A 56363-nucleotide genomic window follows, 5' to 3' on the forward strand; every position below is an offset into this window, starting at 1 on the left:
GGTCGCCCTCCAGGGCCCGCAGGCCCGACACCCGCACGACGGGCACGGTGTCGCCCCCGTACCCGTGCGCGGACAGCAGCTCGCGCACCTCCAGCTCGACCAGGTCGGTCAGCTCGGGGTCACCCGCGTCCGCCTTGTTCAGGGCGACGACGATGTGGTCGACGCCCACCTGACGGGCGAGCAGCACGTGCTCCGCGGTCTGCGGCATGATCCCTTCGAGCGCGGAAACGACGAGGATCGCCCCGTCGAGCTGGGCGGCGCCGGTCACCATGTTCTTGATGTAGTCGGCGTGTCCGGGCATGTCGACGTGCGCGTAGTGCCGGGTGCCGGTCTCGTACTCGACGTGCGCGATGTTGATGGTGATGCCGCGCTGCGCCTCCTCCGGCGCCCGGTCGATGCGGTCGAACGGGACGAACGTGCCGGTGCCGCGGTCGCTGAGGACCTTGGTGATGGCGGCGGTCAGGGTGGTCTTGCCGTGGTCGACGTGGCCCATGGTGCCGATGTTGAGGTGCGGCTTGGTGCGCACGTATGCCGTCTTGGGCATGGCTCGTTCCTTGGATTTCGAAGCTGAGAGAGAAGACCCCAGGGCCCCGCCGACCCTCCCCTTACGGGGTCCGCCGGACTGTCGGGGGAGGGTCAGCTTCGGGCGCCGCCGATGGGCGCCACGGCAGCGGTGAGAGCCGCTGCGACTGCTGCGACTGCTGCTGCGAGTGCTGTGGTGACGGCTGCTGCCGTGGTGACCGCGACGTTCGCGGCAGCCTTCGGCGTGTCCGCGACTGCGGACTGCGCTGCGAGGAAGGCGTACCGGAACATACCCCGATCATGTCCCACCACCACGGGCCCGTCGAACGATTTACGGCGGGCGGCACGGGAGTTGGCGGCGGCGCTCGTCGCCCGCGCCTCAGAGGTGCTTGGTGGCCTCTCGTACGGACAGCGGCGACAGCCGCCCCCGGGCGCCGTCGACGAAGTCGCGCGGGGTGAGACGCTCCAGCACGGTGTCGGCAAGCGCGCTGCCGGGGCGCCCGGTGACGGTTTCGGACGTATCGCGGGCGGTTTCGGGCGTATCCCGGGCGGTTTCGGCTCCGTCGCTCATAACGGTCACATTACGACGATCACACCTTGTGTCGGATACTCTCCCCGCATGCTCGACCCCGTCTCCGCCACCCGGCCCGCCACCGGTCTCGCCGCGCGCTGCACGAGGGTGCTGTTCTCGCCCTGGTCCCGGCTCTCACTGCTCGTGGCGGTGCTGCTGGCCGCCGCGACGACGATGCTGCTCCTCGAACCCCAGCGGCTGCTCGACTCCGGCTGGCCGGCCCACCTGAGCGGCGGGGCCGCCGCGGTCGTGCTCTTCGGCCTCGCGTACGGCGTGTCCACGGTGGCCTTCGTGCCGCGGCCGCTGCTCAATCTCGCCGCCGGGGCGCTGTTCGGCACGCAGGCCGGTCTGGGGGCGGCGCTGGCGGGCACGGTGCTCGGCGCGGGCATCTCGTTCGGGCTCGGCAGGGTCCTGGGGCAGGACGCGCTCCGTACGCTGCTGCGCGGGCGCTGGATGCGGGCGGCGGACGGGCAGCTGAGCAGGCACGGTTTCCGCTCGATGCTGGCGCTGCGGCTCTTCCCCGGAGTGCCCTTCGCCGCCGCCAACTACTGCGCCGCCGTGTCGCGCATGGGGTATCCCCCGTTCCTGGTGGCGACCGGGCTCGGCTCGATCCCGAACACGGCCGCGTACGTCGTGGCGGGCAGCGAGGCCTCATCGCCGACGTCGCCCGCGTTCCTGGCCGCGATGGGGTTCATCGTGCTGACCGGTGTCGGCGCGGCCGTCGTCGCCTGGCGCAGGCGACACCGGCTGGGTACCGAGTGACGCGACGGTACGGCCGGGGGTTGTCGTAATCCTGTTCACCCGGGGGCGATACGCTTCCCGCGACCGACAAACGGTCTCCGGGCCCCATGCGGCCCTGCCCTCACACGACCGCAATCCGCACGCTGCCGACGGCGCCCATGCCTGTCGGACGATGCATGATCACTTCAGGATGGCCCAAGCCCCATGAGCTGGTTCGAATCCTTCGTCCTCGGCCTCGTTCAGGGACTGACCGAGTTCCTGCCGATCTCCTCCAGCGCGCATCTGCGGCTCACCGCGGCGTTCGCCGGCTGGCACGATCCGGGAGCGGCGTTCACCGCCATCACCCAGATCGGCACGGAAGCCGCAGTTCTCATCTACTTCCGGAAGGATATCGTCCGGATCGTCGGGGCGTGGTTCAAGTCGCTGACGGACCGTTCGATGCGGAGCGACCACGACGCGCAGATGGGCTGGCTGGTCATCGTCGGCTCCATCCCGATCGGTGTACTGGGCCTGACGTTCAAGGACCAGATCGAGGGCCCGTTCCGCGACCTGCGGCTGATCGCCACCACGCTGATCGTGATGGGCATCGTGCTGGGCATCGCCGACCGCATGGCCGCCCGTGACGAGTCGGGTGGCAAGCACCGGGCGATCAGGGAGCGCAAGTCCCTGAAGGAACTGGGTATCAAGGACGGCCTGATCTTCGGCTTCTGCCAGGCGATGGCCCTGATCCCGGGCGTCTCCCGCTCCGGCGCCACGATCAGCGGCGGCCTGCTGATGGGCTACACCCGCGAGGCGGCGGCCCGTTACTCGTTCCTGCTCGCGGTCCCGGCGGTGCTGGCCTCCGGCGTCTTCGAGCTGAAGGACGCGGGCGAGGGACATGTGGCCTGGGGCCCGACGATCTTCGCGACGTTCATCGCGTTCGGTGTGGGCTACGTGGTCATCGCCTGGTTCATGAAGTTCATCACGACCAAGAGCTTCATGCCGTTCGTCATCTACCGCATCCTGCTCGGCCTCGTCCTGTTCGCGCTGGTGGCGGCCGGGGTACTGAGCCCGCACGCGGGTGAGTCGGCGGGCTGAGCGGGGCCCCGAGAGGCGGTTCGCCACTCCTGCCCCGAGCGGGGAGTCGCGCCGCCGGGCCGGCCCGGTACATCGACGGCCGTGCGACAGGCCCAAGGCTGGGGCACCTGCCCGGTCCTGACGCCGTCGGGGCCATTGCCGGCTCTGCGCCGTATCCTGTCCGCATGCCCACTCCCCCTGCGCCCGGCGCCCACGTGCGTTCGCTTGCCGCGGTGAACGCGGACATCCGCGCGCTCTGGCAGCAGAGCCGCGGGCGGTTGTCGCCCGAGGGGCGCCGGGAGTACGAGCGGCTCCTCGCCGAGTGGGCGGCCGTCGTCCGCGGTGACGCGGTCGAGGCGGCATGACCGGCTCCGGATCAGGCCCCGGCGGGCCTGTGGCAGGTTCCCCGGCATGACCGAGCTCCGGCCCGTCGCCTGGCCGCCTGCCGCGATACGGACCGAACGGCTCACGCTCCGCGAGCCCTTGGCTGGGGACCGAGCGGCGTTCATCGAGCTGTTCGCGTCGCCGGAGGTGCACATCTACCTCGGTGGCCCTCGGCCCCGTGATGAACTGGAGCGCGTATTGCCCGGGGTGCCCGGGCGGCGTCCTGGCCTTTTCGTGATCGATCTCGATGGCGCGATGATCGGCATCGTCACGCTCGATCGACGCGACGCGGGGCGTCCGGGGCACATCCGTCCGGATGCCGGGGAGGCCGAGCTCGGCTACATGTTCCTGCCGGAGGCGTGGGGACGCGGGTACGCCGCCGAGGCGTGCGCGGCGGCGCTCGACTGGTTCGCCGACGCGCTTCCCGGCGAGGCGGTGGTGCTCTGCGCCCAGACCGCGAACCACCGTTCGGTGAGCCTCGCGGCGAAGCTGGGGTTCACCGAGGTGGAGCGGTTCGAGGAGTACGGGGCCGAGCAGTGGTTCGGTGTGCGGCCCCCGGTCACGCCGTCCGGTTGAGCTCGTCGTCTTTCAGCCGCATCAGCGAGGAGCCCGGCACCTTCACCTTCTGGTCACAACTCCGTCACTTCCGGAGCATGTGGGTCCATGCTCATGACCGGTGTGGCTACGGTCGGCTCTCCACGAACTCCGGGGGGACCCATGCCGCACAATCCGCCACCGCAGCAGCCGCCTTGGGGCCAGCCGCCCCAGCCCACCGGGCCCAATCCCTACGTGTCGCCGGCGCCTGCCCGGAACCGGCCGGGCTGGACGAGGAAGCGGATCATCATCCCTGCGGCGGTCGTCCTGTTCTTCGTCGGTGTCGGCATCGGTACCTCCGATGACGGCACCAGGACGGAGAAGGCCGCCGACGCGAAAGCCGCGCCCGCGGCGACCGTCACGGCCACGGTGACGGCGACGGAATCGGCCGAGCCCGTGCCCGCCGTCACCGAGACCGTCACGGCCCAACCGAAGCCGGTGCCGACCGTCACGGAGACGAAGACCGTCAAGGTCACCGTCGCGCCCGACTCCGGCGGGTCCGGCACCTCCGGCGGGTCCAGCACCTCGGGCGGCTCGGGGTCGGGCGGGGGTTCCGATTCGGCGTACTACGCGAACTGCACCGCTGTTCGCGCGGCCGGCGCCGCCCCCATCCACGCCGGGGAACCCGGCTACGGGCGGCATCTCGACCGCGACGGCGACAGTGTCGCCTGCGAATAGGCGTTCCGTGGCTGTGCGGCGGGCGGTTGACGACAGCCTCCGCCGGCCCCGGCGCGTACGTTGCCGACAGCCCCCGCGCGTACGTCATCGGTGGCGCGCGGGCACAAACTCCCGGATCGCCAGGGCCAGCCGCTCCGGCTGGTCCAGCGGGACGAGCGTGCGGCTGTCCGCGATCTCGGCCAGCCGCCCCTGCGGGAGGAGTGCCGCGAGGCGTCGGCCGTGTTCGGGCGGCATCACACGGTCCCCGGCTGCCCAGACGACGAGCGCGGGCCGGTCGAAGGACCGCAGGGCGCCGGCCGCCTCGGCCAGCCTGCGGGCATCCGCGGCCGCCGCTCGCAGTGTCCGGACCGCATCGCGGCGGATGCCGGGGCGGGTCATGACGGGCCGCGTCCACCGCCGGGTGGCCGCGTCGCCCCGGTCGGTCAGCCACCCGAACGCGATCGGGAGACGGCGGACCGCCCGCAGCCGCATCTGTTGCATGAACAGCCCGAAGAGCCGGGGTGGGAGCCTGCCGGCGAGCGCGAGGGTCCTACCCGTCACGCGTGCCGGGTAGTTGTCGAACGCCTCGCAGGAGACGAGCACGACCCGCCCCACCCGGTCGGCGCGGTCGCCGCCTCCTTCACCGACGAGCAGCTGGACGAGGGCCCCGCCGGTGTCGTTGCCGACGAGCGTGACGTCCCGCAGATCCAGGCGGTCGAGGAATTCAGCGACCAGCCTGGCCGTCCCCAGGAGCGACAGGTCGGCGTCCGCTCGCATCGCGTGAAGATGCGCGCCGAGGGGCAGCGTCGGCGCCAGGCACCGGTGGCCGGCGGACAGTGCGGCGACCGCCCCGTCCCACAAGGACGCGTCCATCATCAGCCCGTGCAGGAGGACCACCACGGGGCCGTCGCCGCCGGTGTCCTCGTAGGCGATCGTCCCGGCGGACAGTTCGATCTCCTTCATGACCGTCGGGCCGGCGACGCGTCCGCGGCGGCGGGCTCCCCGGCGGGCACCGGTTCGGGCAGGTACCGGTGCAGGAAGGACAACTCCGCCCGGACCGCCGGTTCGTGCTCGTCCAGGAACGGCGCGTAGTGCCCGCCGGGGAAGCGGACCAGTTCGGCGCGGGGCGCGCGCCCGGCCACCCGGACGGCGGGTTCGCTCAGCGCGGTCCGGTCCTGGTCGCACACGAGGACCAGCAGCGGAACGCGTATCCGTGGCGCGTCGCGGCCGGGCCGGTAGAGAGCGATGCCGGACACCGAGCGGGCGGCGATCACCTGCTGCCATTCCGGGTACCGGTTGCCCGGGTTGAGGACGCTGTCGCTGTCGACGCTGTCCGGCGTGGTGAGCATCGCGACGGTGCCCGGCCGGCCCGCGAGCGGCACCAGTACAGGGCGCCGGCCGAGGAGAGCGCCTGCCGCGTCCCGCAGGACGGTGCCGGTGAGCCGCAGCATGGCGAGCGGCTTCTGATAGCGCGTCGCGTTGCGGGAGCAGGCCGGCCCGTCGGCGTTGGGCGTCTGGGCGATGGCGGCCGCCAGTTGCGGGTTGCGGGCCGCAACGCGCAGCACGTGACCGCCTGACAGGGAGAAACCCCAGATCGCGATCCGGGCCGGATCGACACCCGGAAGGTTCTCGGCGCAGGCGATCGCCGACTGCCAGTCGGCGAGCTGATCCTTGATGCGCACGACCTGGCGCGGCAGGCCGCCGCTCTCGCCGAGGCACCGGTAGTCGAAGGCGAGGACCGTGAATCCGGCTTCGTGGAACCGTGCGGCGAACAGGTCGGTGCCCGGCTCCTTGGTCACCCCGCCGCCGCCGGCCATGATCACGCAGCCGCCGTTCGTTCCCGGGTAGTGCCAGGCGGCGCATTCGGTGCCGTCGGCGGCGAATCGGATCTTCTGGCGTTCTGCGGGCGTACGCATGACGACCTCCGGGTGGGCGGGATTCATCCCTCCCAAAAGTGAACCACGTGGTTCACATCATGTCCATCGCTCGCGTGGTCCCGCGCTGCGGTCCGCCGGGCGGGCACGGTCACTCCTCGGCGGCCTCCTCGCGCTCCAGCGCGCGCACCAGCGCCTCGAACCCGGCGGCGACCCCGGCGGCGTCCCCGCTGGTCCGGGCGTCCACCAGGAAGCCGCGGAGCGTCGCGAGAACCATCTCGGCGACCTCCAGCTTGCGGCGGGCGGACCAGTGCTCCGGGCAGACGGCGAGCAGGGTGGGCAGATACTGCTGGGACGCCTCGCGGCCGAGTGCGGCGTAGCGTTCGGAGTCGTACATCGCCAGGCCGATGGCCTGGTCGAGGACCCGCGCCTCCTCGCCCACCAGGATGGGCCAGATCGCGCGCACCCAGTCCCCCAGCGACCGGCGGACCTCTCCTTCGGTGGCGGCGGCCAGCGCCCTCGCGATGCGGCGGCCGCGCAGCTGGAGGACCGCCCGCACGAGAAGGTCGTCGGCTCCGTCGAAGTGGTACAGGAGCACCTTGTGCGTGGTGCCGGCGGCGCGTGCGGCGCGCCGCAGCGAGAAGTCCACGAGCCCGTTGGCCGCGAGGTCCTCGGTGACCCGGTCGAGCAGTTCCCGGCGGCGGGCCTCACCGCGCGGCGACCCCGCCGATCGCCGGTAGCCCGCTCGTTCCGGTGAGCCTTCGTCGGCAGAGATGTTCATGCCGACAGCTTCCACGATGCGCCGCGCCCGTACAGCCGGGGGCCACGCAGGACGGCTGGAGGTCGGGGGCGGGCGCCCCGGTACCGGACTGCCCCCGTGTCCGCCGGAGCGGGCACGGGGGCAGTCCGGACCTAGGGCCTCTCGTTTGGATCATGCTGGGCTCGCGGGGGCCGGCACCGCACCTCGCGGCGTTGTCGTCGGTCGCCAGGACTCCGCCCTGACTCCCTCCTCCGCCTTGCGATGCACGGCACCGGCCCCCGCTCCCTGATCCAGCCTGATCCAAACGAAAGACCCTAGGCCGGGGTGCCGTCACTCGGTCTCGACGAAAGGCGGAAGATCGGGTTCGACGAACAGCCCCTGATAGCGCGGTGTCGGTACGGCCTCGACACGGCCCGGGGCCTCGGCCGCCGAGCCCGCCGCGCTCTCGTCCGAGCGCCGCTGAACCTGGCGGGTCGGGGTATCAGCCATCGGGTCTCCTGTACATCGCAGTTGCTGTGAGAGCCCCGCGGCCGGCCGGTCCTTGGACAGCGGCGACGACGGGGTGTGGCATCGTCCCGGTCCCACACCCACCAGGGCACCGGTATCCGACGAGGCTTGCAGAGACTATCCGTTGCCGCCGCTGCGGCCGTCGGCACCGTCGCCGGTGCGCCCCGTGTTCGCCTTCACGGCCGCATCAGTAAGCGACGACCGCCCACACCAGCGCTGCCGCGACGGCCGCCGCGTAGCAGCCGGCAGCGGCCCGCACGACGGACACGCGGGTGTGTGGGCTCCACGATGTCATGGCCAGGAGGCGTGTCAGTACCGGGAGCACCAGGACGGCGTGGAGGCTGACGCCGTGCAGGGGCTTGAGCGATGCCGTGGAGGCGTATCCGGCCAACTGATGCCCGGTGCGGGTCAGATACACGCCGCGCGCGATCATGGCCGCACCCGACAGCAGCCCGATGACGAGAATCCCGCACCCCGCGCGCAGCGCGAGCGCCATGCCGGGCGGTCCGCCGGGCCGCCGGAGGAAGGCGGCGGCCGAGAACGTGGAGAGGATGACGACCAGCACTCCCCCGCCGACGGCCAGCGTCATGGACACCCCCGTGTCGAAGGGGGTCCCCATGTTGAAGTGGGACGGCACGCGGCGCCACGCCTGCACGGTGATTCCGGCGACCTCCAGCACGCAGTCAGCGGCGAACGTCCCCAGCAGCACGGTCCGGGCGCGGACACCGATCCGCAGGTACGAAGAGATCCATGCGATCACGATGAGCGTCAGCCCGAAGGAGAGGCCGAAGGTGACGGGCTTGCGCCAGGACACCGGGCCGTCCCAGGAACCGCCGTCGACGACGAGGACGACGAGATGCACCAGCCCCGACGCGATGAGCACGGCCCCCGTCGCGTAGCAGAGCCCTTCGGCCGGCCGCACGTTCCACCGGCGGCGGCGGAAGGGGGCGGGCGGGCCGGGGGCGTGGTTGCCCGCCCGTGCGGCCGGGACTGTCGCTGTCGTCGGGTTCTCCATGGTGCGCAGGATCCCCCGGCGCGCGTCCCGGCGTCGTCGTACACCGGGAGGCAGTGGCCGTACGCCCGGTGGAGCAGCGGAGCAGCGGCCGGTTCGGGAGCCGACGCGTATCAGTTCCGGTTCGACGCCCACGGCCGAGAACTCGTTGACGCCCCGGGGAAATCCGGTCGCGGCCTCGTTGATCTGCTCGAAGAGGTGCTCCGGGGCCAAGTCGATTACGAAGGAGCCGGTCTCTTTCCGACGAGCGCGCCGCCCGTCCTCGGGCTCTAGGCTTCCGTCTCCCCGGGGCCCTCGGTGCCGAACTGCTCGGCCCGCAGGGCGAGGTCCTGCAGCACGTCCGCCGACGACACGTCCGTCTGACCGGAGTCGTGTACCTGTGCAAGCATCGCGAACGCCAGGGTGAACGCTCCGACCAACTGCTCCACCGCTCCCCCGACCTCACGGCCGACCAGCCCCACCACGTCCTCGATCGTGGCGTCCTCGGGGATCGCGATCCGCGGCATCGTCTCGTTCAGGAGGGCGGTCACCACGGTCGAGTCGTTGCTCGGGTCACCTCGGTCCGGGCTCTCCTCCAAGAGCCTGCGCATCTCGCCCGCCTCTGTGAGGATGCCGACCACACGCTTCACGACTTCGCTCTGCTCCATCCCGCGAGCATAGGCGCAGGCGCCGCGGCAGACGAGAACAAGAGCGTCCATTTCATTCGGGATCTCCGTGTGCGGTTCCGTCGCACCGTGCCGCGCAGACCACCGGATACGGCCGTGTCGGCCGCCGCCCTGCCGTGCCGGGAGGCCCTCTTGCGGCACGCGCCGTAGCGTACGAAGTACGTCCCCGGCGCGCATGTGCCGGACCGGCACACGTACCGGCGGATTGCGGAGACAGCCATGACCAGCACCGAACTTCCCGTGATCGCCGGTGTCGACGGTTCGTCGCCGGGCCGTGAAGCACTGGACTGGGCGGCCCGCGAGGCGCTCGGCCGGGGGCTCGCTCTGGTGGTCGTGCACGTGCTCCAGCGCACCCGGCGGGCCGGCCAGGAGGCGCAGCGGCGCGAGGCGGAGGAACTGCTCACGGAGTCCGTCCGGCGGGTGAACGAGATCGCTCCCGGCCTGCACCCCACGACACTCGCGCCGCTCGACTACCCGGCGGCGGCACTGACCGCGCTCAGCCGCGCCGCGTCGATGGTGGTGGTCGGCTCGCGCGGGCTCGGCGGCTTCCGCACGCTGATGCTGGGTTCCAACAGCCTGGCGACCGCGTCCATGGCCCGGTGCCCCGTGGTCGTCGTCCACGGCGGGCAGCCGGCGGAGGACCCGGAGGAGACGGCGGAGGGCTTCCGGGACGTCGTCGCGGGCGTGGCCGCCGACGAGAGCAGCGAGTCGGTGCTGGAGTTCGCCTTCGAGGCGGCCGCTTGGCGCCCCGGTGCGCGGCTGCGGATCGTGCACGGCTGGACGATGTTCTCCTCGATGCTGTCCGGCGGGCCGGTGTTCGACCGGGACGCGGCGGCCGACTCGGCCGAGCGCACCCTCGCCGAGCTGACGGCGGGCCGGCGGGAGGAGTACCCGCGGGTCGAGGTCGTGAAGGAGCCCGTCAACGGCTCCGCGTCGCACACGCTCGTCGCGGCGTCGGCGACCGCGGCCCTGACGGTGATCGGACGGCGCAGGGGCGGCGAGTCCCTCGGTCTCGGCCTCTCCCCGGTGGCGCAGACGACGCTCACGCACGCACGGGGCCCGGTGGCCGTGGTCCCCTGCTGACGCCGCCGTTCGGCGCCCGGCCGCCCGCGCCGCCGCCCCGCGCGGACCGCCGCGGGCCTGTCGCGTGTGCACGGCACTTGGCCCCTGGCGCCCGTGGGCACAGACTGACCCGATGACGCAGCGTGTGGATCTCTCGACCGTGATGGACCGGATCTCCATCGATGCAGTGATCACCGGCTACGCGGTGGCGGTGGACGACGGCGAATGGGCCGACTACCAAGCACTGTTCACCTCGGACGGCCGCGCCGACTACCGCACCGCGGGCGGCATCGAAGGGCCCGCCTCCGAGGTCGCGCAATGGCTCTCGCAGACCATGCTGCTCTTTCCCGTGAGGCAGCATCTGATCGTCAACCGCCGCCTCGACCTCCAGGATCTCGGCGGCTATCCGGGCGACGGCGCCCAGGTGCAGGCCGACTACATGAACCCGATGCGGCTCGGGAACGACGCCGAACGCGGCGAGCGCGCCGGGGACGCCGGGGACGCCGGGGAGGAAGCACGTCCGGCCGCGCCGAACTTCGTGTCCGGCGGGCGGTACGCCTTCGACCTGGTCCGCACGGACAGCGGCTGGCGGATCCGGAGTGTGACCGTCCACGAGAAGTGGCGGAGCATGACGGGCGCCCTCGCCGCCGGCTGATCCGCCCCGGTCCGCTTCCGCTGCCCCACACTGGGGCAGAACTGGGGAACGGGTCCCGCCGGACAGGCCCTGAGGGCCCGGCGATGCGGGCAGGACGATGCGGGCAGGACAAGGAGGCGCGGCATGTGGACCGGGGCCGGGCAGCGGCGCGGGTGGGGCGAACGGATACTCGGCTCCGTCCTGTGGCGTGGCGTCGTCGCGCTCCTCGCCGGTGCGCTGCCGGCGCTCGCGTTCCCCGCGCCTTCACTGTGGTGGTTCGCCTATGTCGCCCTGGTCCCCCTGCTGCTCCTGATCCGGTCCGCCGGTACGGGCCGCCGGGCGGCGCTCGACGGGTGGCTCGGCGGTACCGGTTACATGCTGGCCGTGCACCACTGGCTGATGCCGAGTCTCCATGTGTTCATCGTGGTGCTGGCGGCCCTGCTCGGTCTGCTGTGGGCCCCGTGGGGGCTGCTGGTCTCCCGCCTGCTGGGCGGGCGGCTGTCCGCCGCCGCGGTGGCGGCGGCCGTGATCGTGGTCCCGTGCGGCTGGCTGATGATCGAACTGGCCCGCTCCTGGGAGGCGCTGGGCGGCCCCTGGGGGCTGCTGGGCGCGAGCCAGTGGCAGGTGACACCCGCGCTCCGGCTGGCTTCGGTGGGCGGGGTCTGGCTGGTGAGTCTGCTGGTGGTGGCCGTGAACACCGCGCTCACCGCGCTGCTGGTGGCCTCGGCCGCCCGCACGGCGGCCGTCGTCTCGCTCGTGGCGGGCGCCGTGGCGGTGGGCACGGTGTGGATCTGGGCGCCGCAGCCGGAGCGTTCGGGGGTGGCGCGGATCGCCGTCGTGCAGCCCGGTGTCATCGAGGGGCCCGGCAGTGTGCAGCGCCGTTTCGCCCGCAGTGAGGAGCTGACGCGCTCGCTGGCGGGCCGGGATCTCGACCTGGTCGTGTGGGGCGAGAGCAGCGTCGCGGTGGATCCGGTCCGGCGGCCCGATGTCGCGGCCCGCATCGCGGCGCTGTCGCGGCTGGTGGGCGCGGACGTGCTGGTGAACGTGGACGCCAGACAGACCGACGCGTCGGGCCGGACCGGAATCTTCAAGAGCGCCGTGCTGGTGGGTCCGCACGGGCTCACCGGGGACCGTTACGACAAGATGCGGCTGGTTCCCTTCGGCGAGTACGTCCCGGCCCGTTCGGCACTCGGCTGGGCCACCTCGATGGGCAGGGCGGCGGGCGAGGACCGGCTGCGCGGCACACGGCAGGTGACGATGACGCTGCCCGGCGCGAACGGGCTGCGCATCGGCCCGCTGGTCTGTTTCGAGTCCGCGTTTCCCGACATGAGCCGGCGGCTGACCCGGGACGGTGCGCAGCTACTGGTCGCCCAGTCCTCCACCTCGTCCTTCCAGCACGGCTGGGCACCCGCCCAGCACGCCTCGCTCGGGGCTCTGCGCGCCGCCGAGAACGGCCGCCCGATGGTGCACGCCACGCTGACGGGTGTCAGTGCGGTGTACGGCCCGCAGGGTGAGCGGATCGGTGCCCCGCTCGGTACGGACACGAGTGGGGCCGCGGTGTTCGGCGTCCCCATGGCCGGCGGCACCACGCTGTATGTCCGGCTGGGTGACTGGCCGTTGTACGGCGCACTGGCCGTACTGGCCGCCTTCTGCGCCTTCCGCGCCTTCGATGGGGTACGGTCCGTGCGCGGCAGGCCCGGCAGTCCCGTACCGGTGGGTGCGCTCACCTCGGGCGTCGCGGACGGCGGGGCGGCATCCGTGCAGGCCGCCCGCCCGGCGGCGGAGTCCCGGCCGGAGTCCGCGCAGTGTGACTGACGAGTGACGCGCGTCGGCTCATGGGTGGCGCGCGGTCAGAACGTGTTCCGGCCCGGACCGTTCACGGAGACGATGTCGCCCATGGCGTCGACGGTGAGCGCGATCCGTTCGACCTTGTTGGTCACGCCCAGCACCAGCCACACCACGCCCCACAGGAAACAGCTGAAGACCGTCAGGACGGCGTGCAGCACATGGTTCAGGGGACGGCCCCGGACCATGACGACCTGGGTCTCGGAGCGGGTCTCGACGCGCCAGCCTCTCGCGATCCGCTGGCTGACTGCCCAGTCGAGGATCAGGGCGCGCCGCATCGCGTCGGGCGGCCGGCCGTCCGCCGAGTAGTAGCCGGGCGGGGGCTGGAGCGCGCTCCAGCCCTGGGGCTCGTGGCGGGGTTTCACGAGGTCACCTCCACGGGCCGGCGGTCCATCTCCTCAGCCTGCATCGGCCCCGGTCCCCACGCATCCGGAGGACCGGCGGCCGGGATCGTGGGCCCGCCCGCCCGGCCCGGACGGGCGGCCCCACGAGCGGGCCCGCGCAAGGCCCTACGCGCAGTCGAGGTCCCGCAGGATGCGCTCGCACAGCTCGTGCGTCTCCAGGGCGTCCCGGGCACTCAGCGGCTTTCCGGCCCGCACGGCGTCCAGGAACGACAGCACACTCTGCTCGATGCCGCGCTGGCGGGCCACCGGCACCCAGTCGCCGCGCCGCCGTACGCTCGGCTGGCCCTTGTGGTCGATCACCTCGGCGAGGTTGACGACCTCGCGCTTGGAGTCCTGGCCGGAGACCTCCAGCCGTTCCTCGGTCGAGCCGCTGAGCCGGTTCATCGCACCGATGGCGGTGAAGCCGTCGCCGGAGAGCTGGAGCACGACGTGGTGCATCAGGCCGTCGCGGATCCTGGCCCGTACGACGGTGTGGTCGACCGGCCCGGGTACCAGGAAGCGCAGGGTGTCGACGACGTGGATGAAGTCGTCGAGGACCATGGTCCTCGGCTCCTCCGGCAGCCCGACGCGGTTCTTCTGCATGAGGATCAGCTCGCGCGGGTGCTCGGCGCACTGGGCGTAGCCGGGCGCCACCCGGCGGTTGAAGCCGACGGCGAGACCGACACCGCGTGCCTCGGCCAGCTCCACCAGTCGCTCGGAATCCGCGAATCCGTACGCGAGCGGCTTGTCGACGTAGGTGGGGACGCCCGCCTCGATCAGCCGGGCGGTGATCTCCGGATGCACGGCCGTCGGCGCGTGCACGAACGCCGCGTCCAGCCCCTGGGCGAGCAGCGATTCGAGGTCGGTGTGGCACTGCGCGGCCGGGATCCGGTGGGCCTCCGCGACGGCGGCCAGGGTGGCGGGGGTGCGGGTCTGCAGATGCAGTTCGACCCCCGGCAGGGTGGTGAGCACCGGCAGATACGCCTTCTGCGCGATGTCGCCGAGCCCGATGCAGCCGACCTTCACAGGGTCTCCTTCTCGCTGTTCAACGCCGTGCGTCGCGGTTCTCGTCCGTGGTGGTCCACCGCGGTTGTACCGGCGCGTCCTTGGTCCCGGCAGCATACGTGGGCTGCGGAGGGCGCCAGTCGGCGATGCCGTCGAAGGTGCGCAGGACGAGGCCCGGTCCGAGCCGGGAGACCGTGGACATGATGAAGTCGCGCACCGCGACGGACACCGGCCCGGACAGGCACATCAGCCGTGAGACCTGTGCCGCCTTGCGGACGACGGAGGTGGTCCGGGGCAGCCGGCCGGCGGTGTACGCGGCGAGGCCCGCACCCAGGTCCGCGCCCGGTGCCACGTGGTGGGCGAGCACGATCGCGTCCTCGATGGCCTGGTTGCCACCCTGGCCCAGCGTGGGAGCCATGGCGTGGGCGGCGTCCCCGACGAGCACCGCGCGGCCCCGGTGGAAGGCGGGCAGCGGATCGGTCATCTGGTACACGTCGTTACGGAGGACACCTCCGGGTCCGGCGGCGGCGATGATCCCGGGGATCGGCCGGTGCCAGTCGCCGAACCGGCGCAGCAGTTCCGCGCGCTCGTCGTCGGCGGCCCGCGCACCCGCCGGGGCGACGGCGGCCCCGTACGCGTAGATCCGGCCGTCCTTGAGCGGCTGGGTGCCCCAGAGCGCGCCACGGCCCCAGGTCTCGTGCGGGGCGAAGGGCTCGGCGGGCGCGGGGACCAGGACGCGCCAGGTGGTGAAGCCCGCGTACGACGGGCCGGGGTGGTCCGGGAAGAGCACGCCCCGTACGGCCGAGTGGATGCCGTCGGCGCCGATCACGAGTTCGGCCTCCATGTCCTCGTCCGGGGTGCCGATCACGGCTGGCCGGCCGCCCGCGGTACCCGGGTCCACCAGGCGGGCCGGGCAGCCGGTGCGGATGGCGGAGCCGGGGAGCGCGGCGGCGACGCGGTCGATGAGGGTGGCCCGGTGCAGCAGGACGAGCGGGCCGCCGAACCGTTCGGCCGCGGCGGTGCTGTCGGTCCTGGCGAGCCAGCGGCCGTCCGGTGAGCGCATGCCGCCCTCGCCCTGCCAGGCGGCCAGGGACCTGATCTCGTCGCCGAGCCCGATGACGTCCAGGGCGCGCTGGGCGTTGGGAGCGAGGCTGATTCCTGCGCCGACGGGCTCCAGCGAATCGGCCCGCTCCAGCACGGTGACCTGCCAGCCGGACCGGTGCAGGGCCACCGCCGCGGTGAGACCGCCGATGCCGCTGCCGATGACGACCGCACGGGGCGCGTCCATGGCTCCTCCTCGTTCCCGGCTTTCGAAGTTCCCGGCCTTCGAAACTACACCTGTAGTGAGAGTCACGATACTACAGCTGTAGTTTCGACGGTAGGTTGGGCCCATGGCGACACGCACCACCGGCTCCGCCCGGGGCGAACGGATCACCGACGCGGCACTCGCCCTGCTGGCCGAGCGCGGCATGCGGGGGCTGACCCACCGAGCGGTGGACGAACGGGCAGGTCTCCCCCAGGGCTCGACGTCCAACTACGCCCGCACCCGGCAGTCCCTGCTGGAGGCGACGGTGCGCCGGCTGGCGGAGCGCGAGTCCCGGGTACTGGCGCCCGGCGAGCTCCCCGCGCCGACCGCATCGGCCGCCCCGCCCGGACCCTCCGATCCGTCCACTCCTCCCGGCCAGGACGCGCTGATCGCGGGTCTCGCGCTGGCCCTGCACCGCTATCTGACCGACCACCCCGAGCTGCTCATCTGCCGGTACGAACTCGCTCTGGAGGCCACGCGCCGCCCCGAGCTGCGGGCCCTCTTCGACGCGACGGGCCGCCAGTTCCGCGAACCCCTGGTGGCACTGCTGACGGCGGCCGGATCGTCCGAGCCCGAACGGCACACGCTGTCGCTGGTGGCCTGGTGCGAGGGGCTGATGTTCTCCTGCGCGGCAGGCTCCTACAGCCGCTCCGTGCCGTCCGAGGCGGAGCTGCGCACCGGCTTCGGCGAGCTGCTGCGCGGAATGCTCGGGCACTGACGCACAGGGACCGCACTGCCTCCGCGAAGCCGCGACACGCGGGGCGCCGCGCTGACCGGGTCACTCATGCGGACCAATCCGAGCGTTCCGGCCCACTCAATGGCCGGTCCGCACAGCAGAGTTGATCAGGTGCATCGAACCAGAACCACCGTAAAGCTCCTGGTCGCCGTGGCGGTCACGGCCCTGTCCGGGTGTGTGTCCGTACAGCCGCGGCCGAGCGCCCCGCCCGCTCCGGCTGCCGACCGGCCCGCCCAGGACCTGTCCCCGCAGATCGGCCGGCCCCCGGTCCGCGACATCCTGGAAGCCGTACCGGACCCGAAGCCGTCCCCCGCCACCACCGGCCGGGCGTCCGCCGCCCCTCCGGCCGCGCGCCGCGCCGTGCCCAGCGCCCCGCAGCCACGGCACGTTCCCGGCCCGGCGCACCCGCGGCCGCGCCGGGCCGTGCCCGCCGTACCCGTACTGCCGGCGCCGGTCGCCGGGACGGATGTCTGCGCGCTCGGGCGGGGATACGGGCACTGGCCGGCCGGCAGTCCGCAGTCGCGGATCTGCGACCGCACCTACGGGCACTGACCGGGCCGGCCGGCGGGAGGCCGGCCGGGCCCGCCTCCCCCGCCCCCCTCACAGCTCTCGCAGCCGCCGCTCCAGCCGCCCGATGGCCGCCCGGACCCCGCCCCCGTAGCCGTCGTCGGCGCCGTCGTCCGCGAGGACGCCGGAGGCGTCCCGGGCCCGGTCCAGGTGGATCCGGGCCGCCGACGGACGCCGGAGCTTCACGTAGTCCGCCGCGAGGTTGAGGTGGAGCGACGGGTAGAAGGCCCGCACCGCGAGCGCGTCGCGGTCCTCCGCGACGCGCTCGTCGGTCAGCGCCTGGGCGGCGGCCAGCGCCCGCAGGTCCCAGGCCAGCTCGTCACCGGGATCGTCCTGGGTGTCAGCCATGTAGTGCGCGAGGGTGCACCGGTGCAGGGCGTCACCGTCCGCACCGATCTCCGCCCAGAGGAGGCCGAAGCGATTGCGGGCCTCCTCGCGGTCACCGCCGTGCAGCAGCATGATGGCCTGGCCGATCCTGGTCATGACGACGTCCCGCGACGCCTCCTGCTGCTCCGTCACTGCGGTCTCCCTCGCGCCCGTCCGTCTGCGCCCGGCCGAATCCATGGGGTTCCGGACGGTTCCGGATGGTTCCGGCCGGTCCGACGCTAACCGCAGCGACGCACAATCGCACTCAGGCTCCGGCGCGCCATCAGCCCAGGTCGGGGATGCGCCAGTCGATGGGCTGGTGCCCCTGGGCCGCGACCGCCTCGTTGATCCGGGTGAACGGGCGGGACCCGAAGAACTTCTTGGCCGAGAGCGGCGAGGGGTGCGCCCCCTTCACCACCACATGCCGCTCCTCGTCGATCAGCGGCAGCTTCTTCTGCGCGTAGTTGCCCCAGAGCACGAAGACCGCCGGGTCGGGCCGGGACGCGACCGCGCGGATCACCGCGTCCGTGACCTTCTCCCAGCCCTTGCCCTTGTGCGAGTTGGCCTCGCCCGCGCGCACCGTCAGCACGGCGTTGAGGAGCAGCACGCCCTGCTCGGCCCACGGCATCAGATACCCGTTGTCCGGGACCGGCAGGCCGAGCTCCTCCTTCATCTCCTTGTAGATGTTCCGCAGGGAGGGCGGGGTCCTCACGCCGGGCCGCACGGAGAAGCACAGGCCGTGCCCCTGGCCCTCGCCGTGGTACGGGTCCTGCCCCAGGACCAGGACCTTCACCTTGTCGTAGGGGGTCGCGTCGAGCGCGGCGAACACCTGCCCCCGAGGCGGGTAGACCGGTCCCGCGGCCCGCTCCTCCTCGACGAACTCGGTGAGCTCCTTGAAGTACGGCCTCTGCAGCTCTTCGCCGAGTACGCCGCGCCAGGACTCGGGCAGCTGGTCGGTGTCGGTCACGTCAACAACCTCCGGTAAACAATCGGTTCTTGATCCCAGAACCTACCGGCGCGCACTGACAACGGAGCCGGGAGCCTCCCCGGAGGCCCTCGGCGGGCTACCAGCTGGCCTTGCGGTACAGCTCCCACATCTGCATGACCGTCTGCGGGTCGAGGGCGCGCTCGCCGCCGCCGATGTCCTCACCCGCGGCCACGTACAGCTTGCCCTGCCACAACGGCAGCAGCCGGACGTCGTCGACCAGGATCTTCTGGGCCCGCTCGAACTGCTGGCTGACCGCGCCCCGGTTGCTCTCCTTGCGGGTCTGGGGCAGCACCTCCTTGGTGATCTCGTCCTTCATGTACGGCACGCCCGTGACGCTGTCCTTGCCCAGGAAGGGGGCGATGAAGTTGTCCGGGTCCGGGAAGTCCGGGAACCAGCCCCGGCCGAAGACGGGGTACTCGCCCTTGGTGAAGCCCTCCTGGAACTTCTTCCAGGGCTGGCTCTTCAGAGTGATCTTGAAGAGCCCGGAGGACTCCAGCTGGCGCTTGAGCTCGTCGAACTCGGGGGCCGTCGAGGAGCCGTAGCGGTCAGTGGTGAACCAGAAGGTCATCGCGACGGGCTCGGTGATCCCGGCGTCCCTGAGGATCTTCCGGGCCTTCTTCCGGTCCGGGTCGCCGAAGGTGTCGAAGAAGCTGGTCGTGTGCCCCGCGATGCCCTTGGGCACCATGGAGTAGAGCGGCTCCGCTGTGCCCCGGTAGACCTTGGCCACCAGTGCGTCCCGGTCCACCAGCTGGGCGATCGCCCGCCGCACGGCCGGTTTCCCGGCGGCCGGGTCCTCGGGGTTGAAGACCAGGAAACGGATGTCGGCGCCGACCGTCTCGACGAGCTGGAGATCGCTCTTCTTGTCCTCGTTGTCCTCCAGGCTGACGACCTCCTCGGCGGACAGCCCGCGGTAGGTGGCGTCGATCTCGTTCTTCTTGAGCGCCGTCACCATGGCGCCGGACTGCTTGAAGTACCGGATGGTCACGGCGTCGTTCTTGCGGTCGGCGAAACCCTTGTAGTCGGGGTTCTTTACCAGCTCGGAGCGGTCGCCCGGCTTGTACGCGTCCAGCAGGTACGGTCCGGAGCCGGTGACCTTGCCGTCGTCGCGGATCTTGTGCGCCGAGTAGTCGCTCGGCGCGACCAGCGACATGGCGGGCGTGGCCAGCACGAACGGGAAGGTGGCGTCCGGCTTGGTCAGATGGAAGATGACCTCGTAGTCGCCCTTGGTCTCCACCCGGTCGAGCGAGCCGAGCATGCCGTTGGGTCCGCTCTTGAACGCGATCGTCCTGATGCGGTCTATGGAGTACTTCACGGCCTCGGCGTCGAGCTTGTCGCCGTTGGAGAACTTCAGACCCTCGCGGAGCGTGCAGCGGTAGGCGGTGCTGGTGGTGTCGGTGAACTTGCAGTGGTCCGCGGCATCGGGCTCGGGGCTCGTGCTTCCGGTGGGGAAGCTGACCAGAGTCTGGAACACATTGCGCATCAGCTCCCAGGAACCGTCCCACGCCGCCGCCGGGTCGAGGGTGGAGGGCTCGCTGGTCGTCCCGACAGCCAGCTTCTGTTCCACCTCCGAACCGCTGCCGGGCAACAGACCGCAGCCGGCCAGCAGAGACAGGGAAGCAAGGGCTGCAGCAGCCTGCAGACTGGCCCGGTAGAACACGTGCACGCTCCTCGATCAGCCATGGGTCGGCAGACCATACCGCAGCGCCCCGTCGGGTCAATCCGTAGGCCCGACGGGGCACTTGATCAATCAGGGCCAAACCGGCTCAGGGTGTTCTCAGCCCACGCCCGCGTTCAGGAAAATCCCGCCGTCGACCACCAGGGTCTGTCCGGTGATCCAATCGGCCTGGCTCGACGTGAGGAAGGCCGCGGCGCCCCCGATGTCCTCGGGAACACCGAGCCGTCCGAGCGGGTAGGACGCGGCCGCCTCCGCCTCGCGGCCCTCGTACAGCGCCTGGGCGAACCTGGTCTTCACGACCGCGGGGGCGATCGAGTTGACCCGCACGACCGGCGCGAACTCGTGCGCCAGCTGAAGGGTCAGATTGATCATCGCGGCCTTGCTCATGCCGTACGCGCCGATGAAGGGCGAGGCGGAGACGCCCGCGACGGAGGCGATGTTGACGATCGCCCCGCCGTTCTCCTTCTGCCAGGCCTTCCAGGTCTGCTGCGCGAAGCCGAGCGCCGAGACCACGTTCGTCTCGAAGACCTTGCGGGCGACGTTGAGGTCGAGTTCGGCGATCGGGCCGAAGACCGGGTTCGTACCGGCGTTGTTGACCAGGAAGTCGACCCGGCCGAACGCCTCCATCGTGCGCTCGACGGCCACGGCCTGGTGCGCCTCGTCGTGCGCCTTGCCCGCCACGCCGATGACGCGGTCGGAGCCGAGCGCCTCGACGGCCGCCTTCAGCGCGTCCTCGCCGCGTCCGGTGATGCACACCCGGTCGCCGCGGGCGACGAGCGCCTCGGCGATGCCGTAGCCGATACCCCGGCTCGCGCCGGTGATCAGCGCGACCTTCCCGCTGTCCTGCACTGTCATGATGTCCGCAGCCCTTCGGGTCAGTTGAGCGGTCCGCCGGCGACGTACATGACCTGGCCGGAGACGAAGCCCGCGTCGTCGCCCGCGAAGAAGGCGATGGCGTTGGCGATGTCCTCGGGGAAGCCGACGCGCTGCACCGGGATCTGGGTGGCGGCCGCGGCCTGGAACTCCTCGAAGCCCATGCCGACCCGGGCCGCGGTCTGCGCGGTCATCTCCGTGACGATGAAGCCGGGGGCGACGGCGTTGGCGGTGATGCCGAACTTGCCGAGCTCCTTGGCGAGGGTCTTGGTGAAGCCCTGCAGACCCGCCTTGACCGCGGCGTAGTTGGCCTGGCCCCGGTTGCCCAGGGCGGAGGAGGAGGACAGCGAGACGATACGGCCGAACTTCTGGTCCACCATGTGCTTCTGAACGGCCTTGGCCATCAGGAACGCGCCCTTGAGGTGCACGTTCATCACCAAGTCCCAGTCGGACTCGCTCATCTTGAAGAGCAGGTTGTCACGGAGTACGCCCGCGTTGTTGACGAGGATCGTCGGGGCGCCGAGCTCGGCGGCCACCCGTGCGACGGCAGCTTCCACCTGGGTGCTGTCCGACACGTCACAGGCGACGGCGAGGGCCCTGCCCCCGGCGGCGGTGATCTTCTCGACGGTGTCCTTGCAGGCCGCCTCGTCCAGGTCGAGTACGGCGACGGCGCGGCCCTCGGCCGCCAGGCGTACCGCGGTGGCGGCACCGATACCCCGTGCCGCTCCCGTCACGATGGCTACGCGCTGCTCGGTGGTGGACATGCTTGGTTCTCCTCGCCCTTGGATCGCGGCTCAGCGGACGTCAGGCACATTCCGTGCGAAATGGTTCCCGATAACTGAGCAACCGCTTAGTACCTTCAGCAGTCGAGACGCTAGAAGGCCTGGCACCCGGTGTCAACGGCCCACGGAGGCAGCGGCGCATGTCACAGCTCCGTGCGGCTGGGAATCAGCGCACCAGCAGGTCGAACAGCCGCTCCACCTCGGCGGCGGGGTCGGTGGTCAGACCGCTGTGCACGGGGCTCGGCTGGATGACGGTCGAGCGCGGGGCGATCAGCCAGCGGAAGCGCCGACCTGCATCGTCACCCATGGCCTGGCCCGCGTCCGCACCGCCGCGGCAGATACCCTCGACGCCGCGCAGCGCGGCGCGTACCCCGGTCACGTCCGCGGCGGGGTCCAGCACCTTGAGCTTCCCCTCGTCGAGTTCGGTGCGGGCGCCGACGAATCCCTTCGGGCGGCAGTAGACCACCACGCCGGCATTGAAGAACTCACCGCGCTCGACCCGCGGCACCACACGCAGCAGGGCGTACTCGAAGACAACGCGTTCACTCATGCCCGGCCACTCTCGTCGCTGTTCTCGGGGTCATTCCGTGGGGCGAGGCGCTCGGCGAGCCAGCCCGGGGCCCGGGACGGCTTGTCGGCGGTGGGCGCGTCCAGGGTGATCCGCTCGTGGATGGTGGCCGCTCGCGGCAGCAGCGCCTCCACATAGGCGCGCCGGAGCTGACCGGTCGAGTCGAACCCGGGCTCGTCCACCAGCCACTCGTCGGGCACATCGGCCGTGACCTCGGTGAGCAGTTCCTCGGTGACCAGCGGGGCGAGTTCGGCGGCGGCCGCGGCGACATCGGGGGCGAAGGGGGCCAGCGCGTGGTCCGAGGCGTTGTAGGGCTTGGCCACGGAGGCCTGGGCCCCCGGCCAGTTGTGGTGCCAGATCATGGTGGCGCCGTGGTCGATGAGCCAGAGGTCACCGTGCCAGATCAGCATGTTCGGATTGCGCCAGGACCGGTCGACGTTGTTGATCAGCGCGTCGAACCAGACGACGCGTCCGGCCTCGCGCGGATCGACCTGGTAGGCGAGCGCGTCGAACCCGAGGGAACCGGGGAGGAAGTCCATCCCGAGGTTGAGGCCACCGCTGGACTTCAGGAGCTCCTGCACCTCCTGGTCGGGCTCGGCGAGACCGATGACCGGGTCCAGCTGCATCTGCGCGAGGTCCGGGACGCGCAGCCCGAGCCGTCGGCCGAGCTGCCCGCAGATCACCTCCGCGACCAGCGTCTTGCGCCCCTGACCGGCACCGGTGAATTTCATGACGTATGTGCCGAGGTCGTCGGCCTCGACGATCCCGGGTAGCGATCCGCCCTCCCGGAGGGGCGTGACATAGCGGGTCGCTACGACTTCTGCCAACACTTTCCCAGGCCACCAATCTCTTCAGCCTTGCAATTCACGGACGATCTCTCCGGGGGTAGAGGCAGGGATCACCGGTCAACGACGCTGGGGAGAATCTGGGGAGTTTCGGCTGGCGAGCCGGTCTCCTCGCTCCCAAGCAGACTGTCGATGGTGCCGCGCCCCCTGCTGCCAGCTTCCGGCATGAAGTGAGCATAGTAACCGAGGGTGATCGCCGGCGACGAGTGTCCGAACCAGGGTCACGACGGACTCTCCGGCTTCCAACATGATCGAGGCGTAGGTATGCCGAAGCACGTGGAAACCGTCCTTCGGTGAGCAGCGGGGAGAACATCTTCCCCCTCCCCCTTCGGTTTCCCCCACGGCAGCTCCACCTCCACCGGCGGCCCCAAGCACGCCGGCGACCTTGTACCGCTTGCCCTTGCCGTAGCGAGCGGTCTTCTCCCGGTGACCGGATCCTTCTTCTTTTTGAGCCAACGATCCTCGATACAGCCGGCCAACTTGGTTGCGCGAGTCCCACACCGCACTGAGGCAGCTCACCGAGGCCGCGGGCCGCCCCGCTCCCCGGATCGCGTTCTACGAACAGTTCTCGTCGTACGCACGGGTCGTCGAGCTCTCGGGGACGGACCTGGGCGGGGAGGCGGACCGGCGGCGGACGTGGGAATCGCTCGGGGAACTGGCGGGCCGAGTGGGGTCGGGGACGGCCGCAAGGAGGGGCCGGGGCGCGTTCGGCGCCTCCGTTACGTCCGGAGTATTGACGCCTGATGAAACAAGTCAATAGTTTCAGTATCTTCGACTCATCGGGGCGCTCCCCCATGAGATCCAGAACAGTCGGCACCACTACGACCCGTGTCGGAGAGGGCCTCCGTTCCGGCGCCGTCGTCCGCCCCTCGCGTTCCCCGTCAGGAGACCCGATGACCGACACCTCCACACCGGCCGCATCACCCGCCGCGACCTTCACCACGCGCTCCCCCGCGACCGGCGAGCCGATCGCCGAGCACCCGGTGAACGGACCGGACGAGGTCTCCGGCGCCGTGGCGCGAGCCCGGTCCGTTCAGACCGGATGGGCGGCGCTGCCCGCGTCGCGGCGCCGTGACCACCTGCTGCACTGGAAGAAGGCCATCGCCACCGACCTGGACGCGGTGGCCCGCACCATCTCCGAGGAGACCGGCAAGCCGGCCGGTGACGCCGCGCTGGAGGTCGTCCTCACGCTGGAGCACCTGGCCTGGGCCGCCCGCAAGGCCGGCCCCGTACTGCGCAGGCGGAAGGTTCGCACCGGGCTCTTCACCGTCCACCAGCGGGCCTCGCTGGTGCACCGGCCGCTGGGCGTGATCGGCGTGATCGGCCCCTGGAACTACCCCCTGTACACCCCGATGGGCTCGATCGGCTACGCCCTGGCGGCAGGAAACGCCGTGGTTTTCAAACCGTCCGAACTGACCCCGGGCACCGGGGTCCTGCTGGCCGAGCTCTTCGACGCCGCCGTGCCCCAGCACGCCGGGCTGCTCACCACCGTCACCGGCGCCGCGCCCACCGGGGACGCCCTGGCCCGGTCCGGGGTCGACAAGCTGGCGTTCACCGGTTCGCCGGGGACGGCCCGCAAGGTGATGGCGGTGTGCGCCGAGACGCTGACGCCGTTCCTCGCCGAGTGCGGTGGGAAGGACGCGGTGATCGTCACCGCGGACGCCGACCTGGACGCGGCCGCCGACGCGATCGTGTGGGGCGCACTGAGCAACGCGGGGCAGACCTGCGCGGGGGTGGAGCGCGTCTACGCGGTGCGCGAGATCCACGAGGCACTGTGTCAACGCGTCGTCGAGCGGGCCGAGGCACTGCGGCCGGGCGAAGGGGCGGACGCCGCCTACGGCCCGATGACGCTGCCGGGCCAGCTCGCGATCGTCGAGCGGCATGTGACCGGCGCGGTCTCTGCGGGCGCCCGAGCCCTGCTGGGCGGGCCCGAGTCGGTTCGCGCTCCGTACGTCGCGCCGGTCGTGCTGACCGGTGTTCCGGAGGACGCGGCGGCGATGACGGAGGAGACGTTCGGGCCGGTCGTGGCGATCAACGCGGTGGCCGACGTGGACGAGGCGGTGGAGCGGGCGAACGCCTCGCGATATGCCCTGGGGGCCGCGGTGTTCAGCCGCACGGGGCGCGCGGGTGCGGCGATCGCGGCGCGGCTGCGTGCGGGGGCGGTGTCGGTGAACTCGGTGCTGGGCTTCGCCGCGGTGCCGGCGCTGCCGTTCGGTGGTTCGCAGGACTCCGGCTTCGGGCGGCTCCACGGCGAGGAGGGGCTGCGTTCCTTCACCTCCGTGCAGTCGACCACGGTGCAGCGGTTCACCCCGCCGATCGCGCTGACCTCCTTCGATGTTCCGGCCGCCACACGGGAGCGCGCGGTACGGCTGGCCCGGACACTGCACCGGCGCCGCTGAACGGCCGGGCCGCGGCCCGCGCCGCCCTGCCCCGTCCGCCCGAGCGGTCAGGGCGGTCAGGCGGTCAGCAGCGGGGCCAGGTAGCGGCGGGCGAAGGCCCGGGCCTGGTCCTCGTCGTCCATCTCGATGCAGCTGGCGGGGTTGAGCAGGAACGAGACGGCGACGCGCACCATGAGCTCGGCGACCGGCTGCGGGTCCTCGTCGGGACGGCCCTCCGCCTGCTGGGCGCGGCGCAGATGGCCCGTCAGGTAGGTGACGGTGGCGGAGAGCGAGAAGCCGCCCTGCACGGTCAGATAAGGCAGCACGACCTCGGGTTCGAGACGCAGCAGGCCGCCGAAGAGCGGATGGACCCGGGTGTGGCGCAGGGCGACCACGAAGCCCTCGACGACCCGCTCCTCCATGGTCGGCAGCGCCATCACCGCCGCGTCCAGCCGCTGGAAGAACCGGCTGAGTTCGCGCAACAGGGTGGCCTCGACCAGCTTGTCCTTGGTCTGGAAGCGTCGGAAGACAGTGACCCGGGAGACTCCGGCGCGCTTGGCGACATCGTCCACGGAGGAGCGGCGCAGGCCCAGGAGGGTGAACTGCTCCAGTGCGGCGTCGAGGATACGCAGCGCCGTACGGTCCTCCGTCTCCGTCTCCGGCTCCGCGATGGTCCGGGCGGCAGCCCCCGAGTCGTTCGTGTCAGTTCTCATGGCGCTCACGATACCGGCGCACCCCTCCCGGAGAGACGATGAAACGCTTATCATAAATCCGTAACATGATTCGAACCCCGGAGGACCTGATGGGCAGTCGCCTCACAGAAGAGCAGGCCGATTTCGTCGCGGCCGTCCGAGATTTCGCCAAGCGGGAGTGCGGCACCCGGGAGCAGCGTGACGCGCTGACCTCGGGTGGCCGCGAAGCCCACAACCCCGAGCTGTACGGCAGGCTCGCCGACCTGGGCTGGCTCGGGGTGTGCCTGCCCGAGGAGTACGGAGGCTCCGGCGGCGGACTGGCCGACTCCTGTCTCTTCCTGGAGGAGACCTCCTACGGGATGGTCCCGGCCGGAGGTTTCATCACCACCGTCATCGCCGCGAAGGCGTACGAGAGGTTCGGCACCGGGCAGCAGCGCCTGGAGGTGCTGCCCGCCGCCGTGGGCGGTGAGGTGCTGGCCATCGCCATGTCGGAGCCGGGGGCCGGGTCGGATGTCGGCGCGCTGCGCTGCCAGGCCCGGCAGGAGGCGGACGGCACGTGGGTGATCGACGGTCAGAAGACCTGGATCTCCAACGCGCACTGCGCGAAGCACATCCTGCTGGTGGCCCGCACCGGCGAGGACAAGCACGGCGGTCTGACCATGTTCCATCTTCCCGCCGGCACCGCGGGCGTGGAGGTGCGGCGCATCGACACCATGGGCGGCCGGGAGGTCAACGACGTCTTCCTCACCGGCGTGCGGCTCCCCGCGGACGCGGTCGTCGGCCAGGTCAACAACGGCTGGCGGCAGTTGATGGCGGGGCTGAACTACGAGCGGCTCTTCCTGGCCGCGAACATGCTGGGTCTGGCGCGCCGCGCCTTCGACGACGCGGTCACCTACGTCCGCGAACGCGAGCAGTTCGGCCGGCCAGTCGGCTCCTTCCAGGCGCTGCGGCACCGGATCGCCGACCTCGCCACCGAGATCGAGTGCACCCGGCTGCTGGTGCGCGAGGTGGCCCTGGACTGCGACGCGCAGCCGGACAAGTTGTTCCCGCGCGAGGCGTCGATGGCCAAGCTGAAGGCGACCGAACTCGCCAAGCGAGCCGCCCTGGAGGGCATGCAGATGATGGGCGGCTACGGCTACACCAAGGAGTTCGACATGGAGCGCCACCTGCGGGCCGCTGTGGTCTCCACGGTCTACGGCGGGACCAGCGAGATCCAGCGGGACGTCATCGGCAAGACCTACGGCCTCTGAGAGGTCCGGACGCGAGAGGGCGGCCACCCCGGCGGGGGTGGCCGCCCTGTCGCGTCCGCGAGGAAGGAGGCGCCCGGCTCAGTCCTGGTAGAGCCCGGACAGCGAGTCGGCGTACTTGTCCCGGATGACCCGGCGACGCATCTTCAGCGACGGCGTCAACTCGCCGGACGCCGGGCCCCACTCCTCAGCCAGCAGCTCGTACCGCTTGACCTGCTCGGTCCGGTTGAGCCGGGAGTTGGCGGCGGCGACCGCCCGGTCCACCTCTGCCCGGACGGCGGGGTGCTTCGCCAGCCCGGCCAGCCCCCCCTCCACCGCGACGCCGTTGGCAGTCGCCCAGGCCGGGGCAGCTTCCGCGTCGAGCACCAGCAGGGCGACCAGGTAGGAGCGGTTGTCGCCGTGCACCATCACCTGGCCGATCAGCGGGTGTTCCTTGAGCGCGTTCTCCACCAGGGCCGGCGAGACGTTCTTGCCGGTGGAGGTGATGATCATCTCCTTCTTCCGGTCGGTGAGCCAGAGGTAGCCGTCCTCGTCCACGCGGCCGATGTCGCCGGTGGCCAGCCAGCCGTCGGCGTCCAGTGCGGACTGCACCGAGCCGTCCGGCTGGAGGTAGCCTGAGAAGACGGACGAGCCCCGCACCAGGATCTCGCCGTCCGCGGCCACGCGGACCTCCACCGACTCCACCGGGCGTCCCACGGAGCCGAGCCGGAAACCGGCCCGCGGGCTGTTGCTGGTGGCCACACCGGTGGTCTCGGTCAGCCCCCAGGCGTCCATGATGACGATGCCGAAGCCGGTCCAGAAGTTCACCACGTCGGGCGACATCGGTGCCGACGCGCTGGCCGTCCAGGTCACCTTGTCCAGGCCGCCCGCGGCCAGCATGGGCAGCAGCACGTCCTCGCGGACACGGGTGTAGCGCTCCTCGAGCTCGACGGGCGGCGTCTCGCCCCGCTCGCGGTACCCGACGTGCTCGCGGGCGATCGCGAACGCCTGCTCGATGATCGCCCGTTGCTCGGCCGGCATCAGCGTGAGGACGCCCCGCACACCGGCGGACAGCTTCTCCCAGATCCTCGGCACACCGAAGAACTGTGCGGGGCGCACCTTGCGCACCACGGCGGCGACGCCCGTCGGGTCGGCGCAGAGGTAGACGCGCGAGGCCCGGTGGCAGGGCAGGTAGATGCCCAGCATCCGTTCGGCGATGTGGGCGAGGGGCAGGTAGCAGATGTGCTCGACGTGCGGGGGCAGCTCCACCACGGCGTCCAGCGCCAGGGCGTTGGCCATCACCTGACGGTGAGTCAGGACGACGCCCTTGGGCTCGCCGCTGGTGCCGGAGGTGTAGACGACGGTCAGCGGGTCATCGGGGCCGGCGGCGTCCAGTTCCGCGGCGAACCGCTCCGGCACCGGTTCGCGGAGCAGGGCGGCGAACGGGAAGTGGCTGCCCTCCGCGCCCTCCTCGGCCACCACCAGACGCTCCAGCGGGGTGTCGGCGTCGGCCAGCAGCGGCTCCCACACCGCCACCTGGGCCGCCCCCTCCACCACGGCGAGGCGGGCCCGGCAGTTGCGGGCGATGTGGGTGATCTGCTCGGGGGCCGCGGTGCCGTAGACACTGACCGGGACCGCGCCGAGGCGGACCAGTGCCAGGTCGGACAGCCAGTGTTCGGGCCGGTTGGACATCAACAGCAGTACGTGGTCGCCGCGGCCGACGCCGAGGGCCCGGAAGCCAACGGCGAGGCTCCGGGTGCGCTCGTGGATCTCCGCCCAGCTGAACGTCCTCCAGTCGCCGTCAGCGTCCGCCGACTGCCAGGAAAGGCCGGGAAGCCGGGGGTACTCGTGGGCGTTGCGGGCCAGCAGCTGCGGCAGGGTCCGGTCGGCCGGAGCGTCGGGCAGGTCGCCGGTGGTGCGGGGTGCTGATGTCATCGGGGCCTCCTTGCGAATCGGAAGGGAACGTCTGAGGAGACCGGGGCGGTGGGGAGCCCCGGCGGGTGTGCCGGCCGGGAGGTGAGGTGGCCGCCCGTGGGTCGAGCCGCGGGGAAGGACGGTCCTGCCCCGGTCGGTGCTCAGGAGGTGCGGACCCGAGCCGCACCGCGGACCCCGGAGCGGATCAGGAGTCGGTGAACGTCTCGCCCTGCTCGGCCTTGCGCAACAGCAGTTCGGGCGGGGCGAAGCGCTCGCCGTGCTTCGCTGCCAGCTCACGCGCGCGGGTTACGAAGCCGGGCAGGCCGCCCTCGTAGCCGTTGATGTACTGCAGCACGCCGCCGGTCCACTGCGGGAAGCCGATCCCGAGGAGCGAGCCGATGTTGGCGTCCGCCACCGAGACCAGCACACCCTCCTCCAGGCAGCGCACCGAATCCAGCGCCTCGACGAAGAGCATCCGCTCCGTCATCCCGGTCAGCTCGGCGGGCTGCTTCGAGGGATCCGTGAAGTGTTCGCGCAGTCCCGGCCAGAGGCAGGTGCGCTTGCCGTTCTCGTCGTACTCGTAGAAGCCGGCGCCGCCGCTGCGTCCGGGGCGGCCGAACTCGTCGATCATCCGGTCCACCACGGCGTCCGCCGGGTGCGGCTCCCAGGTGCGGCCCGCCGCCTCGACCGCACGGCGGGTCTCCTCGCGGATCTTGCGCGGGAGGGTCAGGGTGAGCTCGTCCATCAGGTTGAGGACCTTGGCCGGGTAGCCGGCCTGGGCGGCGGCCTGCTCGACAGAGGCCGGATCGATCCCCTCGCCGACCATGGCGACGCCCTCGTCGATGAAGTGGCCGATGACCCGGGAGGTGAAGAAGCCGCGTGAGTCGTTGACCACGATCGGCGTCTTGCGGATCTGACGCACCAGGTCGAAGGCGCGCGCCAGTGCCTCCTCCCCCGTCTTCTCACCCTTGATGATCTCCACCAGCGGCATCTTGTCGACCGGCGAGAAGAAGTGCAGGCCGATGAAGTCCTGCGGCCGCTCCACCCCCTTGGCGAGGACGGTGATGGGCAGGGTGGAGGTGTTGGAGCACAGCAGGGCGTCCGGGTCGAGCACCTCCTGGATCTCCTGGAACACCTTGTGCTTGATCCCGGTGTCCTCGAAGACGGCCTCGATCACCGCGTCGCAGCCGGCCAGTTCCTGGGCGTCGGCGGTCGGGGTGATACGGGCCAGCAGGGCGTCCGCCTTCTCCTGCGTCGAGTTGCCGCGCGAGACAGCCTTGGCGCACAGCTTCTCGGAGTAGGCCTTGCCCTTCGCCGCCGCCTCCACGGAGACGTCCTTCAGCACGACGTCGATGCCCGCCTTGGCGCAGGAGTAGGCGACACCCGCGCCCATCATGCCCGCGCCGAGCACGGCCACCTTGGTCACCTTGCGCGGCTCGATGCCCTTCGGGCGGCCGGCGCCGGAGTTGACCGCTTGCAGGTCGAAGAAGAACGCCTGGATCATGTTCTTCGTGATCTGCCCGGTGACCAGTTCCGTCAGGTACCCGGCTTCCACCACGAAGGCCGTGTCCACGTCGACCTGGGAACTCTCCACGGCCGCCGCGATGATGTTGCGCGGCGCCGGGCTGGGGGCGCCCCCGGTCCTCTTCTTCAGCAGTGCGGGGAAGGCGGGGAGTTGCGCGGCGAGCTTCGGGGTCGCGGGGGTGCCGCCGGGGATGCGGTACCCGGGGGCGTCCCAGGGCTGCGCGGACCGCGGGTTGGCGTCGATGAACGCCCGTGCCCTGGCCAGGATTTCGTCCGGTCCGGCGGCGATCTCGTCGACCAGTCCGGCCTCCAGGGCACGCGCCGGTCCGTATTGGGCGCCCTCCAGGAGGACCTTCTGCAGGGCGTCCGCCACACCGAACATGCGGACCGTGCGGGTCACGCCTCCACCGCCGGGCAGCAGGCCCAGGGTGACTTCGGGAAGTCCGACGCGGGCGGCCGGACTGTCCAGCACCACGCGGTGGTGACAGGCCAGCACGATCTCGTAACCGCCGCCCAGGGCCGCGCCGTTGATCGCGGCGACGACCGGCTTGCCCAGCGTCTCCAGAACGCGCAGCGAACGCTTGACGCGCATCCCGGCCTCGAAGGAGGCCCCGGCGGTCTCGGGGGTGACCGAGATCAGGTCACGCAGGTCGCCGCCGGCGAAGAAGCTCTTCTTGGCGGAGGCGACGATGACGCCCCGGATGTCGTCGCGGCGTTCCGTCAGCTGCGCCGCGACGGCGTCCAGCGAGTCGATGAACGCGGCGTTCATCGTGTTGGCGGACTGGTCGGGGTCGTCGAGTACGAGGGTGACGACGCCGGTCTCGTCCTGTTCCCAGCGGATGGTCGTGCTCTCGGTCATGTGTCTGTCTTCTCCGTAGGAAGGGGGACGGTCAAAGACGCTCGATGACGGTGGCGATTCCCATGCCGCCGCCCACGCAGAGGGTGGCCAGGCCGTAGCGCTTGTCCTGGCGCTCCAGTTCGTCGATGAGGGTGCCCAGGATCATCGCGCCGGTGGCGCCGAGCGGGTGGCCGAGCGCGATGGCGCCGCCGTTGACGTTGACCCGGTCCGTGCTCAGCCCCATGTCCTTGACGTAGCGCAGGACGACGGCGGCGAATGCTTCGTTGATCTCGACGAGGTCGATGTCGTCGACGGTCAGCCCGGCCTTGGCGAGCGCCTTGCGGGAGGCGGGCGCGGGGCCGGTCAGCATGATGGTGGGATCGGCGCCGGAAACAGCCGCGGAGACGATCCGGGCACGTGGGGTGAGGCCGTGACGCTCACCGGTCTCCTTGCTGCCGATGGCTGCCAGGGCGGCTCCGTCGACGATGCCGGAGGAGTTGCCCGCGTGGTGGACGTGGTCGATCTTCTCCACCCAGTGGTACTTCTGCAGCGCCACCGCGTCGAAGCCGCCCGTCTCGCCGGGCACGGAGAAGGAGGGCTTGAGCCCGGCCAGGCTCTCGGCGGTGGTGCCGGGCCGGATGTGCTCGTCCCGGTCGAGGACCAGCAGCCCGTTGCGGTCCCGCACGGGGACGACCGAGCGGTCGAAGCGCCCGTCCTTCCAGGCGGCGGCGGCCCGCTCCTGGGAGAGCGCCGCGTAGGAGTCCACGTCGTGCCGGGAGAAGCCCTCCAGGGTGGCGATCAGGTCGGCGCCGATGCCCTGCGGAACGAAGCCGGTGTCGTGGTTGGTGCGCGGGTCCAGTGCCCATGCGCCGCCGTCACTGCCCATCGGGACACGCGACATGGACTCCACGCCACCGGCGAGGACCAGGTCCTCCCAGCCCGAACGCACCTTCATCGCGGCCATGTTGACGGCTTCCAGCCCGGAGGCGCAGAAGCGGTTCTCCTGGACGCCGGCCACCGTGTCGGGCAGGCCCGCGAGGATGGCGGCGGTGCGGGCAATGTCCGCGCCCTGGTCGCCGACCGGGCCGACGACACCGAGCACGATGTCGTCGATCGCCGCCGGGTCGAGGTCCGGGAAGCGGCGCAGAGTCTCGTGGATCAGGCCGACGACCAGGTCGATCGGCTTGGTGCCGTGCAGGGCCCCGTTGGCCTTGCCGCGACCGCGCGGGGTGCGGATCGCGTCATACACGTACGCTTCGGTGCTCACCTTTTGAGTGCCTTCCATGTCGGGTCTGGAGAATGCCGCGGACGCGTCACAGGCGTTGCCGCGAGGAGTCGACGCTCAACCGAGCAGGGAGCGGCCGATGATCTCCTTCATGATCTCGGTGGTGCCGCCGTAGATCGTCTGGATACGACTGTCGAGGAATGCCCGAGCCACCTTGAACTCGCTCATGTAGCCGTATCCGCCGTGGAGTTGCAGGCAGCGGTCGACGATCCGCTTCTGCAGTTCGGTGGCCCACCACTTGGCCATCGAAGCGTGCACGGCGTCGAGCCGGCCCTCACTGTGCTCGGTGACGCAGCGGTCCAGGAAGGTCCGGGTGACCGCGGCCTCGGTGGCCATCTCGGCGATCTCGAAGCGGATGTGCTGGAGCTTGGCCAGCGGCTTCCCGAACGCCTCGCGCTCCTTCACGTACCGCGTGGTGACGTCGAGGATCTCCTCGGCCGCGGCGGCGGCGCCGACCGCGATGGCCAACCGCTCCTGTGCGAGGTTGCCCATCAGGTAGACGAAGGCCTTGTTCTCCTCCCCCAGCAGGTTCTCCTTGGGGACGCGCACGTCGGCGAAGGACAACTCGGCGGTGTCCTGGGCCTTCTGGCCGATCTTGTCCAGGTTGCGGCCTCGTTCGAAGCCCTCCATGCCGCGTTCGACGACGAGCAGGCTGAGCCCGCCGCTTCCCCCTTCGGGCGTGGTGCGGGCGACCACGACGACGAGATCGGCGAGGATGCCGTTGGAGATGAAGGTCTTCGTGCCGTTGAGCAGGTAGTGGTCACCCTGGTCGGTGGCGGTGGCGCGGATGCCCTGCAAGTCGGATCCGGCGCCGGGTTCCGTCATGGCGATGGCGGTGACGATGTCACCGGAGACGAAACCGGGCAGCCAGCGGCGTTTCTGCTCCTCGTCGGCGAGCCGGGCCAGGTACGGGCCGACGATGTCGTTGTGCAGACTCAGGGCCAGGCCGGACGCGCCGGCGCGGGCGAACTCCTCGATGAGGACGGCGCTGTACCGGAAGTCGGCGGTCCCGCCGCCGCCGTACTCCTCGCCGACGGCCATGCCAAGCAGACCCTGGCGGCCCGCCGAGCGCCACACCTCGCGGTCGACGACGCAGTCCTTCTCCCAGCGGTCGTGGTGCGGAGCCACCTCCTTGGCGAGGAAGGTCCGCGCTGTCTCGCGGAAGGCTTCGTGGTCGGGGCCGTAGAGGTCTCGTCGCAGTGTCACAGCCAGTTCCTCACTTGCTCGATCAGCCGGGCGGGATCGGGACCGAGGGGGGTGACGTTGAGCATGGTCACGCCCGCCTCACGGAAGACCTCGACGCGGTCGCGGACATAGCCCTCGGGGCCGGCCAGACAGAGTTGCTCCAGCAACTCGGCGGGCACCGCGGCCTCCGCGTCCTTCTTGCGGCCTGCGAGGAAGTGCTCCTGGATGGCCGCCGCGGCGGACTCGTAACCGTAGGAGCAGACGAGGTCGTGGTAGAAGTTGCGGCCGGGCGCGCCCATGCCGCCGACGTAGAGGGCGACGGTGGGGCGCATCAGGTCGCGGACCGCCTCGGCGTCGTCCCCGATGGCCAGCAGGCCGCCCGCCACGACCGAGAGCGGGCCGAGCGCGGGATCACGCTTGGCGGCACCTTCGGCCAGGGGCCCGCCCCAGACCTTGGCCGCGTGCTCGGGGACGTAGAGGAACGGCAGCCATCCGTCGGCGATCTCGGCGGCCATCCGGACATTGGCCGGGCCCAGCGCCGCGAGGTGGACGGGGATGGTGTCGCGGACCGGGTGGTTCAGCAGTTTCAGCGGCTTGCCGAGGGTGCCGCCCTTCTCGGGCGGCAGCGGCATGTCGGTGATGCCGTGGTGCTCGATCACCTCCCGCCGCCAGATCCGCCGGGACAGCTCGATCACCTCACGGGCGCGGCCCAGCGGGCGGTCGTAACGGCGGCCGTGCCAGCCCTCGACGACCTGGGGTCCGGACGCGCCGATGCCGAGGATGGCACGGCCGCCGCTGAGTGCGTCGAGGCCGGCCGCGGTCTGGGCGATCAGCGCGGGGGTGCGCGAGTAGACGTTGAGGATGGCCGAGCCGATCCGCATCCGCTCGGTCCTCGCGGCGAGGTACCCCATGATCGTCGGGGAGTCGAAGCCGTATGCCTCGGCCACCCAGACGGCGTCGAGGCCGGCGGACTCCAGGGCAGCGGCCCGGTCCGCGGTGGCGCGCGGATCGCCGGTGTACGTCAAGGGTGAGGACAGTTCCATCAGCAGTGGTCCTTCAGCAGTTCGGGCACGTCCCAGTCGCGGGCCACGTCGGGGGTGTGCGCACCGGGGACGGCGGGGGGCAGCCGGAGAGTGCCGGGGGTGTCGGAGAACCGGGGGGCGGGGGCGGGCTGGGTGATGCCGTACGCCTCGGTGTAGGTGCCACGTCCGGTCAGGTGCGGGTGGCCGGCCGCCTCGTGCAGCGAGAGCACGGGCGCGACGCAGGCATCGGTGCCTTCGAAGACCGCCGTCCATTCCTCGCGGGTGGCGGTCTTGAACCGGGTGGTGAACCCGGCCCGCAGCTCGCTCCAGTTGCGCGGGTCTGCGCGGTCCGGCAGGTCCTCGCCGTCCAGGCCCAGCAGGGAGACGAATGCCATGTAGAACTGCGGTTCCAGGGCGCCGACCGCCATCCAGCCGCCGTCGGCGGTCTCGTACACGCCGTAGTACGGGCAGCCGCCGTCGAGCAGGTTGCGGCCTCGGGCGTCCTGCCAGGTGCCCTCGGCGAGCATCCCCCAGAACATGGTGGTGAGGTGTGCGGCGCCGTCCACGATCGCAGCGTCCACCACCTGGCCGCGGCCCGTGGTGCGGGCGGTGAGCAGCGCGGCGAGGACGCCGGTGGTCAGATAGAGGGAGCCGCCCGCGTAGTCGCCGAGCAGGTTGGCGGGGAAAACGGGCGGGCCGTCCGGCGCGCCGCTCATCGAAAGGGCACCGGCAGTGGCGATGTAGCCGATGTCATGTCCGGCCAGGGACGCGAGGGGTCCTCGCTGCCCCCAGCCGGTCATCCTGCCGTACACCAGCGCGGGATTGACGGCCATGCACTCCTCGGGGCCGACCCCCAGCCGCTCCGCGACACCGGGCCGGTATCCCTCCACGAGGATCTCGGCACGCGCCACCAATGCCCGCACCGTTCCCGGCCCTTCGGGCGACTTGAGGTCGACCAGGACGGAGCGCTTGTTGCGGTTGGTCACGTCGTACACGGGATCGCCGCCGAGCGGCGAGGGGCCGGGGCGGTCGACGCGCACCACGTCGGCGCCCAGGTCGGCGAGCAGCATCGCGGCGAACGGGCCGGGGCCGATCCCCGCCAGTTCGACCACGCGCACGCCGTCCAGCGGGCCCGCCACAGCGCGGCCGGGAGGGTCGGTGGAGTGAGGGCTCATGGGTTCCTCTCTCGGTGCTCGGCAGGGTCGCCACTCAATCGGGGCCTTACTGAGCGTTCGCTAAGAACGTAGAAGTGCAGCGGCGCCCGGTCAACTCCTCGCGCAACAGGAGTTTTTGTGGTCCCATACCGGGGAAGCGAGATAAGGCCGGACCCGAGACGCCCGGCCTTCCTGATCGATCGCTAAGCAGAGGGATGGAGTGGGCTTCGGATCCACGGCCGTACGATGCCGCCGATCGCCGCCCGTCCCGAGGAGAGCCGTTGAGCACCGAACCGAGCGAGACCCCCACGCCTCCGGCGGAGCACTGGCGCTCCTACGGACCGCTGGACCTGCACCCGATCCTGACCCACGCCATGGTGGCCTTCAACGAACACGGCTACCACGGCACCTCGGTCCGGGACATCGCCGGCCGGGTCGGTGTCACCGTGCCCGCGTTGTACTACCACTACGAGAACAAGCAGGCCCTGCTGGCCACGCTGCTGGAGACATCCATCAAGGACGTTCTGGACCGCTGCCGGGCAGCGGCCGGCGAGGCCGGGGACGATCCGCTGGCGCGCCTCTGCGGCATGGTCGAGTCGATCGTGCTCTACATGGCCCACCGCCGGCAACTGGCCTTCCTGGACACCGAGATCCGCAGTCTGGAGCCACAGAACCGGGCCCGCTACGTCGCCCTGCGCGACTATCTCGAGCACATGCTGCTGGACACGGTCGAGGCGGGCCGTGCCCGGGGCGTGTTCACCACGCCGATCCCGGCCGACGCGACACGTTCGGTGCTCATCATGTGCCAGGGGGTCGCCAACTGGTTCCGCGCTGACGGCCCGCTCACCGCGGAGGAGGTCGCCGAACGCCACGTACTGCTGAGCCTTGGCACCGTGGGCCACCCTGGCGCGGTCACCGGCGACCTCGTGTTCCCGTTCCCACAGCACTCCTCACTCGCGCAGATCTCCGCACCCCGGGGTTCGGCTTCGCGCGCTTCCCGGTGACGCGACGGGGCACCGTTCCCGTTCCCGCCGGGCGCCGCCGCCCGGCAGCGGTCGGGGCGGGCGTTCCCCAGGCATCCCGCACCTGCACCATCCCTGCGTTTCACTCCGTGGTTCAGCAACGACGAGAGGACACCCGCATGAACGTGCTCGAGGCCCGCGCCCGGTTCCAGGAGCTCCGGAGGAAGGACGGCCCGGTCGCCGCCTCCGAACTCGACGAGATCTGGACGGTGTTGGCCACCGTCCGCCCCGAGGAGATACTCGGCGAGTGGAAGGGCGGAGAGTTCAGCACCGGCCACCCCCTCGTCGGGATGCTGCCGAAGGCCAACTGGTACGGCAAGAGGTTCGACTCCTTGCACGACGCCAAGCCGTTGATGTGCTGGAACGCGGAGGGCGAGCTGTACTCCAACCTCGAGCTCGGCCAGGGTGAGGCCAGCCTGTGGACCGTCGAGTTCCGCGGTGAGCCGACGGCCACCATGGTCTACGACGGCCGGCCGGTCTTCGACCACTTCAAGCAGGTGGACGACACCACGCTGATGGGGATCATGAACGCCAAAGGAGTCCCCGCAGACGGCCCCTTCTACTACTTCTTCCTCGAGCGCGTCACCGGGACCCCGCAGCAGGGCCCGCGTGCCGAAGAGGGTTCGTGAGGCGCGTCCGCGCCGCGGTCACCGAGGCGCCGGGCGCGCCGTTCACCGTGCGGGACGCGGATCTGGAGGATCCGCGGCCGCGCGAGGTGCTGGTGAGGATGACCGCGGTCGGGGTCTGCCACACCGACCTGGGGATGCGGGACGCCTGGCCCCGGCAGCTCACCCCGATGGTCTTCGGCCACGAGGGAGCCGGGCTGGTCGAAGCGGTGGGCGCGGAGGTGACCGGCGTCGCGCCGGGGGACCACGTCTGCCTCACCTTCGCCAGCTGCGGCGCCTGCGAGCAGTGCGCGGCGGACCACCCGGCCTACTGCCGTGCGGCGCAGGCCCTGAACTTCTCCGGTGGACGCGACGACGGCACCACTCCGCTCTCTCTCGACGGCACACCGCTCCATGCCGGCTTCTTCGGCCAGTCCAGCTTCGCCACGTACGCCGTCGTCCATGAACGCGGCGTGGTCAAGGTGCCCTCCGACCTACCGGCTGCGATCGCCGCGCCGCTGGGCTGCGGCGGGCAGACGGGCGCGGGCACCGTGCTCAACCGGCTTCGCCCCGAACCGGGTTCCTCGCTGGTCGTCCTGGGTGCGGGCGGGGTCGGCCTGAGCGCGCTGATGGCCGCCGTCGCCGCGGGCTGCGACCCGGTGGTGGCCGTCGACCCGGTCGCCTCCCGCCGCGCCCTGGCCACGGAACTCGGAGCCAAGGCCGCCCTGCCCCCCGGGGACGGTCCGGCGGCGGCGCTGCGCGACCTCACCGGCGGCGGTGCGCACTACGTCGTCGAGACCACCGGCCGTCCGGAGATGGCCCGCCGGGCCGTGGGCGCGCTGCGCCCGCGTGGTGAACTCGCCCTCCTCGGTATGGGCGGCGAGGTGACGTTCGACGTGATGGGTCTGCTCGCCAAGGGCGTCCGCCTCCACGGGGTGATCGAGGGCGACTCCGACCCCGGCCGCTTCATCCCCGAGCTGATCGGCCTGCACAGGCGTGGCCTCTTCCCGATCGACCGGCTGGTCACCACGTTCCCGTTCGAGGAGATCGGCGCGGCCGTGGCCGCCATGCGGGACGGCAGCGTGGTCAAACCGGTCCTCACCTTCACCTGACCCGCCGTCCGGCGCCGAAGGCCGCGCCGGACGGCGGGTCCATGCCGTAACACCGACAAGTGATCGGGAAGTCACGTCTCGTGCGGTCTGCGCCCGAGGGGGCCCGGCCTGCTGACTGCGTGTGATTGACTGATCCGTATGGCCCCCGCCTCCCGATCCGCCCGTTCGGCCACGCCCGCCGACCGGGCCGCGGCAACCCGGCCCCGCAACCGCCGACAGCTCATCGTCGAGGCGGCCGGACGGGTCTTCAGCGAGCGCGGCTACCACACGGCGTCCATGGAGGAGGTGGCCGCCGGCGTGGGTATCACCGCGGCCGCCCTGTACCGGCACTTCCCGAACAAGTACGCACTGTTCGCCGAGTGCGCCGACGTCATGGTGGACGGGCTGGTCACCGCGGTGGACGAGGTGCCACCCGGGACGGCCCTGGCAGATCTGCTCACCGCGATCACCCGCATCACCGTCGCGCATCGCGCCTCTGGCGGCGTGTACCGGTGGGAGGCGCGATACCTCAGCCACCAGGACCGCCGGCGCCTCGCGGTGAAGTTCGGCCGCCTCGTCGGGCGGGTCGACGAGGCGGTGCAGCGCGAGCACCCCCTGGCCGACGAACGCCTGCGGGCGGTGGCGGCCCTCGGTGCGATCGCCTCCATCACGATGCATCACACCTCCATCGCCCAACGCCGCGCCGAGGAACTGCTGCTGGCGTCCGCGCTGGGGGTAATCACGAGCGACCCGGCGGCCGGACTGGCGTGCGCGCGCCCCGTCGAGCTGCCTGCCCAGCCGGTACCGCGCACCCGGCGCGCGGAGATCCTCGCGGCCTCCGTGCCACTGTTCGCCCGGGACGGATTCGCCAGTGTCACCAACGGCCAGATCGCGGAGCGGGTGGGGCTGACCCCGTCCGCGCTCTACCGGCACTACCCCGGAAAGATCGACATCCTGGCGGCGGCGTGCCTCCAGGCGGCGGGCCTGCTGGCCCAGGGTGTGGAACAGAGCCTGCGGGGGGTGGACGGCCCGCGCGACGCCGTCGTCGCGCTGGCAGCGACGTACGTGGCCTACAGCTTCGAACACACCGAGCTCAACAGCGTGGCCGAGGCGGAGCTCGCCGGCTTGCCGGCCGGTCTGCGGCGGCCTCTGGTTCTCGCGCAGCGGGAACACATCGCCGTCTGGGAGCAGCAACTACGGCTGGCCCGTCCGGAGCTGGACCCGCGCCAGACCCGGGTGCTGGTGCACGCGGGGTTCGGCGTGGTGGTCGAGGCCGGACGCAGACTGCGGTGGCAGGACGGCCCTGAGCACCGCGAGGCCGTGACCGCTCTGGTCGTGGGCTCTCTGGGCCTCTGAACGGACATCGCAAACCGGTCATGCGATGGGGCGCCCCGTCCGCAAACGCCCGGCACAAAAGTCACGGTGCTGCCCGCCCCCCGACACGACTGCCGCGGGGCGGGCACCGGTGGGATCGGACCTGCGCTCAGTCCTTCCTGTTCCCGGTGGGGATCGTGATGAGGGTGGTCGTCCCGGAGTCGCCCTTGTTGAGGAACAGCATGCCGATGGCGCGCACCATCTGGTCGACCGCGTAGAAGGTGCCGGGCATGACGGGCGACAGCCCCTCCCGGAACAGGATGTACGCCGGCCATGCGACGCGGACGGCGGCCGCGGCGATGTAGTCGCGCTTCAGCCCCAGCCAGTCGCCGACCTCGTCGCTGAGGACGTAGCGTACGAACTCGTTCAGGAACCCGCGTGTGACGCCGAGGTCGATCTGGGCCACCAGGCCGAGCAGTTCCGCGGCCAGCGCCTTGCCCTCGGTGGTCGGGGTGAGGATCGGGGTGAGGACCTTCGCCGCCTGCGCTTCGGCGGCCGCCCAGCTCTGCGGAATAAACTCGTCCGGCACACCGAGCAGGGATATGGCGACCTGCCACGAGTGCAGGTACGCCTCCTGGTCCGCGGCCGGGTACGAGATCTTCCAGTCGAGCAGCTTCCTGTGCACGTAGGTGCCGAGGCTGTGGAAGGTGACCAGGATGTCGGCGATGCTGATCGGGATGCTCTCGTCCGCGACAGCCTTCCAGTGCGGTGACTGCGGCAGCAGATGACGCACCGCGGCATGCACCACGCGCGTCTTGTTGGCCGTGACGATGAACTGCCCCTCCGGCTCGAACGCCTTCAGCTGGGACAGGTCGTAGCCGAACGTGAACGTCTTGGCCGCGCGGTCCTGCATGTCGGAGCCACCCGCGGCCCAGTAGACGCTCTTGGCCTCACGGGGGATCACGGTGCTCATGATTCCGCTGCCGAGGCCGTACAGCATGAAGAGGTACAGGTCCCTGCGCCGGTTGAAGTCGGCGGCGCGGGTCAGCTTGACGGGGTCGGCCCAGGAGGGCAGCTTGTTGACCTTCCCCAGGTAGGTGGCGAACTCGGCCGGAAGACCGTTGGGCAGCGAGTCACCGTTGTTCACCCACGACGCCCAGGCGGTGTTGATCGCGGGGACGTGGCCGTTCTCGAGCATCGAAACCATCAGAGGGTCCGCCGCCTCGTCCCAGATCCACTGCGGATCGGTCCCTGCGGCGGCTGCTGTCGCCGAGCCCGTCGATGCCCACGCCTGGGCGGGGTTCGTCACGCCCACGAGGCCGAGTGCGACGCCGAGGGACAGAATGTTTCGCCTGCTGAGATTGTCCATTGACTTACCTGCTTCCCTGATGGGCCAGACTGTCTGAGGTGCCTTCGCAGACTTGCCAGTTGTACGACCCATGCGCGCGTGACCCTTGTCGCACGGATGTGATTTTCGATTAACATAGCGATGTACGTTGCCGTCGGCAATGGTGGTAACCAAGGGGCTCGTCGCCAATGCCGGCCAGCCGTCCGCCGGTTGCCGCCCGGACGACTTCCAACGGCATGATGAACAGGCCGCGGTGTACGGGAAGTTCTCCGAGGAGCCGACGCGGCCCGAGCTGGAGCGGTTCGGAATCCGGCGCCGGGAACCCCGGCCTGGAGACGCTCCGGTCGCTGTGTGTCGCGTTGGAGGTGCCCTTCACCCAGCTGATCGCCCGGCCCGGCCCGAGGGCCCGGGGAGACCACGGGCGGCACAAGACACCGTCCTGCGACGTGCCCGGCCGGCAGGTGCGGCCCGCCGTGCAAACACTGAGGGATCCGCTTGGGCGCATCTGCCGCAGGCGACCCCGGCAGTGCGGCGATCGATTGCCCGGATGCACGCCATGACCCGCTGAATGCGCCCCGCGCACCACCCTCCGTTCGGTGAGCCGAATACGCATTACGCCAGGTCAGAGCCGCGCAGCGAGCCTCACGATTTCCCCATTCAATTGAATGGGGAAATTCCCCGACCGCCCCATCCGGTTTGCGGATTCGCATTCCGTGCATTCCACTCGATACGTACGGCAACCCCATTTCCCACAGGACGGGGCACCACCCATGTACACCAAGGAATCCACTGCCACCGACGTCGAGCTCGACCTCGACGAGGCGCTCAACCCGGGCGAGGCCGAAGGCTTCTACCGCGACTCCCGCGAGTGCGCGTATCTCGCCCTCCTCGGAGGCGGCTCCGCACTGCTGCTCTCGCCGCCGACCCCCCGCCCCAAGAAGGGCTAGTCGGTAGCAAATGGACCAGTCACATGCTTCGTCCCCCCTCGCGGGTGCCGTGCATGACCTGGCAACAGAGGTGGTCCTCGCTCTTCGGAGCGGGGACCACCTCGCCACGGTGTGCGGCGCGGCGGGAATCGACGAGGACAACCGGACAGCAATCGCCGCGGTACGCGTCATCGGCGCCGATCTGCTTCTGCCCAGCGTGTTGTACGGGCGCGATCCGCATCCCGGAGACATCGCCGTGCTCCAGCGTGCCGTGCGGGAGTTCCCGCCCCGGCCCGACGCCTCCGACGCCGCGGTCTGGAGCCACTGGGGCATGACGTCCGCCCTGCACCGGACGGCAGCGGCCACCGCCCCCGGGCAGCCGCCTGCCGTACACGGCACCGACGAGCCGAACGCGGCGTGGCTCGAACAGACCCCCTGGCAGGCCTTCACCCATCAGCTCTCCGTACTGGCCCCGCTGGCCGTCCCCGCCGCCTCGTCGGCCGTGCACCGGGCAGCCGCCCACCGGGTCGTCGACCTGTCCCGCGGATTCGTCCGCGCGGTGCGGCGGCGCAACTGGCTCCAGGCGGCGGGCGCCGGCCGCTGGCTGGCCGCGCTGGACGGCCGGCCCGACAGCCTGGGCCTGGACCGCGGACTCGACTTCGTCGAGCTCATGGGCGGCGCGGACCCCCGCGTCGCGTTGCACGTACGGGCAGCCCGGCTGACGGCCGAAGGGCGGGCGCGGTGACGGCATCGGTGGCCACCGCCCCCGGCGGTACGACGGGCACGGCGCTGTCCGTCCTGCCCGGCGTACTGCGGCAGGCACTCGGCTGGGCCGACGCCCACCGCGCGGGCTTCGCGCTCCCCTCGGACGTACTGGACCCGCACACCCAGGTCAACAGCACACTCAAACCCCTCGGCGAACTGGCCCAGCTCTGCACCACGATCCGCCGCAGCACCGGCCCGGACACTCCCGAACACAGGACGGCCGGGGAGCTCATCACGTTCGCGTGGGACCAGGTGCACGCGGGCGACCTGCTGCTGGAGCTGCTGCGCGGTGAGCCCTTTGCCGCGTATCCGTACGAGATCTACGCCGCCTTCGCCGGATACGGGCTGCGCAACGAGGGCTTCGAGCGTCTGGCCGGGACACTCTCCGCGACCAGGGGCTGGGCCCACACCGAGCAGCAGGCCAACCGGGAGCTGGGGCTGATCAATTCGGAGCGGCGGGTCGGCAACGCCCTCCACGCCGACGCCGGTTCGGTCCTCGCCCGCACCTGGCTGGGCGGGCTGTCCGAACCGTGGATGTTCGAGGGGCCCTCCGGCTACGCCCTGACCCACACCGTCTTCCACATCACGGACTGGTGCTGTGTTCCCGAGCGGATGCCCGCCGACATCGACGCCTATCTGCGGGCCTGGCTGCCGCCCTGGATCGACGGGTGTCTGGAGAGCCGGCAGTGGGACCTGACCGGCGAACTGCTCGCGGTCGCCGCGGCACTTCCGGGGCCGCCGCCCAGGGACCTGCTGGACGCGGCCTGGCCCGCGCTCGCCACCGCGCAGGCCCCGGGCGGCGCCGTACCGGAGACGGGCCCCACGGCGCCGCCGGCAGAAACGGCACAGGCAGCGGCCTCGTCGGGCCACGCGGGCCCGGAGCCGGATCCGTACCCCTTTCTCGCCTGTTACCACTCCACCCTGGTGACCGCGTTCGCCGCCGCACTCTCCCTCAAGCGGCTCACCACGCACCGGGCGGATGCCGCCACCGCGGACACCGGGGCCACCGTATGAGCGGCCCCGGACTCCGCACCCGCCGCACGAAGGGAGTTGCCGCATGAGCGGCATCCAGCAGGTCCATGACGTGGGCGCGCGGGCCCTGGGATGGCTCTACGAGCACCGGGCAGGGTTCCGGCTGGACGACGATCCGCCTCCCGAGGTGGGGGCCCTGGACCGGTTCAAGCCGCTCGGCGAGCTGGCGCTCATCAGCAAGGTCATCTTCCGGGAAGGGGTCGCCGGCTCCCGGCAGGCCGCCCTGGCGCGCAAGCTCCTCGACCACGCCTGGCACGAACTGCTGGGCTCGGGGAGCCGCCTGCTCGACGGCCAGCGGCGCGAACCGCTCTGTCCCGTGCCGATGGAGGTCTACGTCCCGTTCAGGGAACTGGGGTTCCGGGAGCCGACCCTGGAGACGGCCGTCCGGCTGAACCACCGGCTGAGCAGCTGGGGCGCGCTGGAGGTCGTCCCCGTACGCCGGCTCGGACTCAGCGCCATGGAGCGTCGCTTCGGACTGGAGCCGAGCGTGCCGGTCGACGAGGCGTACCGGCGCACCTGGCTGTCCCAACGGCCCGAGCCGTGGACCGTCGAGGGCAACATCGGTTACGACATCACCCACACGGTCTTCCATCTGACCGACTGGGGTGCCAACCCGGCCGGGCTGCCCGCCGACGTGGCGGACTACCTCGCCCTCTGGCTGCCGGTGTGGCTCGACGACTGGCTCGACCTCGGGCGCTGGGACCTGCTGGGCGAACTGCTCGTCGTCGACGCCTGTCTGCCGGAGCCGACCCTCGACCCGGCGGCCTGGGCGGGATTCGCCGGGGCCCAGCAGGCGGACGGCGCGATGCCGGTGATGGGCGGCATGCCGGAAGGTGACGAGGAGTCCGTCTTCGACCTCGTCTACCACCCCACACTGGTGGCGGCGTTCGCTTCGGCGCTGGCCCTGGCCCGCGCCCTGTCGGACCTCGCTGCCCCGGCCCCCGTGTGACGGCCCCCCAAGAGGTCCGCGGTACGGCCGCCGGCCATCCGTCCCAGGGCGACGACCAGAGGACCCGCCTGCTGGCCGATGCGGCCCGGACCATCGACGCACCCGACCTCGTGATCGCGCTGAGCCACCGGGGCCGGCGCACCTACCGGCTCGACGGAGGCGTACAGCCGGACAACGCACCCCGCTACGAGCTCGGTTCCGCGTCCAAGCCCTTCACCGGGCTGCTCCTGGCCGCACTCGTTGCGGCGGGCCGCCTGCGGTACGAGGACTCGGCGGCCGAACTGCTGGCCCCCGGCCACCCGGTGCATCCCTCCGTACGCGCCATCACCCTGCGCCATCTGATCACCCACACCTCGGGCCTCCGCGCACTGCCGGCCGACTTCTACCCGCAGGCGCTGCCCCGGTGGTCGACCGCGCCGTACAGCCGCTACCCGGCCGGCCGCGTCGTCCGGGCCTTCCTCCGCGCCCGCCCGCGCCACCGGCCGGGCACCCGCTGGCACTACTCGAACTTCGCGGTCTCCGTACTCGGCCACACCCTGGCCGCCGCCACCGGTACGCCCTGGGAGACGCTGCTCCAGCAGGAGGTACTGGACCCGCTCGGCCTGCGCGGCACGCGACTGCGCCCGAGCCCGCCGGCGCACGACGCCGTGGGGCACCGGCGCGACGGCAGACCGCTGCCCCCGCTGGACACCGGCGGCTTCAACGCCGCCGGGGCGGTCCGGGCGACACCTCCGGACCTCCTCACGTTCCTGGAAGCGCACCTCCCGGCAACCGTGTCACCCACGCGCCCGCTGACCGCGGCGTTCTCGGACGTACGGCACCCACTGCTGCGGCGCGGACTGCGGCACGCCCATACGCACACGCTCACCTGGTTCCGCCATCCGTCGGCGGGCGGGCCGGTCCTCTTCCACGCGGGAGCCACCCTCGGACAGCAGATGTTCCTCGGCTTCCGCCCGGACACCGGTACCGCGGTGGCGGCGATGTGCACCCGGCGGGTGCACAGGACGGACCCGTTCATCGCGACGGTCCACGAACTGCTGACGGAGAGGCTCTGACCGTACGAGCTCGAAAGCCCTTTACGCAGCGGCGCGGTCGTCGGAGCCTTCCCGGACGGTACCTCCGGGAAGGCTCCGGCGACTGGCGGATCAGGCCGGATCCGCCTTCAGCCGGGTGACCACGACGTCGGCCAGCTCGCGGGGGGTCGGGTATTCGTAGAGCAGGTCAGCGGGCCACTCCAGATCGGTCAACCGCGTGAGGTGGTCGCGTAGTTCGAGGGCGGTGACCGAGGTAAGGCCGAGGTCGAAGAACTCGTCCTCGGCGCCGATCTCGGACGCGGACTCATACCCGAGAACGGCGGCCGAGAGGCGCTGGAGGCCGTCGAGCACGGCCTCGGCCCAGTCCTCCGGGGGAAGTGCCGCCAGACTTGTCAGGAGTTCGGCGCCCACGTCCGGGGTCCCGGAATCCGGCTCCGGTCGGAGCTGGGGCTCGGGGTGGGGGTCGGGCCGGGGGGCGGGGCCCGGATCGGGTTCCGGGGCGGATCGCGCGGGCTCCGCGACGGGCGCGGCCTGTGTGGCGTGGGAGGCGCCCACGAGGCGTACGGCCGTCTCCTCTGTGGACATGGCCCGCCACAGTCCGGTCACCGCGTCCCGGGGGTCGAGGTCGGGGTGGACCGCCACGGCGAGCGCGGTACCCGGTGCGCGCGGGGTGCTGTCCGCGTGCTCCCCGACGGAGACGACGGCCACCAGTGGCGCAGCCGCGTCCTCGAATCCGCTGCCGGCCCGGACGATCGCCGCCGTGAGTCGTGCGGAGCCCTCGGCGGTCCCGAACTCCAGGGTTTCCGGGGTGCTTTCCGCACCCCCGGCCACCAGGCAGCGCGCCCCGGAACCAAGCACGGCGTCGACCGTCGCCCGGGTGAGCTCGTCCGCGGGACCGGCGACGAGGACGTGGCCTTCGGGCCGCCACACGCCGGTCCGGCCCAGCAGCTCGTACTCGCGTACGAACATGCCGTCCGGCTCGATCCGCGTCTCCCGGCGCCCTTCGGCGATCGCCGAGCACAGGCGTCTGCGGGCGGGGACGTCGAACTCCTTCGGGAGGGTCACGACGTGGTCGCAGTGGGGTGTCGCCCCGTCGCCGTCGACGAGGGCCCATCGGGGCACCCCCTCCTCCGCGACCGGTTCGGCACCGGGCAGGGCGATCACGAGGTCCGGGCGCCGTGCGCCGTGTGAGCGGACCCGGGCGCCGTGCCGGACCAGGGCGCCCGCGACCGCGTCGGCCAGGCTCTCGTCGCCCGCGGAGGGGGCGAGCAGGAGGACATCGTGCGCGAGGGTGGGCACGGAGGTCTCCGGCATCCGCTTCCACCGCACGCCCTCCAGGACCGGTGCCTCCGCTCCCGAGCGGAGGCGGCCGAGGGCCACGAGCACCTGGTCCGGGGACTCGTCGCCCCGCAGGTTCAGCAGGCCGAGGGCGGCGCCCAGATCGGCGTCCTCGACGGCCGACCAGAGCAGGCCGAGCGCGGGAGCCTGCTCCGGCACGGGTGCGGCCGCTGCCACGGCGGCCGGCTCGGGCCAGCAGCGAAGGCTCTGGAAGGCGTATTTGGGCAGGCGCGCCAAGGTGTCCGGCCGGCCGGCGTGTACGGCCGGCCAGTCCACTTCCACTCCGTGGGTGTGCAGGAGTCCGAGGGCCTCCACGGCGGTACGCACGTCCTCGCGGTCGCGGCGCAGGAACGCGACGGAGCTCACCGGACGGTCCGGCAGGCAGGTTTCGGCGGCCGGCGCGAGGACGGTGTCGGGCCCCAGTTCGAGGAAGGCCGTGGTCCCGTTCTCGTGGGCCTGGCGGACCGCGTCGAAGAACCTTACGGAGCCGCGCAGTTGGTCCACCCAGTAGTCGGGGGTGTCCATCGCGTGCGCGGTGCGGACCGTGGAGACGAGCGGGACCGCGGGCCGCCCGAAGCGTATCCCGGCGGCTACCTTCCGGAACTCTGCGAGGGCGGGATCGACACGGGACGAGTGGAAGGCGACGTCCACCCGCAGCCGACGGATGCGGTGCCCCCGCTCCGAGAGCTCTTGGGCCGCGCCGAGAACCTCGTCCTCGTCCCCGGACAGGACGACCGACCGGGGCCCGTTGACAGCGGCGACGTCCACCCGGCCGGCGCGGCCCTCCAGGACGGCGAGGACCTCCTCCTCCGTCGCCCGTACCGCCACCATCGCTCCCCCGGACGGCAGTTCGCCCAGCACCCGGCCGCGGGCCGTGACAAGGGTGGCGGCGTCGGCGAGGGGCAGCAGCCCGGACACGCAGGCCGCCGAGAGCTCACCGATGGAGTGGCCGATCAGACTGTCGGGGGTGACGCCCCAGCTCGACAGCAGCCGGAACTGGGCCACTTGCAGGGCGAAAAGGGCCGGCTGGGTGTACTGGGTGCGGTCCAGCAGGTCGTCCCGTTCGAAGACCGCCTCGCGCAACCCGGTGTCCAGCCGGAAGTGGGCGGACACCTCGTCGAAGGCCCGCGCGTACACGGGGAACGTCTCGTAGAGTCCCCTTCCCATGGTGGGGAGTTGGCTGCCCTGACCGGTGAAGAGCAGGGTGAGCCGCTGCCCGGCCGACCGCGCCCGGCGCAGGCCGTCGGCCGCGCCGTCGTCGGCCAGGGCCGTGAGCGCGGCGCGCCGGCGCTGTGCGTCGGTGCCGGTCACCATGGCCCGGTGGCGGTGGTGGGCCCGGGTGGTGGACAGGGCGCGCGCCACGGCGGGGAGGTCGTCGGTGTCCGACTCCAGCAGGCGCCGGGCCTGCCCGCGCAGGGCCCGCTCGGAGCGTGCCGACAGCAGCCAGGGCACCGCGTCCAGGGCGGGCAGCGGCTCCGCGGTGTCCGTGGCCATGGGTGTGTCCGTGACCGTGTCCGTGTCACCCGCGGCGGTGGTGCCGGTGGGCGTGGGACTCGGTGCCTGCTCAATCACCACATGGACGTTGGTGCCGCTGATGCCGAAGGAGGAGACGCCCATACGGCGCGGGCCCACGCCCTCGGGCCAGGGCTGTGCCCGGTCCAGCAGGGCGACCTGACCTGCGGTCCAGTCGACGTGCGGGGAGGGCTCGTCGATGTGCAGGCTCCGGGGCAGCAGGCCGTTGCGGATGGACAGGACCGCCTTGATCACCCCCGCGATGCCGGCGGCCGCCTGTACGTGGCCGACGTTGGACTTGAGCGAGCCGAGCCGCAGCGGGGCCGGCCGGTCCTGGCCGTAGACGGCGAGGACGGCCTGCGCCTCGATGGGGTCACCGAGGGCGGTGCCGGTGCCGTGCGCCTCGACGGCGGCGACGTCCGAGGGAACCAGGCCTGCCGCGGCGAGGGCCGCGCGCATCACCTTCTCCTGGGCGGCGCCGTTGGGGGCGGTGAGGCCGTTGCTGGCACCGTCGGAGTTCAGGGCGCTGCCGCGCAGGACTGCCAGTACCTCGTGGCCCTGGGCACGGGCCCTGGAGAGGCGTTCGACGAGGACCACTCCGACGCCTTCGCCCAGTGCGGTGCCGTCCGCCGCCGCGGCGAAGGGCTTGCACCGCCCGTCGGCGGCCAGTCCACGCTGGCGGCTGAACTCCACGAAGGGAACGGGCGTGGCCAGCACGGTCACCCCGCCGGCCAACGCGAGGTCGCACTCCCCCGCCCGTACCGCCTGTGCGGCGAGGTGCAGGGCGGTCAGCGAGGAGGAGCAAGCCGTGTCGACGGTGACGGTCGGGCCTTCCAGGCCGTAGGTGTAGGCGACCCGGCCGGACAGGACGCCGCCGCCGACGCCGGCGGCGAGGAAGCCCTCGGCAGCCGCGCTCTCCAGGAGGCGGCCGTAGTCCTGGTACATGGAGCCCACGAACACACCGGTCCGGGTGCCGCGCAGCGAGGTCGGGTCGATCCCGGCGTCCTCGCACGCCTCCCAGACCGTTTCCAGCAGGACCCGCTGCTGCGGGTCCATCGCGACGGCCTCGCGCGGCGCCACCCCGAAGAAGGCGGCGTCGAAGGCCGTCGCGTCGGCCATGAAGCCGCCGTGCCGGGTGTAGGAGCTGCCGGGGGCCGCCGGGTCGGGGTCATACAGGCGTTCCAGGGGCCAGCCGCGGTCGTCGGGGAAGGGGCCTATGCCGTCGCGTTCGCGGACGAGCATCTCCCAGAGGTCGTCGGGGGTGCGCACCCCGCCGGGGAGCCGGCAGCCGAGGCCGACGAGGACGACCGGGTCGTCCGCGTCGGCTGCGACGGCACGGACCGCCGGAACTGCCGCCGGGGCGCTGCCCGCGAGGAGTTCGTCGAGGTGGCGGGCGACCGCCGTCGGGGTGGGGTGGCTGAACACCAGGGTGGCCGGCAGGCGCAGGCCGGTGGCTCCGGCGAGCCTGTTGCGCAGTTCGACGGCGGCGAGCGAGCCGAAGCCCGCTTCCTTGAACGCCCGGCCGGGGTCGACCGCCTCCGGTGAGGCGTGTCCGAGGACGGCCGAGGTGTGCCCGACGACCAGGTCGAGGAGGGTGCGCAGACGCTCGGGCCCGGTCTTTCCCGCTAGGCGGGCGGCCAGCTCGGAGACGGCGGCGCCGCCCCCGGTGGCGGCCGTACGGCGCACGGGCCTGCCGGACAGGTCGCGCAGCGGCGCGGGTATCTCCTCGCCCTGCGCCCGCAGGGCCGCGAGGTCGAGACGGATCGGGGCGAGCACCGGCTCGTCGGAGGCCAGGGCGGCGTCCAGGGCGGCGAGGGCGTCCGCGGTGGGCAGGGGGCGGAAGCCGGAGCGGCCGAGACTGGCCCGGTCGACCCCGTCCGTCATGCCGCTGGTGGCGTCCCACAGGCCCCAGGCCAGGGAGACGCCGGGCAGACCCTCTGCGTGGCGGCGGCGGGCCAGTGCGTCGAGGCCGGAGTTGGCCGCGGCGTAGTTGGCCTGCCCGAGGCCGCCGAGGATGCCCACGGCGGAGGAGTACACCACCAGCCGTGCCTGGGGCAGCAGTTCGTGGAGGTGGAGCGCCGCGCCGAGCTTCGCGCCGAGTACGTGGGCGAGGCGTTCGGGGGTCAGCCCGGTGATCAGTCCGTCGTCGAGCGCGCCCGCGGCGTGGACGACGGTGTCGAACGAGGTGCCGTCGGCCAGTGCGGCGAGGGCGGCACGGTCGGTGACGTCGCAGGCGACGGCCCGCACCACGGCTCCGGCGGCGGTCAGTTCCTCGGTGAGCTCGGCCATGCCGGGTGCCTCGGAGCCGCGCCGGCCGGCCAGCACCAGGTCGCGTACACCGTGCTTCTGGACGAGGTGCCGGGCCACGAGCTGCCCCAGAGTGCCCGAGGCCCCGGTCACCAGGGTCCGGCCGATGACACCGTTCCCGCCCGGCGCGGGGACGTCGCGGACCAGCCGCGGCACGGTCGCGGTTCCGGCGGCCAGGGTGAGCTGGGGCTCGTCCGTGGCGAGGGCCGCGGGGATCGCCGCGAGGGTGGCCTCGTCGAGGTCGGCCAGGTCCAGCAGCCGGAAGCTGCCGGGGTGTTCGAGCTGGGCCGACCGTACGAGGCCCGCGACGGTCGCCTCGGCCACGTCGTGGTGGATCCGGCGGGTGACGAGGACGAGGGTGGAGTCCGGGTGCCCCTCGTCGGCCAGCCACTCGTGCACGAGGGAGAGTGCGGCACGCACCGCTTCTCCGGGCTCGCCGGCCGGAGCCGGCACCAGGACGTGGCGCGCCGGGCCGTCGGTGGGCTGCTGCCCCAGTCGCCGGGCGAGTTCGGGGTCGCGTACGACGTAGTCCTCGCGCACACCTTCGGGCAGCGTCCGGGCCACCTGCCGGGGGCAGAGCAGGTCGCCCCGGTCCGGCCGGCCGAGGGCGCCTGCCGGGAGCTCGCGGAGCACGAGGGTGTCGACGGACGCGACGGGCGCCCCGGCGGTGTCGGTGATGGCCAGCCGGACCCCGTCGGGGCCCGCGGCGGACAGGGTCACGCGGACGGTGTCGGCGCCGGAGGCGTGGATGCGCAGGCCCTGCCATTCGAAGGGCAGTGCGGGGCGGCCGCCCTCGCCCGTGGTGAGGAACCCGCCGACGGCGATGGGGTGCAGGCAGGCGTCGAGCAGCGCCGGGTGGAGGGTGAACCCGTCGGCGTGGTCGGTGCCGGGCAGCGCGACCTCGGCGTGGAGGTCCCCGTCACGGCCCCGCCACAGCGCTCGTACGCCCCGGAAGGCCGGTCCGTAGTCCAGGCCCGCTTCCTCCAGGGTGGCGTAGAGGGCGTCGACGTCCTGGGGTTCGGCCCCGGCCGGCGGCCACGCGGTGGTGTCGGCCGGCGGTTCGACGGCGTCCGGCAGGAGTACGGCGGTGGCGTGGGTGGTCCAGTGGCCCGCCCCGGTGAGGCTGTGCAGGGTCAGTCCGCGTGAGCCGTCGTCGGCCGGGGCCGTGACGTCGATGCGCAGCCGGACGTCGGCGGCCTCGGGGAGGACGACCGGGGTGAGCAGGGTGAGCTGGTCGACGGCCGCGCAGCCGGTCTCGTCGGCCGCCCGGGAGGTGAGTTCCGCGAGGGCCGCACCGGGCAGTACCACCTGTCCTTCGACGGTGTGGTCGGCGAGCCAGGGTTGGGCCGACAGGCCGAGCCGGCCGGTCAGCACCGTCCCCCCGGCCCCCTCGGCGGCGGGCAGGGCCGCGCGCAGGACGGGGTGGTCGATGTCGTCGAGGCCCAGGGCGCCCGCGCCGCCTCCACCGTGGTCGGCGCTCATCCAGTACGACTCGTTGACGAAGGTGGTGGTGGGCAGGTCGGTACGACGTGCACCGGGCCAGAGCGCGGACCAGTCGGGGCGTACGCCCTTCACGTACAACTGGGCCAGGGCATGCACCAGTTGCTCGGGGCCTCCTTCGTCGCGGCGCAGGGTGTGGGCGACCGTGGTGTCGGTGCCGAGGGCGTCGACGGTCTCCTGTGCGCCCGTCGTCACCACGGGGTGGGGGCTGACCTCCAGCAGGGTGGTGCAGTCGCGCCGGACGAGCGCGGTGACCGCCTCGTCGAAGCGGACGGTCTCACGCAGGTTGCGGTACCAGTAGTCGGCGTCGAAGGCGTCGCCGGCGTCGATCCAGCGGCCCTCCACCGAGGAGAAGAAGGGGATCTCGGGGGTGCGCGGGCTGACGGGGGCGAGGGCTTCCAGCACCTGGGTGCGGACGGTCTCCACATGGGCGCTGTGCGAGGCGTAGTCCACGTCGACGCGCCGGGCCCGTACGCCCTCCTCCTCGCAGGCGGCGAGGAGTTCGTCGAGGGCGTCGGTGTCGCCGGAGACGACGACGGAGGTCTCGCCGTTGACCGCGGCCAGCGACAGCCTGCCGTCCCAGTCTTGCAGCCGGCTCCGGGCTTCGCCGGAGGGCAGGGCGACGGACATCATGCCGCCGCGGCCCGAGAGGGCGGTGAGGGCACGGCTGCGCAGGGCGACGACGCGGGCGGCGTCCTCAAGGGTGAGGGCGCCGGCCACGCAGGCGGCGGCGATCTCACCCTGGCTGTGTCCGGCGACGGCGGCCGGCTGGATGCCGAGGGAACGCCACACCTCGGCGAGGGAGACCATGACGGCGAACAGGGCGGGCTGGACGACGTCGACCCGGTCGAGGTCCTCTCCGCCGCGCAGGACCTCCGTCAGCTCGAAGTCCACGAACGGGGCCAGGGCGGCCTCGCACTGCTCGATCCGCTCCCGGAACACCGTGCTGGTGTCCAGCAGGCGCACGGCCATGCCCCGCCACTGCGAACCCTGGCCGGGGAAGAGGAAGGCGACGCCGCCGCTCGGGCCGGTGGTCCCCTCGACCACGGCGGGCGAGGGCCGGCCGGCGGCCAGGTCGGCCAGCCCGGCGAGGAGTTCGCTCCGGTCGGCGCCGAGGACGACCGCGCGGTGCTCGTGGGAGGCGCGGGTGGTGGCCAGGGAAAGTGCCACGTCCTCGGGACGCGGCTCCTGCGGGAGCCCGGTCAGGAAGGTGGTGAGGGTGGTGGCTTGGGCACGCAGCGCGGCATCGGAGCGGGCGGAGAGGGTCCAGGCCAGGGGGGCGGGGCCGGGGCCGGCGGGCGAGGTCAGGGAGCGTACGGCTCTCGCGGCTTCCGCTGTGTCCGTCGTGTCCGTCGTGTCCGTCGTGTCTGTGGCGTCTGTGGCGTCTGTGGCGTCCGCCGCGGCCCTTGCGTCCGTCGTGTCTGTTCCGCCTGTCGCGTCCGCTGATTCCACCGCGTGCGCCACGGCCACCGGCCGGTCGTCCTGCCCGTCGTCCACCGGTACCGGCGGCTCCTCCAGGATCACGTGGGCGTTGGTGCCGCTGACCCCGAAGGAGGAGACGGCCGCGCGCCGGGGTTCCTTACCCGCGGGCCACGGCACGTTCTCGGCCAGGAGTTCCACCGCGCCCGAGGACCAGTCCACGTACGGGGTCGGGGCATCGAGGTGCAGGGTCCTGGGCAGCACTCCGTGCCGCATGGCCATGACCATCTTGACGATCCCGGCGACGCCGGCCGCGGCCTGGGTGTGCCCCAGGTTGGACTTGACCGACCCCAGGCGCAGCGGCCGGGCGCGCTGCCCGCCGTACGCGGCGAGCACGGCCTGTGCTTCGACCGGGTCCCCGAGCGGGGTGCCGGTGCCGTGTGCCTCGACCGCGTCGACCTGCTCCGGGGCCAGACCGGCGTCCACGAGGGCTTCGCGGATGACCCGCTGCTGGGCGGGGCCATTGGGCGCGGTGAGGCCGTTGCTGGCGCCGTCGGAGTTGACGGCGGTGCCCCGGACCACCGCGAGCACCCGGTGGCCGGCGGCCAGGGCCGTCGCCAGGCGTTCGACGACGATGACGCCGACGCCCTCGGACCAGGCGGTGCCGTCCGCCGCCGCGGCGAAGGGCTTGCAGCGTCCGTCGTGGGCCAGGCCGCGCTGGCGGCTGAACTCGACGAAGGCGGCGGGGGTGGCCATCACGGCGGCCCCTCCGACGAGGGCCATGTCGCACTCCCCCCGGCGCAGGGACCGTACGGCCAGGTGGAGGGCGACGAGCGACGAGGAGCAGGCGGTGTCCAGCGTGATGGCGGGCCCGCGCAGACCCAGCTGGTAGGCGACGCGGCCGGAGACCACGCTGCCCGCGCCCTGGGCGCCCGGGTAGTCGTGGTGCATGACGCCGGTGAACACGCCTGTGCGGCTTTCGCGCAGCGAGCTCGGATCGAGGCCCGCGCGCTCGACAGCCTCCCAGGAGGTCTGGAGGATCAGTCGCTGCTGGGGGTCGGTATGGAGGGCTTCCTTCGGGGAGATCCCGAAGAATCCGGCGTCGAATCCGGCGGCGTCGTGCAGGAAGCCGCCCTGGTCGACGGTGGTCGTGCCGGGGTGGTCGGGGTCGGGGTGGTGGAGCGCGTCCAGGTCCCAGCCCCGGTCCGCGGGGAAGGGGGTGATCCCGTCCCTGCCCTCGGCGACGAGCGACCACAGGTCGTCGGCCGAGGCGACACCTCCCGGATAGTGGCAGGCCATGCCGACGATGGCGACCGGTCCTGCGGATCGCTCCTCCACGTCGCGCAGCCGCTGCCGCGTCGACCGCAGTTCCGCGGTCACCCGGCGCAGGTAGTCGCGGAGCTTGTCCTCGTTGTTCATCGGGAGCGTTCCTCCAGTCCCGGCAGCGGGCTGCCGAGCTCGGCGTCGATCAGGGCGAAGACCTCGTCGTCGGTCGCCGAGGCGAACGCGGTGACGGGTTCCGCCGCGGTACGGGGTGTCAGGTGATCGAGCAGACCGCGGACGCGTTCCGCGGTGCGGTCGCGGGACACGTCGTCCGTCGCCGCCGCCGTGAGCGCGGCGGCGAGGCGGTCGAAGGCCGCGAACAGGGTCGGCAGGTCGGTCGCCCCGGACTCGCCGGCGAACCGCTCGTCGAGGTGGGCGACCAGGTCGGCCGGGGTGGGATGGTCGAAGACGAGCGTGGCCTCCAGGGTCAGGCCGACGGCCGCGCCCAGCCGGTTGCGGAACTCGATGGAGCTCAGCGAGTCGAAGCCGAGTTCCTGGAAGGACCGGTCGGACTCGATCGTGGACGCGCCCGCGTAGCCGAGGACGGCCGCGGCCTGCCCGCGGACCAGCGCGGACAGCCTGGCGCGCCGCTCCTCGGGGCCGAGGTGTGCGAGGCCGGGGTCGGCGGCGGCGGGCGCGTCGGGCACCCGTACCAGGCCGCGCAGTACGTGCGGTACGACGG

General features: G+C 72.0%; 50 protein-coding genes (2 of these 50 cut by a window edge). 21 read left to right on the forward strand and 29 right to left on the reverse strand.

Features of this window, described 5'->3' with window-relative positions; translation table 11 throughout:
- The 3 genes from tuf to ACZ6S6_RS28320 form a co-directional block, all read right to left on the reverse strand.
- A protein-coding gene (gene tuf, locus ACZ6S6_RS28310) for an elongation factor Tu (RefSeq protein ID WP_362964601.1) crosses the window boundary here: on the reverse strand, positions 1-544 show its 5' portion. It extends 626 nt beyond the left edge of the window; the window shows 544 of its 1170 coding nt (coding positions 1-544); its start codon is at positions 542-544; its stop codon lies beyond the left edge, outside the window.
- A gap of 92 nt (positions 545-636) precedes the next feature.
- Positions 637-813, reverse strand: a complete 177-nt coding sequence (locus ACZ6S6_RS28315; RefSeq protein WP_469707378.1) for a hypothetical protein — start codon at positions 811-813, stop codon at positions 637-639.
- A gap of 88 nt (positions 814-901) precedes the next feature.
- Positions 902-1093, reverse strand: coding sequence for a hypothetical protein (locus tag ACZ6S6_RS28320; protein ID WP_469707380.1), 192 nt, complete (start codon positions 1091-1093; stop codon positions 902-904).
- A 48-nt stretch (positions 1094-1141) separates the two neighbouring features.
- On the opposite strand from ACZ6S6_RS28320, the gene ACZ6S6_RS28325 reads away from it, so the two are divergent.
- From ACZ6S6_RS28325 to ACZ6S6_RS28345, 5 genes are all read left to right on the forward strand, one after another.
- The gene (locus ACZ6S6_RS28325) at positions 1142-1855 is read left to right on the forward strand and encodes a TVP38/TMEM64 family protein (protein ID WP_469707381.1); all 714 of its coding nucleotides are present in this window, start codon (positions 1142-1144) and stop codon (positions 1853-1855) included.
- A gap of 183 nt (positions 1856-2038) precedes the next feature.
- On the forward strand, positions 2039-2911 hold the full coding sequence (locus ACZ6S6_RS28330; protein WP_362964594.1) for an undecaprenyl-diphosphate phosphatase: 873 nt from the start codon (positions 2039-2041) through the stop codon (positions 2909-2911).
- A 164-nt stretch (positions 2912-3075) separates the two neighbouring features.
- Positions 3076-3255, forward strand: a complete 180-nt coding sequence (locus ACZ6S6_RS28335; protein ID WP_469707383.1) for a hypothetical protein — start codon at positions 3076-3078, stop codon at positions 3253-3255.
- 46 nt (positions 3256-3301) lie between these two features.
- On the forward strand, positions 3302-3850 hold the full coding sequence (locus ACZ6S6_RS28340; RefSeq protein WP_469707385.1) for a GNAT family N-acetyltransferase: 549 nt from the start codon (positions 3302-3304) through the stop codon (positions 3848-3850).
- A 213-nt stretch (positions 3851-4063) separates the two neighbouring features.
- The gene (locus tag ACZ6S6_RS28345) at positions 4064-4546 is read left to right on the forward strand and encodes an excalibur calcium-binding domain-containing protein (RefSeq protein ID WP_469707387.1); all 483 of its coding nucleotides are present in this window, start codon (positions 4064-4066) and stop codon (positions 4544-4546) included.
- 84 nt (positions 4547-4630) lie between these two features.
- Here the strand turns inward: ACZ6S6_RS28345 and ACZ6S6_RS28350 are convergent, their stop codons facing one another.
- From ACZ6S6_RS28350 to ACZ6S6_RS28375, 6 genes are all read right to left on the reverse strand, one after another.
- The gene (locus ACZ6S6_RS28350; protein ID WP_469707389.1) at positions 4631-5488 is read right to left on the reverse strand and encodes an alpha/beta fold hydrolase; all 858 of its coding nucleotides are present in this window, start codon (positions 5486-5488) and stop codon (positions 4631-4633) included.
- On the reverse strand, positions 5485-6468 hold the full coding sequence (locus ACZ6S6_RS28355; RefSeq protein ID WP_469707390.1) for an alpha/beta hydrolase: 984 nt from the start codon (positions 6466-6468) through the stop codon (positions 5485-5487). Before ACZ6S6_RS28355 ends, ACZ6S6_RS28350 begins: the two co-directional genes overlap by 4 nt.
- 82 nt (positions 6469-6550) lie before the next feature.
- Positions 6551-7180, reverse strand: coding sequence for a TetR/AcrR family transcriptional regulator (locus ACZ6S6_RS28360; protein WP_469707392.1), 630 nt, complete (start codon positions 7178-7180; stop codon positions 6551-6553).
- A 309-nt stretch (positions 7181-7489) separates the two neighbouring features.
- Positions 7490-7648, reverse strand: coding sequence for a hypothetical protein (locus ACZ6S6_RS28365; protein ID WP_362960929.1), 159 nt, complete (start codon positions 7646-7648; stop codon positions 7490-7492).
- A 205-nt stretch (positions 7649-7853) separates the two neighbouring features.
- Positions 7854-8681 (reverse strand): hypothetical protein, encoded by an 828-nt coding sequence (locus ACZ6S6_RS28370; RefSeq protein WP_469707576.1) that lies wholly within the window; start codon positions 8679-8681, stop codon positions 7854-7856.
- A 266-nt stretch (positions 8682-8947) separates the two neighbouring features.
- On the reverse strand, positions 8948-9325 hold the full coding sequence (locus tag ACZ6S6_RS28375; protein ID WP_362960932.1) for a hypothetical protein: 378 nt from the start codon (positions 9323-9325) through the stop codon (positions 8948-8950).
- Positions 9326-9562: 237 nt separating this feature from the next.
- On the opposite strand from ACZ6S6_RS28375, the gene ACZ6S6_RS28380 reads away from it, so the two are divergent.
- The 3 genes from ACZ6S6_RS28380 (at position 9563) to lnt (ending at position 12854) form a co-directional block, all read left to right on the forward strand.
- A complete protein-coding gene (locus ACZ6S6_RS28380) occupies positions 9563-10426 on the forward strand; it encodes a universal stress protein (protein ID WP_469707394.1) in 864 nt (287 codons plus the stop codon).
- Between the two features lie 112 nt (positions 10427-10538).
- Complete coding sequence (locus tag ACZ6S6_RS28385; RefSeq protein ID WP_469707395.1) at positions 10539-11060, forward strand: nuclear transport factor 2 family protein; 522 nt, start codon at positions 10539-10541, stop codon at positions 11058-11060.
- A 123-nt stretch (positions 11061-11183) separates the two neighbouring features.
- Positions 11184-12854 (forward strand): apolipoprotein N-acyltransferase, encoded by a 1671-nt coding sequence (gene lnt / locus ACZ6S6_RS28390; protein ID WP_469707397.1) that lies wholly within the window; start codon positions 11184-11186, stop codon positions 12852-12854.
- A 35-nt stretch (positions 12855-12889) separates the two neighbouring features.
- On the opposite strand, the gene ACZ6S6_RS28395 is transcribed toward lnt, so the two are convergent.
- The 3 genes from ACZ6S6_RS28395 to ACZ6S6_RS28405 all read right to left on the reverse strand — a co-directional run bounded on the left by ACZ6S6_RS28395 (position 12890) and on the right by ACZ6S6_RS28405 (position 15560).
- Positions 12890-13249 (reverse strand): hypothetical protein, encoded by a 360-nt coding sequence (locus ACZ6S6_RS28395; RefSeq protein WP_469707399.1) that lies wholly within the window; start codon positions 13247-13249, stop codon positions 12890-12892.
- A gap of 144 nt (positions 13250-13393) precedes the next feature.
- Positions 13394-14293 carry a Gfo/Idh/MocA family protein gene (locus ACZ6S6_RS28400; RefSeq protein ID WP_469707401.1) on the reverse strand — a complete coding sequence of 300 codons (900 nt, stop codon included), beginning with the start codon at positions 14291-14293 and terminating at the stop codon, positions 13394-13396.
- A 19-nt stretch (positions 14294-14312) separates the two neighbouring features.
- Positions 14313-15560, reverse strand: a complete 1248-nt coding sequence (locus tag ACZ6S6_RS28405) for an FAD-dependent monooxygenase (RefSeq protein ID WP_469707403.1) — start codon at positions 15558-15560, stop codon at positions 14313-14315.
- Between the two features lie 103 nt (positions 15561-15663).
- Between ACZ6S6_RS28405 and ACZ6S6_RS28410 the strand changes: the two genes are divergently transcribed.
- Both ACZ6S6_RS28410 and ACZ6S6_RS28415 read left to right on the forward strand, forming a co-directional pair.
- On the forward strand, positions 15664-16296 hold the full coding sequence (locus ACZ6S6_RS28410) for a TetR/AcrR family transcriptional regulator (RefSeq protein ID WP_469707406.1): 633 nt from the start codon (positions 15664-15666) through the stop codon (positions 16294-16296).
- Positions 16297-16425: 129 nt separating this feature from the next.
- Positions 16426-16866: a hypothetical protein gene (locus tag ACZ6S6_RS28415; protein WP_469707410.1), complete on the forward strand. Its 441-nt coding sequence runs from the start codon at positions 16426-16428 to the stop codon at positions 16864-16866.
- A gap of 48 nt (positions 16867-16914) precedes the next feature.
- On the opposite strand, the gene ACZ6S6_RS28420 is transcribed toward ACZ6S6_RS28415, so the two are convergent.
- The 7 genes from ACZ6S6_RS28420 to ACZ6S6_RS28450 form a co-directional block, all read right to left on the reverse strand.
- Positions 16915-17400: a hypothetical protein gene (locus ACZ6S6_RS28420; RefSeq protein ID WP_469707414.1), complete on the reverse strand. Its 486-nt coding sequence runs from the start codon at positions 17398-17400 to the stop codon at positions 16915-16917.
- Between the two features lie 130 nt (positions 17401-17530).
- Positions 17531-18214, reverse strand: coding sequence for a uracil-DNA glycosylase (locus ACZ6S6_RS28425; RefSeq protein WP_469707416.1), 684 nt, complete (start codon positions 18212-18214; stop codon positions 17531-17533).
- Positions 18215-18311: 97 nt separating this feature from the next.
- The gene (locus tag ACZ6S6_RS28430) at positions 18312-19892 is read right to left on the reverse strand and encodes an ABC transporter substrate-binding protein (protein ID WP_362960963.1); all 1581 of its coding nucleotides are present in this window, start codon (positions 19890-19892) and stop codon (positions 18312-18314) included.
- A 117-nt stretch (positions 19893-20009) separates the two neighbouring features.
- On the reverse strand, positions 20010-20765 hold the full coding sequence (locus tag ACZ6S6_RS28435) for an SDR family oxidoreductase (RefSeq protein WP_469707419.1): 756 nt from the start codon (positions 20763-20765) through the stop codon (positions 20010-20012).
- A 20-nt stretch (positions 20766-20785) separates the two neighbouring features.
- Positions 20786-21547, reverse strand: coding sequence for a 3-oxoacyl-ACP reductase FabG (fabG, locus tag ACZ6S6_RS28440; RefSeq protein ID WP_362960969.1), 762 nt, complete (start codon positions 21545-21547; stop codon positions 20786-20788).
- Between the two features lie 184 nt (positions 21548-21731).
- On the reverse strand, positions 21732-22115 hold the full coding sequence (locus ACZ6S6_RS28445; protein WP_362960971.1) for a DUF3037 domain-containing protein: 384 nt from the start codon (positions 22113-22115) through the stop codon (positions 21732-21734).
- Positions 22112-22963: a HipA family kinase gene (locus ACZ6S6_RS28450; protein WP_469707422.1), complete on the reverse strand. Its 852-nt coding sequence runs from the start codon at positions 22961-22963 to the stop codon at positions 22112-22114. The genes ACZ6S6_RS28445 and ACZ6S6_RS28450 overlap by 4 nt, the downstream gene beginning before the upstream one ends.
- Positions 22964-23871: 908 nt before the next feature.
- Here ACZ6S6_RS28450 and ACZ6S6_RS28455 point away from each other — a divergent pair.
- The gene (locus ACZ6S6_RS28455; RefSeq protein WP_469707424.1) at positions 23872-25377 is read left to right on the forward strand and encodes an aldehyde dehydrogenase family protein; all 1506 of its coding nucleotides are present in this window, start codon (positions 23872-23874) and stop codon (positions 25375-25377) included.
- Positions 25378-25433: 56 nt separating this feature from the next.
- Here ACZ6S6_RS28455 and ACZ6S6_RS28460 read toward each other — a convergent pair whose 3' ends face one another.
- On the reverse strand, positions 25434-26069 hold the full coding sequence (locus ACZ6S6_RS28460; protein ID WP_469707425.1) for a TetR/AcrR family transcriptional regulator: 636 nt from the start codon (positions 26067-26069) through the stop codon (positions 25434-25436).
- An 89-nt stretch (positions 26070-26158) separates the two neighbouring features.
- Here ACZ6S6_RS28460 and ACZ6S6_RS28465 point away from each other — a divergent pair, with 89 nt between their 5' ends.
- Positions 26159-27298 carry an acyl-CoA dehydrogenase family protein gene (locus ACZ6S6_RS28465; RefSeq protein WP_469707577.1) on the forward strand — a complete coding sequence of 380 codons (1140 nt, stop codon included), beginning with the start codon at positions 26159-26161 and terminating at the stop codon, positions 27296-27298.
- Positions 27299-27376: 78 nt separating this feature from the next.
- On the opposite strand, the gene ACZ6S6_RS28470 is transcribed toward ACZ6S6_RS28465, so the two are convergent.
- From ACZ6S6_RS28470 to ACZ6S6_RS28495, 6 genes are all read right to left on the reverse strand, one after another.
- On the reverse strand, positions 27377-29209 hold the full coding sequence (locus ACZ6S6_RS28470) for an AMP-dependent synthetase/ligase (RefSeq protein WP_469707427.1): 1833 nt from the start codon (positions 29207-29209) through the stop codon (positions 27377-27379).
- Positions 29210-29393: 184 nt separating this feature from the next.
- Positions 29394-31571, reverse strand: coding sequence for a 3-hydroxyacyl-CoA dehydrogenase NAD-binding domain-containing protein (locus ACZ6S6_RS28475; protein ID WP_469707429.1), 2178 nt, complete (start codon positions 31569-31571; stop codon positions 29394-29396).
- Positions 31572-31602: 31 nt separating this feature from the next.
- The gene (locus tag ACZ6S6_RS28480) at positions 31603-32817 is read right to left on the reverse strand and encodes an acetyl-CoA C-acetyltransferase (protein WP_469707432.1); all 1215 of its coding nucleotides are present in this window, start codon (positions 32815-32817) and stop codon (positions 31603-31605) included.
- Positions 32818-32892: 75 nt separating this feature from the next.
- Positions 32893-34041, reverse strand: a complete 1149-nt coding sequence (locus ACZ6S6_RS28485) for an acyl-CoA dehydrogenase family protein (RefSeq protein ID WP_469707435.1) — start codon at positions 34039-34041, stop codon at positions 32893-32895.
- Positions 34038-35063, reverse strand: coding sequence for an LLM class F420-dependent oxidoreductase (locus ACZ6S6_RS28490; RefSeq protein ID WP_469707436.1), 1026 nt, complete (start codon positions 35061-35063; stop codon positions 34038-34040). Before ACZ6S6_RS28490 ends, ACZ6S6_RS28485 begins: the two co-directional genes overlap by 4 nt.
- Positions 35063-36217 carry a CaiB/BaiF CoA transferase family protein gene (locus ACZ6S6_RS28495; protein WP_469707438.1) on the reverse strand — a complete coding sequence of 385 codons (1155 nt, stop codon included), beginning with the start codon at positions 36215-36217 and terminating at the stop codon, positions 35063-35065. The genes ACZ6S6_RS28490 and ACZ6S6_RS28495 overlap by 1 nt, the downstream gene beginning before the upstream one ends.
- Positions 36218-36477: 260 nt before the next feature.
- Between ACZ6S6_RS28495 and ACZ6S6_RS28500 the strand changes: the two genes are divergently transcribed.
- The 4 genes from ACZ6S6_RS28500 to ACZ6S6_RS28515 all read left to right on the forward strand — a co-directional run bounded on the left by ACZ6S6_RS28500 (position 36478) and on the right by ACZ6S6_RS28515 (position 40270).
- Complete coding sequence (locus tag ACZ6S6_RS28500) at positions 36478-37200, forward strand: TetR/AcrR family transcriptional regulator (RefSeq protein ID WP_469707440.1); 723 nt, start codon at positions 36478-36480, stop codon at positions 37198-37200.
- A 137-nt stretch (positions 37201-37337) separates the two neighbouring features.
- Positions 37338-37847: a DUF4334 domain-containing protein gene (locus ACZ6S6_RS28505; RefSeq protein ID WP_362961000.1), complete on the forward strand. Its 510-nt coding sequence runs from the start codon at positions 37338-37340 to the stop codon at positions 37845-37847.
- Positions 37844-38935: an NAD(P)-dependent alcohol dehydrogenase gene (locus ACZ6S6_RS28510; RefSeq protein WP_362961003.1), complete on the forward strand. Its 1092-nt coding sequence runs from the start codon at positions 37844-37846 to the stop codon at positions 38933-38935. The genes ACZ6S6_RS28505 and ACZ6S6_RS28510 overlap by 4 nt, the downstream gene beginning before the upstream one ends.
- Before the next feature lie 138 nt (positions 38936-39073).
- Positions 39074-40270 (forward strand): TetR/AcrR family transcriptional regulator, encoded by a 1197-nt coding sequence (locus ACZ6S6_RS28515; protein ID WP_362961005.1) that lies wholly within the window; start codon positions 39074-39076, stop codon positions 40268-40270.
- A gap of 127 nt (positions 40271-40397) precedes the next feature.
- Here ACZ6S6_RS28515 and ACZ6S6_RS28520 read toward each other — a convergent pair whose 3' ends face one another.
- A complete protein-coding gene (locus ACZ6S6_RS28520; protein ID WP_362961008.1) occupies positions 40398-41597 on the reverse strand; it encodes an oxygenase MpaB family protein in 1200 nt (399 codons plus the stop codon).
- Positions 41598-42346: 749 nt separating this feature from the next.
- Here ACZ6S6_RS28520 and ACZ6S6_RS28525 point away from each other — a divergent pair.
- From ACZ6S6_RS28525 to ACZ6S6_RS28545, 5 genes are read left to right on the forward strand one after another with little or no spacing between them, the layout of a single operon-like run.
- A complete protein-coding gene (locus tag ACZ6S6_RS28525) occupies positions 42347-42523 on the forward strand; it encodes a hypothetical protein (protein ID WP_362961010.1) in 177 nt (58 codons plus the stop codon).
- A gap of 10 nt (positions 42524-42533) precedes the next feature.
- Positions 42534-43247, forward strand: coding sequence for a hypothetical protein (locus ACZ6S6_RS28530; RefSeq protein WP_469707444.1), 714 nt, complete (start codon positions 42534-42536; stop codon positions 43245-43247).
- Positions 43244-44281: a DUF6895 family protein gene (locus tag ACZ6S6_RS28535; RefSeq protein ID WP_469707446.1), complete on the forward strand. Its 1038-nt coding sequence runs from the start codon at positions 43244-43246 to the stop codon at positions 44279-44281. Before ACZ6S6_RS28530 ends, ACZ6S6_RS28535 begins: the two co-directional genes overlap by 4 nt.
- Before the next feature lie 43 nt (positions 44282-44324).
- Entirely contained in the window at positions 44325-45248 is a 924-nt protein-coding gene (locus ACZ6S6_RS28540; protein WP_362961018.1) for a DUF6895 family protein, read from the forward strand.
- Entirely contained in the window at positions 45245-46303 is a 1059-nt protein-coding gene (locus ACZ6S6_RS28545) for a serine hydrolase domain-containing protein (RefSeq protein ID WP_469707448.1), read from the forward strand. Before ACZ6S6_RS28540 ends, ACZ6S6_RS28545 begins: the two co-directional genes overlap by 4 nt.
- A 90-nt stretch (positions 46304-46393) precedes the next feature.
- Here ACZ6S6_RS28545 and ACZ6S6_RS28550 read toward each other — a convergent pair whose 3' ends face one another.
- Together ACZ6S6_RS28550 and ACZ6S6_RS28555 are read right to left on the reverse strand one after the other, a co-directional pair.
- Positions 46394-55777 (reverse strand): type I polyketide synthase, encoded by a 9384-nt coding sequence (locus ACZ6S6_RS28550; protein WP_469707450.1) that lies wholly within the window; start codon positions 55775-55777, stop codon positions 46394-46396.
- Positions 55774-56363: the 3' end of an SDR family NAD(P)-dependent oxidoreductase gene (locus tag ACZ6S6_RS28555; protein ID WP_469707451.1), read on the reverse strand. 6520 nt of this gene lie beyond the right edge of the window; only the last 590 of its 7110 coding nucleotides appear in the window; its start codon lies beyond the right edge, outside the window — the gene reads right to left on this strand; the stop codon is at positions 55774-55776. The genes ACZ6S6_RS28550 and ACZ6S6_RS28555 overlap by 4 nt, the downstream gene beginning before the upstream one ends.

The sequence above is a fragment of the Streptomyces sp. NPDC048671 genome (genome assembly GCF_055587045.1).

Excerpts from the sequence above, each read along its gene's own strand:
- ACZ6S6_RS28315 (WP_469707378.1), bottom strand. The coding sequence starts at position 813 with ATGTTCCGGTACGCCTTCCTCGCAGCGCAGTCCGCAGTCGCGGACACG.
- ACZ6S6_RS28320 (WP_469707380.1), bottom strand. The coding sequence starts at position 1,093 with ATGAGCGACGGAGCCGAAACCGCCCGGGATACGCCCGAAACCGCCCGC.
- ACZ6S6_RS28325 (WP_469707381.1), top strand. The coding sequence starts at position 1,142 with ATGCTCGACCCCGTCTCCGCCACCCGGCCCGCCACCGGTCTCGCCGCG.
- ACZ6S6_RS28330 (WP_362964594.1), top strand. The coding sequence starts at position 2,039 with ATGAGCTGGTTCGAATCCTTCGTCCTCGGCCTCGTTCAGGGACTGACC.
- ACZ6S6_RS28335 (WP_469707383.1), top strand. The coding sequence starts at position 3,076 with ATGCCCACTCCCCCTGCGCCCGGCGCCCACGTGCGTTCGCTTGCCGCG.
- ACZ6S6_RS28340 (WP_469707385.1), top strand. The coding sequence starts at position 3,302 with ATGACCGAGCTCCGGCCCGTCGCCTGGCCGCCTGCCGCGATACGGACC.
- ACZ6S6_RS28350 (WP_469707389.1), bottom strand. The coding sequence starts at position 5,488 with ATGAAGGAGATCGAACTGTCCGCCGGGACGATCGCCTACGAGGACACC.
- ACZ6S6_RS28355 (WP_469707390.1), bottom strand. The coding sequence starts at position 6,468 with ATGAATCCCGCCCACCCGGAGGTCGTCATGCGTACGCCCGCAGAACGC.
- ACZ6S6_RS28360 (WP_469707392.1), bottom strand. The coding sequence starts at position 7,180 with ATGAACATCTCTGCCGACGAAGGCTCACCGGAACGAGCGGGCTACCGG.
- ACZ6S6_RS28365 (WP_362960929.1), bottom strand. The coding sequence starts at position 7,648 with ATGGCTGATACCCCGACCCGCCAGGTTCAGCGGCGCTCGGACGAGAGC.
- ACZ6S6_RS28370 (WP_469707576.1), bottom strand. The coding sequence starts at position 8,681 with ATGGAGAACCCGACGACAGCGACAGTCCCGGCCGCACGGGCGGGCAAC.
- ACZ6S6_RS28375 (WP_362960932.1), bottom strand. The coding sequence starts at position 9,325 with ATGGAGCAGAGCGAAGTCGTGAAGCGTGTGGTCGGCATCCTCACAGAG.
- ACZ6S6_RS28380 (WP_469707394.1), top strand. The coding sequence starts at position 9,563 with ATGACCAGCACCGAACTTCCCGTGATCGCCGGTGTCGACGGTTCGTCG.
- ACZ6S6_RS28385 (WP_469707395.1), top strand. The coding sequence starts at position 10,539 with ATGACGCAGCGTGTGGATCTCTCGACCGTGATGGACCGGATCTCCATC.
- lnt (WP_469707397.1), top strand. The coding sequence starts at position 11,184 with ATGTGGACCGGGGCCGGGCAGCGGCGCGGGTGGGGCGAACGGATACTC.
- ACZ6S6_RS28405 (WP_469707403.1), bottom strand. The coding sequence starts at position 15,560 with ATGGACGCGCCCCGTGCGGTCGTCATCGGCAGCGGCATCGGCGGTCTC.
- ACZ6S6_RS28410 (WP_469707406.1), top strand. The coding sequence starts at position 15,664 with ATGGCGACACGCACCACCGGCTCCGCCCGGGGCGAACGGATCACCGAC.
- ACZ6S6_RS28435 (WP_469707419.1), bottom strand. The coding sequence starts at position 20,765 with ATGACAGTGCAGGACAGCGGGAAGGTCGCGCTGATCACCGGCGCGAGC.
- fabG (WP_362960969.1), bottom strand. The coding sequence starts at position 21,547 with ATGTCCACCACCGAGCAGCGCGTAGCCATCGTGACGGGAGCGGCACGG.
- ACZ6S6_RS28445 (WP_362960971.1), bottom strand. The coding sequence starts at position 22,115 with ATGAGTGAACGCGTTGTCTTCGAGTACGCCCTGCTGCGTGTGGTGCCG.
- ACZ6S6_RS28455 (WP_469707424.1), top strand. The coding sequence starts at position 23,872 with ATGACCGACACCTCCACACCGGCCGCATCACCCGCCGCGACCTTCACC.
- ACZ6S6_RS28460 (WP_469707425.1), bottom strand. The coding sequence starts at position 26,069 with ATGAGAACTGACACGAACGACTCGGGGGCTGCCGCCCGGACCATCGCG.
- ACZ6S6_RS28465 (WP_469707577.1), top strand. The coding sequence starts at position 26,159 with ATGGGCAGTCGCCTCACAGAAGAGCAGGCCGATTTCGTCGCGGCCGTC.
- ACZ6S6_RS28470 (WP_469707427.1), bottom strand. The coding sequence starts at position 29,209 with ATGACATCAGCACCCCGCACCACCGGCGACCTGCCCGACGCTCCGGCC.
- ACZ6S6_RS28475 (WP_469707429.1), bottom strand. The coding sequence starts at position 31,571 with ATGACCGAGAGCACGACCATCCGCTGGGAACAGGACGAGACCGGCGTC.
- ACZ6S6_RS28490 (WP_469707436.1), bottom strand. The coding sequence starts at position 35,063 with ATGGAACTGTCCTCACCCTTGACGTACACCGGCGATCCGCGCGCCACC.
- ACZ6S6_RS28495 (WP_469707438.1), bottom strand. The coding sequence starts at position 36,217 with ATGAGCCCTCACTCCACCGACCCTCCCGGCCGCGCTGTGGCGGGCCCG.
- ACZ6S6_RS28505 (WP_362961000.1), top strand. The coding sequence starts at position 37,338 with ATGAACGTGCTCGAGGCCCGCGCCCGGTTCCAGGAGCTCCGGAGGAAG.
- ACZ6S6_RS28515 (WP_362961005.1), top strand. The coding sequence starts at position 39,074 with ATGGCCCCCGCCTCCCGATCCGCCCGTTCGGCCACGCCCGCCGACCGG.
- ACZ6S6_RS28520 (WP_362961008.1), bottom strand. The coding sequence starts at position 41,597 with ATGGACAATCTCAGCAGGCGAAACATTCTGTCCCTCGGCGTCGCACTC.
- ACZ6S6_RS28525 (WP_362961010.1), top strand. The coding sequence starts at position 42,347 with ATGTACACCAAGGAATCCACTGCCACCGACGTCGAGCTCGACCTCGAC.
- ACZ6S6_RS28530 (WP_469707444.1), top strand. The coding sequence starts at position 42,534 with ATGGACCAGTCACATGCTTCGTCCCCCCTCGCGGGTGCCGTGCATGAC.
- ACZ6S6_RS28540 (WP_362961018.1), top strand. The coding sequence starts at position 44,325 with ATGAGCGGCATCCAGCAGGTCCATGACGTGGGCGCGCGGGCCCTGGGA.
- ACZ6S6_RS28550 (WP_469707450.1), bottom strand. The coding sequence starts at position 55,777 with ATGAACAACGAGGACAAGCTCCGCGACTACCTGCGCCGGGTGACCGCG.